Here is a 57671-nt window from a genome sequence, read left to right on the forward strand (position 1 = left end):
GCGTAACGGGCATCTGTTTCTGCCGGCCAGTGCATTGCGCGAAACCGGGATGAAATTGCCCGAGGGCAGCGCTGACGAAGTCGATCTCGACGGTTTGCCGGGACTGCACAGCGAATACGACAGTGTCGGCCAGCGCCTGCTGCTGGACGTGCCACCGCAGTGGTTGCCGGACCAGTTCATCGGCAACCGCGAGAACTATCCACGCACCCCGGCGCTGAGCAGTTTCGGCGCGTTGTTCAACTATGACCTGTACCTCAACGACACCGACGATGCCGGCACTTATCTGGCGGCGTGGAATGAGGTGCGGCTGTTCGATAGCTGGGGCACGCTGTCCAACACCGGGCAGTACCGGCGCACCTTGTCCGGGGATTCGGTCAGCACGCTCGACAACGGTTACCTGCGCTACGACACCACCTGGCGTTACTCCGATGACGAGCGAATGCTCACCTACGAAGGCGGGGACGTGATCAGCGGCGCCTTGCCGTGGAGCAACTCGGTGCGCCTGGGCGGCGTGCAATTTTCACGGGATTTTGCCGTGCGCCCGGATCTGGTGACTTATCCGTTGCCGCAGTTCGCCGGCGAGGCCGCGGTGCCGTCGTCGGTGGATCTGTTCATCAACGGCTACAAGTCGAGTAGCACCGACCTGCAACCGGGGCCGTATACCCTGACCAACATTCCCTTCATCAACGGCGTCGGGGAGGCCGTGGTAGTGACCACCGATGCATTAGGGCGGCAGGTGTCGACCACGGTGCCGTTCTACGTCACCAGCAGCCTGCTGCAAAAAGGCCTGAGTGATTTCTCGGTGGCGGCCGGTACGTTGCGCCGTGATTACGGCTTGAAGGACTTCAGCTATGGCCCTGGTGTGACTTCCGGCAGCCTGCGCTACGGTGTCAGCGACAGCTTCACCCTGGAAAGCCACGCCGAAGCGGCTGACTCGCTGACCCTCGGCGGCATCGGCGGCAATTTGCGTCTGGGCAATTTCGGCGTACTCAATAGCGCCATCAGTCAGAGCCGGTTCGAGGGCGACGCCGGCGAGCAGGTGAGCCTCGGTTATCAGTACAGCAGCCAACGCTACAGTTTTTCCTGGCAGCGCCTGCAACGTCGCGACCAATACGCCGACCTGAGCGTGATCGACAGCCCTTACATCAGCCTCAGCCGGCGCAGCGAGCAGGCGACCCTGAGTGTCAACCTCGAGCGCTGGGGCAGCCTCGGTGTCGGTTATTTCGACGTGCGCGCGGCGGACGATTCGCGCACGCGTCTGCTCAACCTGAGTTGGAGCAAACCGCTGTGGCGCAACAGCAGCGTCTATCTGTCGGCCAACCGCGAGATGGGCGACAGCAACTGGGCGGTGCAGGCGCAACTGGTGATTCCGTTCGATCTGCGCGGCAGCCTGGCGATCAGCAGCGAGCGCAGCAAGACCGGGCAGAGTCAGCAGCGGGTCAATTACAGTCGTTCGGTACCGACTGAGGGCGGAGTCGGCTTCAATCTGGGTTACGCCAAGGGTGACGGCGCGGATTATCGTCAGGCGGATGTGACCTGGCGTCTGCAATCGGTGCAATTGCAGGCCGGTGTCTATGGCACTTCGGAGGCTGAAACCCGCTGGGCCGACGCCAGTGGCTCGCTGGTGTGGATGGACCGGCAAGTGTTCGCCGCCAATCGCATCGATGACGCGTTTGTAGTGGTCAGCACCGACGGTTTCGCCGATATTCCGGTGCGCTACGAAAACCAGCAGGTCGGTCAGACCGATAAAAACGGTCACTTGCTGGTGCCGTGGAGTAGCGCCTACTACCGTGGCAAATACGAAATCGATCCGCTGAATTTGCCCGCCAACGTGCGCAGCCCCAACGTCGAACAGCGCATTGCCGTTCGCCGTGGCAGCGGCTATCTGCTGGAGTTTCCACTGACGCGGGTGGTTGCCGCGAGCATCGTGCTGGTGGATGCGCAGCAACGCGAACTGCCTTTGGGGGCGGGTGTGCTGCACGAACAGAGCGGTACGCGCACGGTGGTGGGCTGGGATGGTCTGGTCTATCTGGAAAACCTGCAGGCACAGAATTCGTTGCAGGTGACACTGGCCGACGGCAAGACCTGCAAGGCCCGATTCGACGTGGATACGCAGCAAAGCCAAGTGCCGCTGATCGGCCCGCTGGTGTGCCAATGATCGGTGCCCGAGTCTGCCTTTGTCTGGCGTTGCTGCTGCCGGGGGCGGCGCAGGCCCTGTGCTCGGTGGTCAGCACCACGCCGGCAGCGTTTGGCTCGATCAGCTCGATTGCCGTGCGCACTACGACGCAGCCCAGTTCCACGCTGAATGCCGGTTTGAGTTGTACCGGTTCGCTGCTGTCATTGCTGACCAGCAACGATCATTTCTACGCCACCATCACCTCGACCCAGAGCGGCTTGCTCGGGCCGACCGGCGACGTCATCGGCTACACGATCTACGCCAACAACAGCACCAGCTATCCGGTCACCCGTGGCACCGCATTCGACTTCGCGCGCAACGGCATCATCGACGCCTTGGGACTGCTCAACGGCACCACCCCAAAAACCGTGCCGCTGTATCTGGGCACGACCATTGGCAGCAACGTCGCCGCCGGTGTCTATACGGAAACCCTGAGCATTTTCTGGAACTGGAATTACTGCTCCGGGATCGGTATCGGCAGTGTTTGTCTGGGGCGCGACATCAATAGCGGTACCGCGACGTTGACCGTGAACCTGACCGTGTCCAACGACTGTACGATTACCGCGCCGAACATTGCCTTCGGCAGCGCACCGGTGATCAGCGCCTTTACCCCGGTGACCGGGCAGACGATCAATCTGGCCTGTACCAAGGGCAGTGCCTACACGGTCGGTTTGAGCGACGGGCAGAATCCGGTCAGTGTCGGCGGACGACGACGGATGATTTCCGGGAGCAATTATCTGGCCTACGACATCTTCAAAAGCGCCGGCACCACTCGTTGGGGCAGTGTCGGCAGTGCGCGCCGCTCCAGTACCGACGCCGAGGTCAATCCGGGGAATGGCTTGGGCACGGGAAGCCAGATCTTCAACTACAACGCGAAAATCTACACCGACCAGACCACGCCGCCCGCGGGGACGTATCTGGACAATGTGGTGCTCGATGTAGGCTTCTGAATCATACGATGAACCCAGGTGGGAGCGGGCTTGCTCGCGAAAGCGGTGTGTCATTCAACAATGTTGTCGACTGATCTGCCGCTTTCGCGAGCAAGCCCGCTCCCACAGGGGTATGCAGCAGATTCAGAAGGGTTGTGATTGCTTGAGCACCTGCGCCGCCGGCGAGTCCGTCGGGCTGACCAGCGCATAGTTGTATCCGCCACCGGACCAGTAATCGGCCTGCAGATCGCCGTCGCTGCGGCTGCCGCGTGGCAGGAAGGTGTTTTCAGGTCCCGGTGGTCGCACGTAGAAACTGATCTTGTGGCCGCTGCGATCCTCATACACCACCATCGCCGCCGGGCCTTCATCGGTGCTGAGCAGACGACCGCTGACCGGCTCGAAGCCGGCGGATTTCAGATCCGGCAAGCGACTGGCCCGGGTGAAATAGCGGTCGAGCCAATGCTGCATGTCGCCGTCACTGGCAACCTTGTAGTCCGCCGGCAGAATTCCCTGCTGGGCAATCAATCGATAGGCCTGCAAGGCATCGGTCATCGGTAGCGTGGAAGAGCGCACGAGGGTCATTTCCCGCGCCTGCCAGCCACTGAAACCGCCGATGCCGACCGCGATCAGCAACACCGCCGCGCTGGCCAGATGACGTCGCGACTGACGCTTGAGACGCTGGCGGATCAGCGCCGGTTCAAGCGCCGGATTGGCCGGTTGCTGCAATGCACCACCGAGTGCTGCGCGCAGTAGCTGGGCGTCGTGCTGCCAGGCGCGAACCTGCGCCGCCTCTTCCGGATGATTGACCAGCCAGGCGTCGAGTATCCGTCGGTCGGCCTCGTTGAGTTGATGGTCGACGTAAGCGTGCAGGTCACGCTCACTGGGAGGCATGCTGATCATTTGAGTATCCGCAAAGAAGGGCTGCTGATTTCGCCGTCGCTGAGCTGGCGCAGGGCCTGGCGGGCGCGGGACAGGCGCGACATCACGGTGCCGGTGGGGACGTTAAGGATTTCGGCGACTTCCTTGTAGCTCAGGCCTTCGACCGAGACCATCAGCAACAAAGCGCGTTGCTCGGTGGGCAGATGATCGAAGGCTCGCAAGGTGGATTGGGCGATGACTGTGCGTTCGGTCGAGGGCTCGGCGTCGTCGCGACCAGTGAAGAATTCGAGCATTCGCGCATAACGGCGTGAGCGCCGATGGGCGTCGAGAAACTGTCGATAGAGGATCGCGAACAGCCATGCGCGCACGTCACCCTCGGCGCGTTTTGCGCCCCAGCCGGACAGGGCCCGCTCGAGGCTGGCCTGCACCAGATCGTCGGCGCTGCTGCTGTTGCGGGTCAGTGACACGGCAAAGCGGCGCAATCTGGGAATGATTTCTCTCAACTGTTCGTCGAATTCGCTCATGAATTTCTGCTAGTCACTACGCTGTGGACTAGGGAGACGTCTGCCGTTCGAGGTTATTCCACGTTCGGAAAAATAAATACCGGGCCATGGAATAAATCCCGACGGGGTGCGTCTTGCTGATTCTTCCTACTTGTGGCCGATGGCCCTGGAGTTATTCATGGTTGATCGCACTTCACCGCCGGGCAGGCCGCCGCGCCCGCCCTTGAGTGCCGCGAGCACAGTGTTGCGCCTGACGGCGATTGCCGTGGTCGTTGCCGCTGTCGCCGGGGCGTTTGCCTACGTGCACGGTAATCTTGACCCACAACGTCTGACGCCCAAGGCGCTCGTCGATGTATTGGAGAAAAACAACGGCGTGCATCCCGGGTTTCGGCGCAACCACGCCAAGGGCGTGTGCGTGATCGGGCATTTCGAGAGCAGTGGCGAGGCGCGGGCGTTTTCTGCCGCGCAGGTGTTCAACGAGGCGCACACCCCGGTGGTCGGGCGCTTCGCCTTGCCGGCGGGGAATCCCTACGCACCGGACAGCAGTGTGCCGATCCGCAGTCTGGCGCTGCGTTTCACTCAAGCCAATGGTCAGCAATGGCGCACCGGGATGAACAGCATGCCGGTGTTCCCGGTCGGCACTCCCGAGGCGTTCTACCAGTTGCAGCAGGCACAGTCGCCGGATCCGGCCACAGGTAAACCGGATCCGTCGAAAGTGCCGGCATTCTTCGCCGCCCACCCGGAAGCCGTGCCGTTTCTGATGTGGGTGAAGACCGCCAAACCGTCGGCCAGCTATGCCACTGAAACCTACAACAGTGTGAATGCGTTCTATCTGGTCAACGCCAGTGGGCAGAAGCAGGCGGTGCGCTGGAGTGTCACGCCACTGGCGCGTGATGCCGCCGGAGCCTCGGCGCCGGAGGGTGCGGATTTTCTCGAGAAGGATCTGGTGCAGCGTCTGGCCGAAGGGCCGTTGCGCTGGCAGTTGAATATCACCCTGGCCAACCCCGGTGATCCGGTGAACGATGCCAGCAAAGCCTGGCCCGAGGGCCGCAAGGTGATCAACGCCGGCACGCTGGTGCTGGAGAAGACTCAGCCGCAGCTCAGCGGCGAATGCCGCGACATCAACTACGATCCGCTGGTGCTGCCGGCTGGTATCGAAGGCTCCGACGACCCGCTGCTCGCCGCGCGTTCCGCCGGTTACGCCGATTCCTATCTGCGGCGAACCAGCGAAGTCAGCCAATTGCCCGCCGCCCGTCAGGAGGCTCGCCCATGAGCACGCAACCGACTCATTTCGCGCTGTTGGCGCGGCTGCTGCACTGGCTGATGGCGCTGATGATCATCGCCATGTTGTTCATTGGCGCCGGCATGGTCACTTCGGTTTCACAGCGGCATGAATGGCTGATTCATCTGCATAAACCGCTGGGGATCGCGATTCTGCTGCTGGTGGTCGTGCGCCTGTTGGTACGGTTTTCTACCCGACAGCCGCCGCTGCCGGCCGATCTGCCGGGCTGGCAGGTGATGGCGGCCAAGGCTTCGCATGTGTTGTTGTACGCGTTGATGCTGGTGCTGCCGGTGCTCGGTTGGGCGATGATCAGTGCGTCGGGGGAGCCGGTGATGCTCAGCAATACCTTGCAGTTGCCGTCGATCCTGCCGGCCGATGCGCAAGTGTTTGCCCTGCTGCGCAAGGCGCATGGCTATCTGGCGTACCTGTTGTTCCTGACGGTGCTGTTGCACCTGGCGGCGGCGCTGTTCCACGGTTGGGTGCGCCGCGACGAGGTGCTCGACAGCATGTTGCGCGGTCGCGATCGCGATTAACCCGCTTGTGTGGCGCACCGCTGGGGTGCGCCACTTTTCAGGGGCAGCCACCAATAACCCAGTGCCACTGCATTGATAGCGGCGCCAAGCAGACACACGCCGGTCCAGCCAGCCCAGGCGTACATCGCCGTCGAGGTAATCGAACCCAATGCGCTGCCGATCGAATAGAACAGCATGTAGCCGGCGGTGAGGCGGCTTTGCGCTTCGGGACGCACGCTGTAGATCATGCTCTGGCTGGTGACGTGCACGGCCTGCAAGCCCAGATCGAGGGTGATCACCCCCAGCAACAGCGCCCACAACGAGGATTGGGTGAGGGCGATCGGTAGCCACGAAGCGAGCATCAGCAGCAGCGACAGACCACTGACCCATTGGCCGAGGCCGCGATCAGCCAGATGTCCGGCACGCGCGGCGGCGAGTGCACCGGCGGCGCCGGCCAAGCCGAACAGGCCGATTTCACTGTGCGACAACGACAGCGGCGGGGCGGCCAGCGGCAGTACCATCGGCGTCCACAGGACCATGGCGCTGGCGAATGTCAGCAACGCGAGGATTGCCCGTTGGCGCAGCACCGGCTCTTGCCGGAACAGGCTGAACACCGAAGCGATCAGCGCGCCGTAACCGCTCGCGGGCTGCGCGGCTTCATCCTTGGGCAATACGCGCAACAGCAGCAGCGCCATCAGCAGCGTCAGACCCGCAGACAGCAGATAGATCGCGCGCCAACCCGCCAGATCAGCCATGGCCCCGGCAATCGTGCGAGCAAGCAGAATGCCGACGACGATGCCGCTGGTGACCACGCCGACCACGCGACCGCGCTGCGCCGGGATCGCCAGTGTCGCGGCGTACGCCACCAGCACTTGCGTCACCACCGCGAGCAAACCGGTCAGGGTCATGCCGAGCAACAACCACGCGCTGCTGGGCGCCAGCGCGATCATCAACAGCGCGGCGGCCGAGAGCAGGGTCTGGGTGACGATCAGCCGCCGTCGGTTGAGCAGGTCGCCGAGTGGCACCAGCAACACCAGACCGATGCCATAGCCGATCTGCGTCAGAGTGATGACGATGCCGATGGTGGCTGGCGACATGGCGAAGGCCTCGGCCATGGCGTCCAGCAGCGGCTGCGCGTAATACACGTTGCCCACGGCCAGTCCACAGGCGATGGCGAACAGCAGCACAACGCTGCTTTTGAGGGGTTGAGGTTGCATGCCCTGATTCCTTTTTGGGTTTCAAATTAAAACCAGAATCACGGTAAGGATTCTGGTTTTAATTTGCAACCTTGTTGGTCGTGGCGTTTGATTGCGCAAAAAAAAGATCGCAGACAAAGCTGCGATCTTTGGGTGGAGCAGGGGAGGGATCAGCGCAGGGTGTCGACCATGTCGGCGATGGTGGTCAGCACGTCCTTGCCCAACTGTTTCGAGCGCTTGCCGGACCAGCCCGTTTCTTTGTTCGGATGGTCATCGTGATCCTTGAACGGCATTTCCAGGGTCAGCGACAGGCAGTCGTATTTCTGGCCGACAGCGTTGCAGGCCAGGGTCATGTTGGCCTGGCCCGGTTCGTCGCGGGTGTAGCCGTACTTGGTCTGGAAATCTTTGGTGGTGTGTTTGAGGTGGGTGCGGAAATGCTCTTCGAGCTTCTCGATGCGCGGCGTGTACCCCGGGTTGCCTTCGCAACCGGCGGTGAACACGTGGGGGATTTCCTCATCACCGTGTACGTCGAGGAACAGATCGACGCCGTACTTTTCCATTTGCTGCTGTACGAAAAGTACTTCGGGGCTGACGTCCTGACTGGCGCTCTGCCAGGCGCGGTTCAAGTCCTGGCCCATGGCGTTGGTGCGCAGGTGACCGTGGAAGGCGCCGTCCGGGTTCATGTTCGGCACCAGATACAGATCGGCACTGGCGAGCAGCGTGTTCAGCACGGGATCGTCGTGGCGTTCCAGGCGCTCGATCACGCCTTCCATGAACCATTCGGCCATGTGCTCGCCCGGGTGTTGTTGCGCGATGATCCAGACTTTGCGCTGACCTTCGGCACCGCTGCCCTTGCGTAGCAGTTGAATGTCACGACCCTCGACGCTCTTGCCGGTGGCCAGCAGTTCGGTGCCGGCCTTGGTCAGCGCCTGCTCGATCAGCCAGTCATGACGACCGCGGCTGTAGGGTTCGAAGTAGGCGAACCAGGCATGGGTTTGCTCGGCTTCGAGGCAAAAGCGCAGGCTGTCGCCTTCAAAACTGGTGGGAATGCGGAACCAGTTGACGTGGTCGTAGGAAGCGACGGCCTGATAGCCGGTCCAGGCTTTGTTGTAAGAGGATTGGCTGGCGTTGACCAGGCGAAACCAGTGTTCCTGATGAACATGCAGGCCGCTGGCCTTGAAGTGGAACCACTGAAAATGCGCGCTGCGGGTATCGGGGCGAATGGCCAGAACCGGGTTGAGCGGATTGGAGATGTCGATGACTTGGATGTTGCCGCTGTCGAAATTGGCGCTGATGTCGAACGAAGATTTGGCCACGGTCATATCGATTCCTGAATATGATTTTTATGGCGGCTACTTTACACGCAAGACTGGAGGGAAACCGAGGGAAATTGCGGCTTGCGGTGGGGGGCGTCTTCCATGACGCGCAAGCAGCTTAGAGACTGTGCAATTGATTCTCAAGTGCTAATTGTCATTGGTTTGCCCCAATCTGGCCGGGCTGAGCTTGCCAAGCGATATTCTTTTGATATTATCCGCGCCATCGAATTTGCAGCATCCAAAGACTTCATTAGCCTGAAGCCATAAGCCCGAAAAACGGGCAAAAAAAAGACCCGGCAAAAAGCCGGGTCAAAAACCGTGATTAGCCTGATGAGGAGATAGTTCAGAGACCGACCTGAGGTCTCTGTTCCATCGACTGATCTCGCGACCAGTTGCTTGCAATAATAATCATTATCATTTGCAAGTCAAATGTTTTTATCTGCGCGATTGGAAAATTCTTTCCTGTCCGTTCGTTTCTCGTGTTCTTCAGAGCTGCTCGCCATCAATTGAATGGTCGACCATCGCTCGCGCCATATCCACCATATGCACCACCGAAAATGCCAGGTCACGGCTTGCGCCTTGCAGGTTTTCGGCTGCCTTGAAGGCGGTGGCGGCTGCGCAGCGCAGCAGATCCGAGGCGTGCACCAGAGCCTCTTCGCCACTGAGGTGGCGTTTCACATCGAAAAAACGCTCGTCGACTTCGGGTTCTGACACAGCTGGTTTCAAGTAATAGTCCAGTGCTCGCTGCGCTGCTGCGTTGCCCTGAGGGGAGGTGAACGTGGTGTCCATTTGCAGGTCGGGCAAGTCTTTACTGCTGATATTCATGGTGAAGGGTCACTCCTTGTTCGATTGAAAGTCCGTGCTTTCAGCATAGTACGATGCGTAGTTGTGACCAGAATTTAAATACTACAATATGTGTTTTGCCGGCCGAAGGCGGGCCGAGTAAGGTGCCGCACATGGATAAATGGATTGAGTTGGTCAAGGCCAAGATGAGTGAACTCAAAATCACTCAAACAGAGCTCGGAGAGCGCGTCGGCATGTCCCAGGGCGGGATCGGCCATTGGCTGAACAAACGTCGTGAACCGGGCATCACGGAAATGAACCGCGTGTTGCAGGCGCTGGGCATGGACTTCCTGGAAGTGGTGCTGGTGATTCGCGAACCGCAGGAAGTCGACGATGACGAGATGCCACTGGCGCAGAAGTACAACCCGTATTTCCGCTATCCGGTCAGCGACTGGCACACCCCGTGCGAAGTGCGTGAGGGTGCATCCACGACTTACGCCGCGACGCCTGACAAGCAGCGTTTCGAACTGACGGATTATCACGCCCGTGGCGCGGCGTTCTGGCTGACAGTGACGGGAAACTCGATGACCGCACCTTCGGGCCAGAGCATTGCCGAAGGCATGTTGATCCTGGTCGATCCGGAAGTGGAAGCGGTGCCCGGCAAACTGGTGATTGCCCAGTGGCAAGGCTGCGATGAAGCGATCTTTCGCAAACTGGACGAAGAGGGCGGCCAGCGTTACCTGGTACCGCTCAATCCGACCTGGCCCAAAGCCCTGTTGACCGACGAGTTTCGAATCATCGGCGTGGTGGTTCAGGCTACGGCGCGTTTCTAGTCAGATCGATCCTCGTTTTGCGTAGGATCGATCTCCCATTTACACGGCTTCCAGTTCAACCAAAGCGCTGCCTTCGCCGACCATTTCACCTTCCTGGCAATACAGCGCTTTGACCACTCCCGCATGCGGCGCGCGGATGCTGTGCTCCATCTTCATCGCTTCCAGCACCACCAGTTGCGCACCGGCTTCGACCGACTGCCCGGCCTCCACCAACACCCGCACGATGCTGCCGTTCATTGGCGCGGTCAGACCGCCCTGATGGCTGTGGCTGGCGTCGACGGCGCTGATCGGGTCATACGCCTGAATGCGCCGCAACTCGCCGTCCCATTGCAGGTACAGCGAATCGCCCTGACGAATTGCCCGCAGGACACGGCGTACGCCATCGTGCTCGACCACCAGTGCTTCACCGGACAGTGTGGCGTTGCCTGAGCTATTCAGCGTCAGCGCCCGATCCTGGCCCTCGCAGCTCAAATGCAAAGTGACTTCTGCCGGCAGACCGGCGCGCAAACCACTGTTCAAGGCCCACGGCGACTCCGGATCATCCGCCCGAACGGTACCCGGCAAACTCTGCGCGAAAGCCTGCGCTGCCGTATTCCAGAACCCATCACTCAGTTCACCCGGAGCCGGCAGCAACGTTTCCTGATAACGCGGAATAAACCCGGTATCCAACTCCGCAGCGGCAAATGCCGGATGCGCAATGATCCGCCGCAGGAAGTTGATGTTGGTCTTCAAACCGCCAATCGCGAACTCATCGAGCATGCTCAACAGGCGCAGCCGCGCCTGCTCGCGATCCTCGCCCCAGGCAATCAGCTTGCCGAGCATCGGGTCGTAGAATGGCGAAATCTCGTCACCTTCTCCAACCCCGCTATCAACTCGCCGCCCCGGCCCTGCAGCCGATTCGCGGTAAAGCTCCAGACGCCCGGTGGCGGGCAGGAAATCATTCGACGGATCCTCTGCATACAGCCGCACTTCAATCGCATGGCCATTGAGCGGCACCTGATCCTGCGTGATCGGCAACGCTTCACCACGCGCCACACGAATCTGCCACGCCACCAGATCGAGGCCAGTGATCGCTTCGGTGACCGGGTGCTCGACCTGCAGGCGCGTGTTCATCTCCATGAAGAAGAATTCGCCGCGCGCATCGAGTAGAAATTCCACGGTGCCGGCACCGACGTAACCAATGGCCTGCGCCGAACGCACGGCCGCTTCGCCCATGGCCCGGCGCAGCTCCCGAGTCAGGCCCGGGGCCGGGGCTTCTTCGACGACTTTCTGGTGCCGGCGCTGGATCGAGCAATCACGCTCGTTGAGGTACAGGCAGTTGCCGTGCTGGTCAGCGAACACCTGGATTTCCACGTGACGCGGCTTGAGCAGGTGTTTCTCCACCAGCATCCGCGAATCGCCGAACGACGACTGCGCTTCACGCTGTGCCGAGGCCAGGGCTTCGGCCAGTTGGCTGACGTCCTCGACGACTTTCATGCCTTTACCGCCGCCACCGGCCGTGGCCTTGAGCAGCACCGGATAACCAATGCGTGCGCAGGCCTCGCGGAAGGTTTCGAGATCCTGCGCCTCGCCGTGATAGCCCGGCACCAGCGGCACACCGGCGGTTTCCATCAGCGCCTTGGCTGCGGACTTGCTGCCCATCGCGTCGATGGCCGAGGCGGGCGGGCCGAGGAAAATCAGTCCGGCCTGTTCAATGGCACGGGCGAATCCGGCGTTCTCCGACAGAAAGCCGTAACCCGGGTGAATCGCCTGCGCGCCGCTGGCCTTGGCCGCCGCGATCAGCTTGTCGATTTGCAGATAGCTGTCGGCGGCTTTGCTGCCGCCGAGATCAACGCGGATATCCGCTTCACGGCTGTGCCGCGCTTCGCGGTCGGTGGCGCTGTGCACGGCGACGGTGGTCAGGCCCAGCGCCTTGGCGGTACGCATGACCCGGCAAGCGATCTCGCCGCGGTTGGCCACCAGCAGGGTGGTGAGAACAGGTGCGCTCATCAACGCGGCTCCTTGGGGGTGGTTGCGGCTTGCCAGCTCGGCGCACGTTTTTGCAGAAAGGCGCGCAAGCCTTCCTGGCCTTCGGGGCTGACGCGGATGCGCGCGATGGCGTTTTCGGTGTAACGGCGCAGGGCCGGGGTCAGCGCGCCGTTGCCGACTTCGCGCAGCAGATCTTTACTGGCGCGCATCGCGGCGGGGCTGTTGAGCAGCAGGTTGTCGATCCATTGTTCGACGGCTTGATCAAGCTCGGCGGCCGGGTAGCTTTCGGACAACAAACCGATTTCCCGCGCCCGCTGCCCACCGAAGCGCTCGGCGGTCAGGGCATAACGACGTGCAGCACGTTCGCCGATGGCTTGCACCACGAACGGACTGATCACCGCCGGCGCCAGACCAATGCGCACTTCCGACAGACAGAATTGCGCATCGTCGGCGCCGATTGCCATGTCGCAGCAACTGATCAGCCCCAGCGCACCGCCGAACGCCGCACCTTGCACCACGGCCAGGGTCGGGATTTTCAGCTTGGCGAGGTTGTACATCAGCTCCGCCAGTTCGCGGGCGTCGTCCAGATTGGTGTGGTAATCGAGTTCAGCCGATTGCTGCATCCACGCCAGATCGGCGCCGGCGCTGAAGTGCCGGCCACGCCCGCGCAGCAGAAGGAAACGCAGGCTGGCGTCGCTGGCAACCTTGTCCAGTGCGAGGATCAGTTCGCGGATCATTTCGGCGTTGAACGCGTTGTTCTTTTCCGCACGATTGAGCCACAGGGTGGCGAAACCCCGTGGATCGTTGTGCAGTTCGAGGGTGTTGAAGTCGCTCATATTCATCCGTCTCCACGGTTTCTGTGGGAGCGGGCTTGCTCGCGAAGACGGTCTGTCAGTTGCGGATACGTCGACTGATACACCGCTTTCGCGAGCAAGCCCGCTCCCACAAAAAAGCATCACATCCGGAACACGCCGAAGCGGCTCGGTTCGATAGGTGCGTTCAACGACGCGGACAAAGCCAGACCGAGTACGTCGCGGGTCTGCGCCGGGTCGATGACGCCGTCGTCCCACAGCCGTGCGCTGGAGTAGTAGGGGTGACCCTGCTCTTCGTACTGATCGAGGATCGGTTGCTTGATCTCGGCTTCCTGCGCGGCGCTGAAGGTCTGGCCGCTGCGTTCGGCCTGCTCGCGCTTGACCTGCACCAACACGCCCGCGGCCTGCTCGGCGCCCATCACGCCGATGCGTGCATTCGGCCACATCCACAGGAAACGCGGATCGTAAGCGCGCCCGCACATGCCGTAGTTACCGGCGCCGAAACTGCCCCCGATGATCACGGTGAATTTCGGCACTTTGGCGCAGGCCACGGCGGTCACCAGTTTCGCGCCGTGCTTGGCGATGCCGCCGGCCTCGTATTTCTGGCCGACCATGAACCCGGTGATGTTCTGCAGGAACAGCAGCGGAATGCCGCGCTGGCAGGCCAGTTCGATAAAGTGCGCGCCTTTCTGCGCGGCTTCGGCGAAGAGGATGCCGTTGTTGGCGAGGATCGCGATCGGGTAGCCGTGCAAGTGCGCAAAACCGCAGACCAGCGTGGTGCCGAACAGCGCCTTGAACTCATCGAACACCGAACCGTCGACCAGTCGTGCAATCACTTCGCGCACGTCGAACGGTTGCTTGGCATCGGCCGAAACCACACCGTACAACTCGTCGCTGGCGTACAGCGGCGCAATCGGCGTGCGCTGCTGCAGCTCGCCGAGCTTGCGCCAGTTGAGGTTGGCGACGCTGCGGCGGGCGAGGGCGAGGGCGTGTTCGTCGCTCTCGGCGTAATGATCGGCGACCCCGGAAATCTTGCAGTGCACATCGGCACCGCCAAGATCTTCAGCGCTGACCACTTCACCGGTCGCGGCTTTCACCAGCGGTGGGCCGGCGAGGAAGATTGTTGCCTGATTGCGCACCATGATCGCTTCGTCAGCCATCGCCGGTACATACGCGCCGCCCGCGGTGCAGGAGCCCATGACCACGGCGATCTGCGGAATGCCCATGGCGCTCATGTTGGCCTGGTTGAAGAAGATCCGGCCAAAGTGCTCGCGATCCGGGAACACCTCGTCCTGACGCGGCAGGTTGGCGCCGCCCGAGTCCACCAGATAGATGCACGGCAGGCGGTTCTGCTGGGCGATGGTCTGCGCGCGCAAGTGTTTTTTCACGGTCAGCGGGTAGTACGAGCCACCTTTCACTGTCGCGTCGTTGGCGACGATCATGCACTCGACGCCTTCGACCCGGCCGATTCCGGCGATCACGCCCGCAGCGGGAACGTCTTCGCCATACACCGCGTGCGCGGCGAGCTGGCTGATCTCGAGAAACGGCGAGCCCGGATCGAGCAGGCGGTTGATGCGTTCGCGCGGGAGCAACTTGCCCCGCGAGGTGTGACGTTCCTGGGCTTTCGCGCCGCCGCCCTGCGCCACTTGGGCGAGCAGGGTGTGCAGCGCGTCGACCTGTTCAAGCATCGCCGCGCTGTTGGCGGCGAACTCCGCTGAACGGGGATTGAGCTGGGTATGCAGGATAGCCATGTGCAGCTCCGTTTTAGCGGGTTTCGTTGAACAGTTCGCGGCCGATCAGCATGCGCCGGATCTCACTGGTGCCCGCGCCGATTTCGTACAGCTTGGCGTCACGCAGCAGACGCCCGGCCGGGAATTCGTTGATGTAGCCGTTACCGCCGAGAATCTGGATCGCGTCGAGGGCCATTTGCGTGGCGCGCTCGGCGGTGTAGAGGATCACCCCGGCGGCGTCCTTGCGCGTGGTTTCGCCACGCTCGCAGGCCTGAGCGACTGCATACAGGTAGGCGCGGCTGGCGTTGAGCTGGGTGTACATGTCGGCGACCTTGCCCTGGATCAGCTGGAATTCGCCGATGCTCTGGCCGAACTGCTTGCGGTCGTGGATGTACGGCACGATCAGGTCCATGCACGACTGCATGATGCCGGTCGGGCCGCCGGAGAGCACGACGCGTTCGTAGTCGAGGCCGCTCATCAACACCTTCACGCCGCCGTTGAGCACGCCGAGGATGTTTTCTTCCGGCACTTCGACGTCATCGAAGAACAGCTCGCAGGTGTTGGAACCGCGCATGCCGAGCTTGTCGAACTTGTTGCTGCGGCTGAAGCCTTTCCAGTCGCGCTCGACGATGAACGCGGTGATGCCGTGCGGGCCTTTTTCCAGGTCGGTCTTGGCGTAGATCACGTAGGTGTTGGCGTCAGGGCCGTTGGTGATCCAGGTCTTGCTGCCGTTGAGCACGAAGCGGTCGCCGCGCTTGTCGGCGCGCAATTTCATCGAAACCACATCGGAACCGGCGTTTGGCTCGCTCATGGCGAGGGCGCCGACGTGTTCGCCGCTGATCAGCTTCGGCAGGTATTGGCTTTTCTGTTCGTGGTTGCCGTTGCGGTTGATCTGATTGACGCAGAGGTTGGAGTGCGCGCCGTAGGACAGCGCCACCGAGGCCGAGCCACGGCTGATTTCTTCCATCGCCACCACATGCGCCAGGTAACCCAGACCCGCACCGCCGTACTCTTCCGGCACGGTGATACCCAGCAGGCCCATGTCACCGAATTTGCGCCACATGTCGGCGGGGAACAGGTTGTCGTGGTCGATCTGCGCGGCGCGTGGCGCGATCTGATCGGCGACGAAGGACTGAACCTGATCGCGCAGCATGTCGATGGTTTCACCGAGGGCGAAGTTCAGGGATGGGTAGCTCATGGGTCACCTTTTGGCTTTTTTGTAGGGTGGGGAGGGCGGTCAATGGCTCTCACCTTTACGTTAACGTAAGCCTGTGACGAATGACTGTCAATCACCCTTTACGTTAACGTCAACTTGAGCGAGAGTGGGGCAGTTCAAGATTGAAAGCGGACAGACTTGTTGAAGTGAGCTCCGGTAAACCCACTAATAAAGACAATAGGGGTCGTCATGGATCAACCCAGTGCAAACCCGCAGCGCAGCTACACCCGTGGTTCCCAGGACAAAGCCTTGCTGGCGATGACCATCGGGCAGAAGTTCGACCAGACTGTCGCGCAACACCCCCACGGCGAGGCGCTGGTGGTGCGTCATCAGCAGTTGCGCTACTCCTGGCAGCAACTGGCCGATAGCGTCGATCTGCACGCCAGGGCCATGCTGGCGCTGGGTTTGCAGGCGGGGGATCGGCTCGGTATCTGGGCGCCGAACTGTGCGCAGTGGTGCATCACGCAAATCGCCACGGCGAAGATCGGCGTGATTCTGGTCAACATCAATCCGGCCTACCGCAGCTCCGAACTGGAATACGTGCTCAAGCAGTCCGGTTGCCAGTGGCTGGTCTGCGCCGGCGCGTTCAAATCCTCCAACTACCACGCCATGCTGCAAGGGCTGGTGCCGGAACTGGCAGAGCAATCCATCGGCCAGTTGCGCAGCGAACGCCTGCCGGATTTGCGCGGGGTGATCAGCCTCGATGCGCAGCCGCCATCAGGCTTCCTGCCGTGGTCGCAACTGGCCGATCTGGCGAGCAGTGTTTCGCCCGAACAATTGCGCGAACGCAGCGACAGCCTGCACTTCGATCAACCGGTGAACATCCAGTACACCTCCGGCACCACCGGTTTCCCCAAGGGCGCAACCCTCAGTCACTACAACATCCTCAACAACGGTTACATGGTCGGTGAAAGCATCGGCCTGACCCCGAGCGACCGCCTGGTGATCCCGGTGCCGCTCTACCACTGCTTCGGCATGGTCATGGGCAACCTCGGCTGCATCACCCACGCCAGCACCATGATTTATCCCAACGACGCGTTCGACCCGTTACTGACCCTGCAAACCGTCGCCGCAGAACAAGCCACCGGCCTGTACGGCGTACCGACCATGTTCATCGCCATGCTCGATCAACCGCTGCGTGGCGAATTCGATCTGTCGAGTCTGCGCACCGGGATCATGGCAGGCGCGACTTGCCCGATCGAAGTCATGCGTCGGGTCATCAGCGAGATGCACATGAGCGAAGTGCAGATCGCCTACGGCATGACCGAGACCAGTCCGGTGTCGCTGCAAACCGGGCCAAACGATGAACTTGAACTGCGCGTGACCACCGTCGGTCGCACCCAGCCGCAACTGGAAAGCAAGATCATCGACGAGGCCGGCAACCTGGTGCCGCGCGGCACCATCGGTGAGCTCTGCACCCGCGGTTACAGCGTGATGCTCGGCTACTGGAACAATTCGCAAGCCACGACCGAAGCCATTGATGAGGCAGGCTGGATGCACACCGGCGACCTGGCGAGCATGAACGATGAGGGGTACGTGAACATCGCCGGGCGCAACAAGGACATGATCATCCGGGGTGGCGAGAACATTTATCCGCGTGAGCTGGAGGAGTTTTTCTTCACCCACCCGGCGGTGGCGGATGTGCAGGTGATCGGTATTCCGTGCTCGCGTTACGGTGAGGAAATTGTCGCCTGGATCAAATTCCACCCCGGCCACAATGCTTCCGAACTGGAGTTGCAAGCCTGGTGCAAGGAGCGCATCGCGCACTACAAGACGCCACGGCACTTCAAGTTCGTCGAAGAGTTTCCGATGACGGTGACGGGGAAGATCCAGAAATTCCGGATGCGTGAGATCAGTATCGAAGAACTGAAAACAGTCGAGCGGTAAGCACAATCCCTGTGGGAGCGGGCTTGCTCGCGAATGCGGAGTGTCAGGCGACAAATTTGTACCTGATACACCGTATTCGCGAGCAAGCCCGCTCCCACAATGGAGATAGAGTATTTTCAGGAATCACAGAAAGCACAAAGGGGAGCCGAAGCTCCCCTTTAATTTTGTCGTCGCGTGCTCTTTCTTATTATTGAGGGGCGGTCTGTTGTTGTTTTTGGCAACCGTGGCCCTTTACCGCTGTTTTTGGCGACCCCCATCCGGGGTCAAGAGCAAACGTATTTTTTTGAGCGCTGATCTGCTTTCTCGTTAAACGATCCAACCGATTCGGGAGCTACCTGAAGGTAGTTTTATTGTTCTCTGCCCGGTTGCGGGTCACTCCTGAGAGCACCCTGAAAAGCACACCTTCTCCAAAAAAATCTGTTAGCTGCGTCTCTGCCGTGTTGTTTTTGTTATGTCAGAGTCGGTACGTCTTATTTTTATTGGTTTGCTGCTTTTTATTCTTGTTATGCCATAGAGATAGCAGAAGGCGTGCCAACTTTTTAAAACCCTTATAAATCAATGGTTTGAGTTTTTTGAAGGATTTTTCCTTCAGGGCAAACCAGACAATTTGTTTCCGTGTTACTCGTCTATGCCCACGTTTCGGACACAGCGGTAACACCTTCGCCCTCACTGTGCGCTACGAGCCTTGGCGACACGCGAACCGCTCGGACGACCGAGCACCGCACTGATCTGCTGACCCGCCGCAATCAAGGCGTCCAGGTCGATACCGGTCTTGATGCCCAGACCATTGAGCAGGTACACCACGTCTTCGGTGGCGACGTTACCGCTCGCGCCTTTGGCGTATGGGCAGCCGCCGAGGCCGGCGATAGAGCTGTCGAACACCGCGATGCCTTCCAGCAGGCTGGCATAGATGTTGGCCATCGCCTGGCCGTAGGTGTCGTGGAAATGGCCGGCGAGTTTTTCCCGTGGCACTTGCGCCGACACCACTTCGAACAACCGCCGCGTGGCGCCTGCGGTGCCGGTGCCGATGGTGTCGCCGAGGGACACTTCGTAGCAGCCCATCGCGTACAACTCGCGGGCGACCATCGCCACTTGTTCCGGCGCGACTTGGCCTTCATACGGGCAGCCGAGCACGCAGGACACGTAACCGCGCACGGTAACGCCGTGCTGTTTCGCGGCTTCCATGATCGGTGCGAAGCGCGCCAGGCTTTCGCTGATCGAGCAATTGATGTTGCGCTGCGAGAACGCCTCGGACGCAGCGGCGAACACCGCGACTTCTTTCACGCCGGCAGCGAGCGCGTCTTCAAAGCCGCGCAGGTTCGGCGCCAGTGCGCCATAGGTCACGCCGGGCTTGCGCTGGATCTGCGCGAACACCTCGGCGGAGCCGGCCATCTGTGGCACCCATTTCGGTGAGACAAAACTGCCGACTTCGATATAGCCAAGGCCGGCGGCACTCAGGGCATCAACCAGTTGCACCTTGTCAGCGACGCTGATCGGTTGGGCTTCGTTCTGCAGGCCATCGCGCGGGCCGACTTCGATCAGGCGTACTTGGGAGGGGAGGGACATTGGATTGACCTGCTCATTTTCGGAATTACATGAGGTCCCTGTGGGAGCGGGCTTGCTCGCGAATGCGGTGTATCAGATACAAAATTTGTCGCCTGACACTCCGCCTTCGCGAGCAAGCCCGCTCCCACAGGGAATGAGTTGTGGCTGATTACTGCGCTATCTGCTGGCTCTTGAGCGTCTGCTCCAACGCCTGCACACAGCGCTCTTCAGCGGTATCGAGTTCCAGTTTCATCTGTTCGATGTCGAGCAACTGCTGCTCGAGCTGTTCGCGGCGTTCGCTGATTTTCGCCAGCATGCTGTTGAGCTGTTTGGTGTTACCGCTGGATGGGTCGTAGAGCTCGATCAACTCGCGGCATTCGGCCAGCGAGAAACCGATGCGCTTGCCGCGCAGGATCAGTTTCAGGCTGACCTTGTCGCGTGGCGAGTAGATGCGTTCCTGGCCTCGGCGCTCGGGGCTGAGCAGGCCTTGTTCTTCATAAAAGCGGATCGCCCGGGTGGTGATGTCCAGCTCGCGGGCGAGGTCGGAAATGCTGTAGGTCTGGCTGCTCATGAAAGCGCTCGGAAAAAGGTCTTGGCGCTAAGCTAATGGCGAGTTGACGTTTACGTCAAGGTTCAAAATGTGTGGCGCGAGTGCTGGCCTCTTCGCGAGCAAGCCCGCTCCCACACTCGGTCGCGTTTCTTCAGATGGAACGCGATCAACTGTGGGAGCGAGCCTGCTCGCGAAGAACGATAACGCGGTTGCCAGCCTTACACCTTATCGAGCTTCTTCTCATGCGCCGTCACCTGCTGGCACAACTCGATCATCTGCTCGCGCATCCAGCGGTTCGCCGGATCCTGATCGGTGCTCTCGTGCCAGTACAGGTGGGTCTCCACCGGGGGCACGTCGTTGACCGGCAGATTGAATGCATGCAAGTCATTACGCCGGGCGAAACGCTCGGGCACGGTCATCACCATGTCGGTCTGCTGCATCACCTGCGATGCCATCAGGTAATGCTGCGAGCGCAGGGCGATCTTGCGCTGAATGCCCATTTTGCCCAGCGCCAGATCGACATAACCCAGACCGCTGCGGCGGCTGGAGATGTGAATGTGAGTCAGCGACAGGTAATCATCGAGGCTGAGTTTTTCCTTGCCCGCCAGCGGATGGCCCTTGCGCATCGCACAGACGTAACGGTCTTCCATCAGCTTGACGTGGCGCACCTGCGGGTCGGTGTTGAGCGGTGCATCCACGGCGAAATCCAGACGTCCGGCGGCCAGTTCCTTGGTGGTCTCGCGGCGTTTGGACAGAAAGCTCTCGATGATCACCGTCGGCGCCAGACGCCGCAAACGCTGGAACAGCGGCGGCAGAATCACTGCTTCAGTGAGGTCGGTCATGCTGATGCGATAAGTCTTCACCGCTTGGGCCGGGTTGAAAATCCGGCTCTCCTGCACCGACACCCGCAGCAACGACAGCGCGTTGCGCACCGGGCCGATAATGTTCTGCGCCATCGGCGTCGGCACCATGCCTTGGGCGGTGCGCACGAACAGCGGATCGTTGAAGGTCTCGCGCAACCGCGCCAACGCGTTGGACACCGCCGGCTGGGTGATCCCGACAATCTGCCCGGCGCGGGTGAGGTTGGCTTCGGTGTAAATCGCGTCGAAGACGATGAAAAGGTTGAGGTCGACCTTACTCAGATTCATAACGCGGCTTCTCTTGTTCTAGGGGCTGACGATCAGCGGATCATATATCGGTGATGAATGTTTATACACGCCGAGAATAGGCTAGGTAAATTATCAACGCTGTTCTAGCATCGATTGCATGATCTGAACAACCTCTGCCCATAGAAGGTAATTGCTCATGGATTTCGCTTATTCGCCCAAGGTGCAAGAACTGCGTGAGCGCGTGACCGCGTTCATGGACACTTACGTTTACCCGGCCGAAGCCGTGTTCGAACGCCAGGTTGCCGAGGGTGATCGCTGGCAGCCGACCGCGATCATGGAAGAGCTCAAGGCCAAGGCCAAGGCCGAAGGTTTGTGGAATCTGTTCCTGCCTGAGTCGGAACTCGGCGCCGGCCTGACCAACCTTGAATACGCACCGCTGGCGGAAATCATGGGCCGTTCGCTGTTGGGGCCGGAGCCGTTCAACTGCTCGGCGCCGGACACCGGCAACATGGAAGTGCTGGTGCGCTACGCCAATGAAGAACAGAAACAGCGCTGGCTCGAACCGCTGCTGCGCGGCGAGATCCGCTCGGCGTTCGCCATGACCGAGCCTGACGTGGCCTCGTCCGACGCCACCAACATGGCCGCCCGCGCCGTGCGCGATGGCGACGAGTGGGTGATCAACGGCAAGAAGTGGTGGACCTCCGGCGCCTGCGATCCGCGCTGCAAGATTCTGATCTTCATGGGCCTGAGCAACCCCGACGCACCGCGCCACGCGCAGCACTCGATGATCCTCGTGCCGGTCGACACCCCCGGGGTGAAAATCGTCCGTCCGCTGCCAGTCTTCGGTTACGACGATGCACCGCACGGCCACGCCGAAGTGCTGTTCGACAACGTGCGGGTGCCGTACGAAAACGTTCTGCTCGGTGAAGGGCGCGGCTTTGAAATTGCTCAGGGTCGCCTTGGCCCGGGACGGATTCACCACTGCATGCGGTCGATCGGCATGGCTGAACGCGCACTGGAATTGATGTGCAAACGTTCGGTGAGCCGCACCGCGTTCGGCAAACCGCTGGCACGTCTGGGCGGTAACGTCGACAAGATCGCCGACTCGCGGATGGAAATCGACATGGCGCGCCTGCTGACCCTGAAAGCGGCGTACATGATGGACACCGTCGGTAACAAAGTGGCGAAGAGCGAGATCGCACAGATCAAGGTCGTCGCGCCGAACGTGGCCCTGCGGGTGATTGACCGGGCGATCCAGATTCACGGCGGGGCCGGGGTCTCGAATGATTTCCCGCTGGCCTACATGTACGCCATGCAGCGCACCCTGCGCCTGGCCGACGGCCCGGACGAAGTGCACCGCGCGGCGATCGGCAAGTTCGAGATCGGCAAATATGTGCCGAAGGAAATGCTGCGTAGCGGTCATTAAGACCGCGTCGCCGGCTTCGCGAGCAAGCCCGCTCCCACATTCGACCGCATTCCGACTGGAAGAATGCGATCAAAAGTGGGAGCGGGCTTGCTCGCGAAGGGGCCTATGCATCCAGCACACCTGCATCAGATTCAGTACACCCAAACCTCAACCCGCCGATTCTTGATCCTGCCTTCATCCGCGCTGTTCGTCGCCACCGGCATCTGCGCGCCAAACCCGCGTACCTCGCGCAGCACCACGCCGTTTTTCACCAGTTCGCGGCGCACCGCCATCGCCCGCAGCTTCGACAGCAGATCGGCCCGTGCCGGGTCGTCTTTCTCGTCACCAAACCCCACCAGTGTCACTGCGCGCTCGGTCTTGTCGTGGCGCTTTATATAGTCGAGCACGCGCGCCAGATCCTGCCGTGCCTTGTTGTCCAGATTCGCGCTGCCTTCCTCAAAGCGGAAGTTCACCGTCAGACGCTGGGCGTGACGGCTGAGGGATTGATAACCCTCGGGCATCAGCGCATTCGGCGTGACGGTCATGGCACGCACGGTCTGGCTGATGAAACCATTGGCCGCGACGATCTTCTGGCCCTGTGGGCTTTGCGCAAAGGCCACCAGTGCCGACGCCCAGGGATTCTGGTTGCTGGGCGGTAGATAAAAGAACAAGCGGCGGGACAGCGGATAGTCTTCCGTCGCGATCAGACTATTGAGCGGCAACATCGATTGCGAGGCGCCATCGGCGATTGCCACGGCCTTGGCCTGGCGCACATAAGGCAGTCCGATAAAACCGATACCTTGCGGATCGCTGCTCACCGCATCGGACAATTGCTCGCTGGATTCGAAGCGTTTCGCAGTGGAACTCAGACTTTTCCCACGACGGCCCAGCACCAGGTCCTTGAACGTGTCGTAAGTGCCGGACTGATCATCCCGCGCATATAAATGAATCGCACCGCCGCGACCGCCGAGGTCTTCCCAGGCTTTCACCTCGCCAGCGAATATCCGCGCCAGCTGCTCGGTGTCCAGTTGCTGCAGCGGGTTGGCGGGATTGAGAATGATCGCCAGGCCATCGATGGCGATCACTTGTTCGGCGGCGGGACTTTTCAGGTCGCCGAGAAATTGCAGGCCCAGCAGTTCGCTGTCCTTGATTGGACGGGAGGAGGCGGCGAGGTCGGCGCTGGCGGTTTTCAGTGCAGTGAAACCGGTGCTGGAACCATGGGCGGCGACTTCCACCACCACCCGTTTGCCCTCGGTTGTCTGGCCGACGATGTGTTGTTCGTTGGCGGTATCGGGGTTTTCACGGTGGATTTTCAGCAGACCCTGGTCGTGCAGAAAACCTTCGACCAGCGCCGGGCCGAGATCGGCGCCGATGGTGTTGGAACCCTGAATGCGCAATGCCGGGCCGTTTTCAGGGATGGGCAGGGCGGCGGCACTGACCGTCAGCCATGCACTCGACAGAAAAGCGAACAAAACACGCAGGGTCATGCCGGCACCGAATCAGGCCAAGGGGATTGCCGGGGAGATTAAGTCAGGTGCATGACCGAAACATGACAGGGATCCAATGTAGGAGTGAGCCTGCTCGCGATGGCGGAGTATCAGCCAACAAACATATCGACTGATCCACCGTCATCGCGAGCAGGCTCACTCCTACAAGGATCCCTTAAAGCTTGAGATCAGGCTAATTCCAGCCAGATCGGCGCATGATCCGACGGTTTTTCCATCCCGCGCAGTTCATAGTCCACGCCCGCATCCTTGACCCGTGGCAGCAAGCCATGGGAGGCGAGGATCACGTCGATTCGCAGGCCACGCTTGGGCTCATCTTCAAACCCGCGGCTGCGGTAATCGAACCAGCTGAACATGTCGGTCACGTCCGGGTTCAGGTGGCGGAAGCTGTCGGTCAGGCCCCAGTTTTTCAGGCGAGCCATCCACTCGCGCTCTTCCGGGAGGAAGCTGCATTTGCCGGTTTTCAGCCAGCGCTTCATGTTGTCCGGGCCGATGCCGATGTCGCAGTCTTCCGGGGAAATGTTCACATCACCCATCACCACCAGCGGCTGCTCGTTGTGAAACTGGCTTTCCAGCAGGGTTTGCAGGTCGCTGTAAAAGCGTTGCTTGGCCGGGAATTTGGTCGGGTGGTCGCGGCTTTCGCCTTGCGGGAAGTAGCCGTTCATGATGGTCACCGGCACGCCATTGGCGTCGGCGAAGGTGCCCCAGATAAAGCGGCGCTGCGCGTCTTCTTCATCCGTGGCGAAGCCTTTGTGAATGGCAATCGGCTCTTTGCGCGAAAGCAGGGCGACGCCGTAATGGCCTTTCTGGCCGTGGAAATAAACGTGATAGCCCAGCGCCCGCACTTCTTCCAGCGGGAACTGGTCGTCGTGGACCTTGGTTTCCTGCAGGCCGATCACGTCCGGCTGATGCTTTTCGATCAGCGCTGCCAACTGATGCGGACGGGCGCGCAGTCCGTTGATGTTGAAGGAAACAATCTTCATGGTCGGCAGTCCTGGCAAAAGGGCGATGCTAGCTGACATGTGGGATGGGGGCCAGTGTGGGGTGGGAGAAATCATTTTCATCTGTGGGATGTGGGTTGCCCGAGCTGACGCCATCGCGAGCAGGCTCACTCCTACAATTTGGAATGCGTACCCCTGTAGGAGTGAGCCTGCTCGCGATTGACGGCCGCCCGGTCGATGAAGAGTCTGGCTTGGTCTATACCTGTGGGGAACTGCGGCACCCGCAAAAGGTTCGTACCAACAAGAGCGCAGCCATTTGAGCCGCGCCCCGGGGGAGAATCACCGTCATGCCTGAAACCCAGACCGCCATCGCCGACATCCATATGCTCGACCGCGGTTACTCGCGCGAAGCCCGATCGCTGCTGTATCAGGCCTATCGCCACGAGCCGACTTTCGGCTATCTGTTCGAAGCCGAACGGCCGGGCTACGAGCAACGCGTGCGGGCCACGGTGCGTGAGTTGGTCAAGCAGCATTTTCTGCAGGATCTGCCGGCCATCGGCCTGCTGGTCAACGACCGTTTGATCGGCATCGCCCTGATCGCGCCGCCGCAGCGTCGTCTTGGGATTACCGAGAGTTGGGCGTGGCGCTTGCGCATGGTGCTCAGCACTGGTTTTCGCTGCACCCGACGCTATCTGGAATATCACGATGCGGTGGCCGCCTGCGTCCCCAGCGATTCGGTGCACATGCTGCCGCTGCTGGGGATTCATCCGCAGTTTCAGGGTAAACACTTCGGCGAGCAGTTGCTGACGGCGGTGCACAACTGGTGTGCGGTGGATGAAACCTCGCAAGGCGTGGTGCTCGACACCGGCAACCCGCGCTATCTGGAATTCTACAAACGTCAGGGTTATGAGGAGATTGGCGAAGTTGCCGTCGGCCCGGTGCGCGAGCACGTGTTTTTCCATGCCAATCCGCAGGTGTTACAAACTGCAACGGCTTAGTCATAGAACTTTTTCGGAAATTTCCTGTTCTATCACGCTCCCAAGCCCGTGATAGCATCCGCGCCTATGAAGTTTCCAGGAAGATTTACCAGTGGCGTGCTCATGCTGTTAACCAGCTGCGCGGCGCTGGCGCAAAGTGAATTGGACGTGCGGATCAAACCGTCCAACGACGAACTCAAGGCCAATATAGAAGGCTATATCGGCAGCCTCGGCGATCGTGACGAACAAGCCTTGCTGCGCTTCAGTCGCGGGGCCGAGGAGCAGGCGCGCAAAGCCGCGCAGGCCTTGGGCTACTACCAGCCGCAGATCGACAGTGACGTCAAGGGCGGCGAAAAACCGCGCCTGGTGCTGAACATCGATCCCGGTGAGCCGATTCGCCTGCGCAACGTCACCGTGCGCGTCGACGGGCCTGCCGCCTCCCTCAAATCCTTTCGTGTTCCGAGCAGCGACACGCTCAAGTCCGGCGCGGTGCTCAACCATGGGCGTTATGAAGACGCCAAACGCCTGATCCAGAACCAGGCCTCGCGCTTCGGTTTTTTCAGTGGCCATTTCACCAGTCAGAAACTCCTGGTCGACCCGCGAGCCGGGGTGGCCGACGTCGAATTGATCTACGAAAGCGGTCCGCGTTATGCGCTGGGCAAAGTCAGTTTCGAGGGCGACACACCCTTCGACGAAGACCTGCTGCAACGCATGGTGCCGTTCAAGGCTGGCGACCCGTATGACTCCGAGCTGATCGCCGAACTCAATCGCGACCTGCAATCGAGCGGCTATTTCGAAGGTGTGCGCGTCGATGCTGCGCCGACGGCGGCGAAAAACGATGTGATCCCGGTCGATGTCAAACTCGACACGCGTAAGCCACGCACCATGGGCCTGGGCCTCGGTTACTCCACCGACGTCGGCCCGCGGATCAAGGCCAACTGGACCCGTCACTGGGTCAACCCGCAGGGCGACAGCTATGGCTGGGAAGCCGAGTTGTCGGCGCCACGGCAGAACGTCGGGCTGTTCTATGACATCCCGCTCGATCCACCGCTGACCGACAAACTGCGCTGGGCCGGTGGTTACCAATATGAAGACATCGACGGCTCGGACACCCTGAGCAAGCTGCTGACCTTCGGTCCCGAATGGCACAGCAAGTTGCCCAGCGGCTGGCAGCGGGTCATCTCGCTGAAATGGCAGCGTGAGGAATATCAGCTCGGTGACGACTCCGGTCTCAGTACCTTGTTGATGCCCGGTATCAGTTACTCGTACCTGAAAAGCGACAATCGCATCGATCCGCACAACGGCTATCGCCTGACCTTTGAAAGCAAAGTGGCGAAGGAAGGTCTCGGCTCTGACAACAATCTGCTGTATGGCACGGCGTTGATCAAAGGCCTGACCACCGTGTTCGACAATCACCGCTTCCTCGGGCGGGTGCAGGTCGGCGGCAGCGCCACCAACGGTTATAACTCGGTACCGCCGTCGTTGCGCTTCTTCGCCGGTGGCGATCAGAGCGTGCGCGGTTACGACTACCAGAGCCTGTCCCCGGAGAACTCCAAGGGCGACCGCATCGGTGGTCGCTACATGGTCGCCGGCAGCGTCGAGTATCAGTACTCGATTGCCGAAAAATGGCGGGTCGCGACCTTCGTCGACCAAGGCAACTCCTTCAACAAACTCGAACTGCCGAACCTCAAGACCGGGGTCGGTATCGGTGTGCGCTGGGTCTCGCCGGTGGGGCCGATCCGCCTCGACCTGGCCCACGCGCTGGACGACGACGGCGGCATCCGGCTGCACTTTTCCATGGGGCCTGAGCTGTGAAGCGTGGTTTGAAAATTACCGCTCTGGCGCTGTTGGCGCTGGTGTTATTGATCGTACTGAGCATCAGCGCGGTACTCGGAACGCAGGCCGGCAGCCGTTGGGCGCTGGGCCTGGTGCCGGGTCTGAGCGTGGAGAATTTCCAGGGCCGTCTCGGCGGACAATGGAGCGCCGACCACCTGCTGTGGCAGCAGGGCAGCAGCCGGGTCGAGCTGAACCGGCCGATCTTCGCCTGGTCGCCGCTGTGCCTGACCCGCATGACGCTGTGCATCGAACAGCTCAAGGCTGATCAGGTGATCCTGCAATTCCCGCCGAGTGAAGAAACCAGCGAGAGCGGCCCGATCAAACTGCCGGATCTGCAATTGCCGGTGGCCATCGAACTGGGTGACGTGCAGGTCGGCAGCCTGCTGTTCAACGGCAGCGAGCAGCTCAAGGGCCTGCAACTGGCGGCGCACTGGACCGCCCAAGGTATGCAGATCGACAGCGTGAAACTGCAGCGCGACGATCTGAGCTTGAACCTCTCCGGCTTGCTGCAACCGACCGGCAACTGGCCGCTGAACATCACCGGTGACCTGACCCTGCCGTCTCCGGGCACAGGCCCATGGACACTGGCGTTGAAAGTCGACGGCGATCTGCTGAAAACCCTCAACCTGCATGCCGACAGCCGTGGCTACCTCGACGGCCAGTTGAGCGGCGAACTGCAGCCACTGGCAGAAAACCTCCCGGCCAAGGTGCGCATCACCTCCGAGGCATTCAAACCGAGCGCCGATCTGCCGGACACTCTGCAATTCAATCAACTGGTTTTGACCGGTGAAGGTGACCTGAAAAACGGTTACCAGTTGCTCGGCAACGCCACGCTGCCCGCCGAAAAAGGTCCCGTAGCGTTGCTGCTCAAAGGCAAGGTCGATGCCAGCGGCGCGCAGATCGCCGGCCTCGACCTGAGTGCCAACGACAAGCAAAGCCTCAAACTCACCGGCAGCGTTGACTGGAGCAAGGGCCTCAGCGCTCAGGCCAACATCAACTGGCAGGATTTTCCGTGGCACCGGTTGTATCCCGAGATTGACGAGCCGCAAGTCGCCTTGCGCACCTTCACTGGCGAAGTCTCCTACACCGATGGCCAATACCTCGGTAACTTCGCCGCCGACCTCGATGGCCCGGCGGGGGCGTTCAGCCTGAGCAGTCCGTTCAGTGGCAGCCTGAAACAGATCGCGTTGCCGCAACTGAAAATGCAGGCCGGTCAGGGCAAGGCTGAAGGGCATGTGAACGTGCAGTTCGCCGACGGCATCGCCTGGGACACGGCGCTGTATCTTTCGGCGCTGAACCCGGCGTACTGGGTCGCGGAGTTGCCGGGCACCCTGGCCGGGCCGCTGCGCAGCAAAGGCGAAATGAAGAACGAGCGCCTGAGCCTCACCGCCGACCTCGACCTCAAGGGCAAACTGCGCGGACAACCGGCGGTGCTGCAAGCCAAGGCTGACGGCGTCGGCGAACAGTGGAATCTCAACGCCCTGCAAATCCGCCTCGGCGACAACAGCATCAGCGGCAAGGGCAGCCTGCAACAGAAACTCATTGGCCAGATCGACATCAAACTGACGCGTCTGGCCCAGCTCTGGCCGCAGTTGCGCGGGCAGGTCAACGGTCAGGTCAATGTCGCCGGCACGCTCCAGGCGCCGCAAGGCAAGCTCGAGCTGCAAGGTTCGCAACTGGCGTTCCAGGACAATCGTCTGCAAAGCCTCAACCTCGACGCCACGCTCGACAGTGCGCAACGGGCGAAGATCGACTTGAAGGGCAGCGGCATTCAGGCCGGCGATACCAATCTCGGCGTGTTGACCGCCAGCGCTCAGGGCGATATCAAGCGCCAGACACTCAACCTCGACCTGCTCGGGCCGAAGCTGAAACTGGCCCTCGGTCTGGACGGCAATCTGGACAAAGGCAACTGGCGCGGTCGTTTGGCCAGCGGCGATATTCAGGCCGGCGGCCAGGACTGGAAACTGCAGAACCCGGCCAAACTGGAGCGTCTGGCTGACGGCAAGATCAATTTCGGCGCGCATTGCTGGATGTCCGGCAATGCCAGCCTGTGCGGTGAAGACCAGCGGCTGCAGCCCGAGCCGAAACTGCGCTACCACCTCAAGCAGTTCCCGATCGAAAGCCTCGCACAATGGTTGCCGAAAGACTTCGCCTGGCAGGGCAAGCTCAACGCCGATCTGCAACTGGATCTGCCGGCCAGCGGCCCGAACGGCGTGGTCAGCATCGACGCCAGCGGCGGCACTTTGCGCATGAAGGAAAAGGATCAGTGGCTGGACTTCCCGTACCAGACCCTGAAGCTCACCAGCAAACTCACACCGAAGCGCATCGACACCGATCTCAATTTCGTCGGCGGCAAGCTCGGTGAATTGATGGTGCAGGCGCAGCTCAATCCGCTGCCGAAAAACAAGCCGTTGAACGGCTCGTTCCGGCTCTCCGGCCTGGACCTGTCGGTGGCGCGGCCGTTTGTACCGATGGTCGAGAAGCTCACCGGACGCCTGAACGGCAGCGGGACGATTTCCGGCGGGCTGCTGGCGCCGCTGGTCAACGGCACGGTGAAACTCAGCGACGGCGAAGTCTCCGGCGCCGAGCTGCCGATGGAACTCAAAGACCTGCAACTGCAAGCAGTGATTGCCGGCGAGTCCGTGCGTCTGGACGGCGGCTGGAAAAGTGGCAAGACCGGGCAGGGCAGTCTGAACGGTAATGTTGCCTGGGGGCAGGCGCTGATGGTCGATGTGGCGCTCAAGGGCACGCAATTGCCGGTCACCGTCGAGCCGTATGCCAAGCTGGAAGTGGCGCCGGATCTGAAAATCTCCATGGCCGGCGATGAGCTGAAGATCGCCGGCAAAGTGCTGGTACCCAGAGGCGAAATCACCGTCCGCGAACTGCCGCCCTCCACGGTTAAAGTCTCCGATGACACGATCATCGTTGGTGCGCAGACCGAAGAGGGTAAACCGCCGATGGCCATGAAGATGGACATCGACGTGGTGGTCGGTGACGACAAACTCAGCTTCGCCGGATTCGGCCTGACCGCCAATCTGCAAGGTCATGTGCACATCGGCGACAACATGGACACCCGTGGCGAGCTGTGGCTCAACGACGGCAAATACCGCGCCTACGGCCAGCGCCTGACGGTTCGGCGTGCACGGCTGTTGTTCGCTGGTCCCATCGACCAGCCGTATCTGGACATCGAAGCGATCCGCCAGACCGACGACGTGATCGCCGGTATTCGTCTGAGCGGCAGCGCCGAGCAGCCGACCACGCAAATCTTCTCCGAGCCGGCCATGAGCCAGGAGCAGGCGCTGTCGTATCTGGTGCTCGGTCGTCCGTTGAGCAGCAACGGCGAGGACAACAACATGCTCGCCCAGGCAGCACTTGGCCTCGGCTTGATGGGCAGTTCCGGGGTCACCAGCAGTCTGGCCAAAGACCTGGGGATTCAGGACTTCCAACTCGACACCCAAGGCAGCGGCAACACCACCAGCGTGGTCGCCAGCGGCAATATCTCCGAGAAACTCAGCCTGCGTTATGGCGTCGGTGTGTTCGAGCCGGCCAACACCATTGCGCTGCGTTACAAGCTGAGCAAGAAGGTTTATCTCGAAGCCGCCAGCGGTGTCGCCAGTTCGCTGGATATTTTCTATAAGCGCGATTTCTAGATTGCACCTGTTTATTCGAATCGAGGCGCGGCCTGCGCGAGCAGGCTCGCTCCCACATTCGATCTGTGTCAGGCATGGATTTGTCTTCGCTCGATATCCCCTGTGGGAGCGAGCCTGCTCGCGAAGGCGTCTTCTCATTCATCGATGATGCTGAGGCTGACGAACGCTTCGCGAGCAGGCTCGCTCCTGATTTGAACTGTTGGGATTACTGGGGCGGGCGGCACACCAGCGCCACCCGCTCATAGTTCAGCGCCTTGTTGCGTTCCGGCAACGCATAAGGCGCTTCGCACTGCTGCCCCTGCCAATTGATGGTCAGGGTGCCGGTGTCGGCCTCCATGAGCGCCAGTGCCTTGCCGCCAGGGTCGGAGATCGCCAGTTGCTTGCCAGCGCTGTCCTCCAGCGATGCGCCAAACGGGATCGGTTTGTGCTGCGCGTCGAACAAGGCGAACTGCACGCGGCGTCCGGTCTTGCTGGCGTAACGCGCCAGTACCACGGCACCGCGGCGTGGCACCACTTGTCGGGTCGCATTGTCGATCTCGACGTCGCCGCCCAGATCGCGAGTGTCTAGGTTGATCCAGTTCACGCGATAGGGCTGGGCGTTGGGCACCACGGCGAAACCGTTGCTGCCGGTCTTGGCCCCGGAGAAACTGCCGATTTTTACCCCTTGCACACCTTCGACCTGCGCCAGCGCGAACGTCTCGCCAACGGTTTGCCCCAGGTTGATCCCGCCGGCATGGCCGACGATCGAACCTGCCAGGTTCAGGTTCTGCGAGTTGTAACCGCGGCCCTGACTGTAGCCGGCACTGATATCCATCACCGAGGTGCGGGTGCTCAGGTTGACCGAGCCGGAGCTGCCGCCGGTGCTGCTGTTGCCGGCTTGTACCGAGTAATAGGTGTCGCTGTCTTCTGACAGATAGCCGTTGATACCCATTTGCGTGGTGTCGCTGGATTTCTGCGTGCTGGCCGAGACAAACGCCCGCGGTGCACGAGGTTTGGAACCCAGTGGGAACGACACCGACAGGTTGACCAGCGTGTCATTGTTCGCCGTCCCGTAATTGCCGACATCCTTGGTATACGTCGCGCCGAGGTTGTAACTCACATCCCCCCAATAGTTGCTGTAACCGGCAGACAGGCTTTGCGAACCGCCGCGTCCCCAATAACGCTGGTCGCTGGCGTTCACGTAGACGCTGCCATATTCCTGGTTGCGCCCCAGGCTCTGGTTGACGGTCAGGTCGGTACGGGTTTTCGAGTTGCCGGTACGTTGCTGACCATCGCGGCTCAACTCCTCGACGTGCTCGGTAAGGGTGCGATAGCCCTCGGTCGAGTAGCGGTAGGCCGCCAATGTGAAGTTGGTGTCGGTGCCGGTGAACGTCTTCGCATACAAAGCGCGCAAGCTGTTGCCGGTGACCGTTTCGCCGAAGGTGTTACTCATGGAGTGGGTCAAGTCCAGTGAGATCGCACCGATGGCGGTATTGCGGCCAGCGCCGACGGACAACGCCTTGAAATTGTCCGTCGCCTGCACACCGACGATCCCGGACAAGTTGCTGCTGATGCCATACGCCAGTGTGCTGCTGACAAACTGCGGGGTCTTCTGATCCTCGCTGTTGCTGTTGTACTGGCCGGCCGAGACGCTGTACTTCAACTGGCCCTGACGGACCATGATCGGCAGGCTGGAAAACGCTTGCACGGTCACCCGGCGCCGACCATCGGCTTCGATAATCGTCACTTCCAGGTCGCCGTTGGAGCCGCTGGGATAGATATCACTGATCTCGAACGGACCCGGTGGCACGTTGGCCGAGTAGAGAATGTAGTTGTTCTGGCGAATCTCCACGGTGGCGCTGGACTGCGCAATGCCGCGAATGACCGGCGCATAACCGCGCTCGCTGTCGGCACGCATGCCGTCGTCGGACGCCAGTTTCAGGCCGCGGTAGCGCACGCTGTCAAACAGGTCGGCATCGGAGAAAATATCCCCGGCGCTGAACTGGCCTTTCAGGGTGGTCACGTCATGTTGCAGGTAACTGCGGTTGCTTTTGAACGTGCTGGGGCGACCAGTGCTGCTGCTGAAGTTCGACTCGTTGCGCAAGCGCCAGGCACCAAGGTTGATGCCGTTGCGCAGGCCGACGTTGTTGGACAGGGTGTTGTCAGCCTGAGTGCTGTTGCGGCTGCTGCTCAACTGATAATTGATGAACGCGGCGGGTACGCCTTCGTCCCACAGCGCCGGGTCGACGTAACCCCGTCGGCCACGCTCCATGGCGCTTTGCGGGACACTGACCAGCAGGCGCAGGCGCGGCACGTCGTAACGCACGCTGGCGTGATCGATCAGGGCGGGCAAGTTGATACAGGCGTCGGGGTCATCACCGGCCAGTTTGCCGCTGGCTTGCAGTTTGCCGATGTCGACCCCCAGTTGCTGCACCATCTCCAGGGTCAGACAGGCCTCGACCTTGCCCGTACCGGGGTGGCGCCGGAAGTCGATATCGCGCCGGCCGACCAGCGTCTCGTTGCCGTAGAGGTCGACCCGGTAATTGCCGGGCAGCACGCGACTGCTGGCGAGCAGTGATCGCAGGTCGACAGAGGAGGGGGCGCCTTGCAGAAACGATGTATTGAATTGTTCTTCATCATCGGCCAGGCAGGTGCAACTGAACGCCAGGGCAATCGAAAATGGTGCCAATCCGTCGCGCTTGAGTAAAAACATGCAGGAACCCTATATCACCTCCGATACGAACTAACGGAGCGAAGAGAAATACAGTGAAAGTGCTGCTGTGGCAGCGGCACGAAAGTTATGGCGCTTCTTTATTCAAGCTGGCTCGAGTGTCGGCACTGCTGGAAAGTTGCGCGCTATAACGATCTTGTGCGCCGTAGTCATTAATGCTGCTGAATAACAGGCGTACTGTATTGGCGTTGTGAAGTTGTTTGAGACTGAACTCTTTTTGTTCGCCGGGCGCGATCATCATCGAATCAAAGGGATGTTCGTTGATTGCGCCGGATTGCAGAGTGATACCGGCAATCGACACGTGATACTGGCCTGGATTGTTCACCACCAACAAGTTCTTGCCGGCGCGTTGGGTCAGGCGCCAGGTCAGTTCGCCTGGTGCCAGATAGGCGTTGTTTTTCAATGCCGGCGGGCGGAAGAACACCTTGATGCGCTGGCGCACGGCCAACTGCAAAGTGTTGGCGGATTTCGCCGACTGGGGGATTTCCTGCACGTTGAGCCAGACCACCGACTCGCGGTCGGTCGGCATGCCCGCGCCTTCGTAGATCACCCGCAAGATCTGCTGTTCGTCGCCGCTGACGCGTACCAGTGGCGGGGTGACGGCAAACGGTACGGCGGCGGTTTCGCTGGAATCGGTGTCGATCCATGACTGAATCAATACATCTGCACCGCTGTTACGCACGGTGATTCCGGCTTCCTTGTGCTGGCCGTCGAAGACCAGACGGGTGCTGCTCAAGGAAATGCCGGCCATGGCCTGATTGGCCACGAGCAGGCCCAAAAGGCCCGCGCAAAAGGACAATGAGTGACGATAAAACATAAGGGGCACCGCGCAGTTGAATGAGGGTGCAGGGCCGGACGGCCCCGCACCAGGCTTGATTGCTCGCGCGGGTTATTCGTATTGCAGCGTGAACGGCAGGGTGGCGTCACCACGACCGGCAACGGCGGTTGCCACGTCGCCAGTGGTGACATAGGCGGCCGAGAATTTCAGCGTGGCGTTGCTGTCTTGCAGGGTGTTTTCGATCTTCGCGGTGGACGGCGAACTCAGGTCGATCAACGCGCCGTTGGAGTCGAGCAAGGCGATACCGATGTTCTTCGCAGCGCCCAGACCGTCGATCAGCTTCAGCACTTTGGTCCCGGCAACGATGCCCGAACCTGCGCCCTTGGTCGGTTCGAAGATCATCGCAACCTTGGTCCCGGCGTTGCAGTTGATCTTCATGTCGAAGTTCTCGACGCTCAAAGTGCCGTTGCCTTTAGGTGCAGTGGCGGTGCCCATGTCCTTGATCGATACTTCGCCCATGTCGACAGAAATGGTTTTGTTCTTGCCGGCGCCTTCAACCGAGCAGGCATCGTTGTTGATGGTGCCGGTGAAGTTGATGGTGCCGCTGCCAGCCTTGGTCGGGGTTGGGGCAGGTGGATCTTCTGCCAGAGCGTTGCCGGCAGCGGCGATGATCGAAAGGGCGAGAAGTGCGCGAGTCAGCTTTTTCATGTTGTTTCCAATGGTTGGGATTAAAACAACAACACGATATAACGCGTACTTTTGCCGGGACATCAGACGATTCCTAGAAGTCGTCTTTAACTGGGGTGTGATTACCAGTTAGTTGAACAAGTCGCGCTCTATGCAATAAGTCAGCAAGTCCTGATCACTGCTGACTTCAAGTTTGCGCATGGCCGATATCTTTTGAGTGCTGATGGTCTTGGCACTTCTGTTCAAACTCCGGGCAATCTCGCTGACGCCCATTCCCGAAACGAACAAACGCAATATTTCATGTTCCTTGGGTGACAAGCGGGTAAAGCGCTCGTCGAGGTCAGCATTGTCGACGAGCACCGAAGTCGGCGGCGGCCCGTTGCTGCGCACCGGATTACCCCGGGCGATGGCCTTGAGCGCCGTTTCGATTTCGATGTGCAACTGGTTTTTCTGAATGATCGCCAGCACCCCGAGTTCTTGCAGGCGCGTCAGGATCAGCGGGTTGGAAATCATCGTCAGCACCAGCACGCGGACGCAGGGAAAGTGCCGCGTCAGGTACTCCACCAGTTTCAGACCATCGCCGTAGGTCGAGTCGCCGGGCATGTTGAAATCGGTGATGACCAGATCCACCTGGCGGGTTTCCAGCAGGTTGATCAGTTCGCTGGAGCAAACGGCTTCGCCCACCACGCGAAAGCGTTGGTCACGCTCAACCAGCTCACGTACCCCCACCAGAACGATGGGATGGTCATCGGCAATGACAACGTTGAGGGTTTCCATGGGTGATTATCCAGAGTGAGATTATTCAAGGGTATCCAATAGATCGTTCAATTGAGCCAGATTCCGGCGGACTTCCAGGTCCAGGGCGCTGGTCACGGCCATGCCGTGCAAACGGCACTCCAGCTCGACAAAGGTTGTGGCCATGGCTTCGATCTGCACTGCACCCAAAGCGCCGGCCATGCTGTGCAGTTGCTGCGCCACGCGATGGGCGTCGGCGCTGTCCAGTGCTGTCAGGGTGGTGTGGATGTCCTGACGCAGGGTGGTGACAAACAGTTCGCGCATTTTCGGCGACAGCTGGATCGGCGCAACGACTGCCGCCGGCAAGGCGATTTTGCAGTGTTTTTCCAGATGCGTGCGCAAGGTGGCCAGGTTCAGCGGCTTGACCATCCAGGCGTTCATGCCGACAGCGGCGCAGCGCTGGCCTTCTTCGCGCAGGGCGTTGGCGGTGACGCCGATAATCGGCAGGGTCTGGTCCAGTTGGCGCAACGCCGTGGCCAATTGGTAGCCGTTCATGACCGGCATGTTGACGTCGGTCAGCAGCAGATCAAAGCGCCCCGGTACCCATTGCGCCAGTGCCTGTTCGCCATTCGTCGCGACGACCACCGAGCAGCCCAGCACCTCCAGTTGCTCCTTGATGATGGCCGAGTTGATCACGTTGTCTTCCGCTACCAGCACATGCAGCTTCAATGGCCGGGGCTTGTCCGCCGCCGCAGGCCGACTTTCGCTGCTGGCGCCGTGTTGCGCCCGATAAATCGCCCAGGCGATCGCGCGCACATCATGGGCGTCGACTTCATGATCGATCCCGCGTAACTGCGCCGGATTGGGGCCGTCCGCTGTGGCGATGATTCTCGGCCCGGGCCACGCGCTGATGTTGGCCAAAGGTGCAAGCTCGACCAGCAGCGCTGATGACGCAGGGGTGTCGGCCGTCAGCGTACGGCAGTCGAGGCCAAAACGGTTGAGCCAGGCGATCAGGTGTTGTGCCTGCTCAGTGACCTGTGCCCGCACGCAGACTGCGGGGGAACCGAGGCTGAATGCAGGGCAATCGGCAAGCTCGCCGGGCGCGTGTTCCAGCGCAAGTTGCAGGGTGAAACTGCTGCCGAGTCCGGGTTCGCTGACCACGTTCAACTGGCCTGCCATCAACTCGCACAGCCATTTGCAAATGGCCAGACCCAGTCCGGCACCGGCCTGCTCGGTGGCGTCGTTGACCTGATAGAAGGGGTCGAACAGCTGCTGTTGTTGCGCTTGGGAAATCCCCACCCCGGAATCGCTGATCTGCCATTGCACGTTGGCTCGGCCATCGACGCTTTCCAGCAGCCGCACCCGCAGCACTACGCGCCCGTTATCAGTGAACTTGATGGCGTTGCTCAGCAGGTTGTTGAGGATCTGGCGAATTCGTATCGGGTCGCCGCGCAACCGATCCGGCAGCGTCGCGTCGATGCAGGCATACAGTTGCAGGCCTTTGGAACGGGCGAAGGCGCTGTAGGTGCGTACGGTGTCTTCGGTCAGTTCCAGTGGGCAGAAATCCTGAAGTTCGAGGGTCATCTGTCCGGTTTCGATTTTCGACACATCCAGCACATCGCTGATCAGTTGGAACAAGGTGGCCGAGGAACGCTGGATGGTCTGCAGGTAATTCTGCTGCCGCGGGGCGAGCGCGGTCAGACCCAGCAGTTCCAGAGTGCCGAGTACGCCATACAGTGGCGTGCGGATTTCATGGCTCATGGTGGCGAGAAAGCGACTCTTGGCCCGATTCGCCGAGTCGGCGGCCTGACGCGCCTCTTCCAGTGCTGCCGCATCTTCAACATGCCGGGTCACGTCGTGCAGCGCACACAACCAGGCGTCTTGACCCTGATAGCGGGTGGGCACGAAGGCAACGTGCAGGTAGCGTCCGTTGAGTTCAAGGTCAGCGTGGCCGGGGTCGGTGCGCGAGGAGAGCAAACTCATCAACTGGCCGTTGTCATGCCACTGCTGCGCGCGCTGATTTTCCAGCAGCACATGGTGATCGCTGCGGCGAATCACGCACAGGCCGGTTGGTGCTGTGTCGATCACCGCGCGGCTGAACGCCTCGCTTTCGGCGATGCTGGCGTGCGCACTTTGCGCGGGCAGGATGACCCGGGTCTGGTACCAGCGATTGACCGCTCTACTGCAACCAAGCACCGCCAACACCAGCGCCAGCAGACACAGCAACGGCCACAGCGCGTAATCAAGGAAGCTGCGCACACTGATGAAGTAGATTGCCGTCCAGTGTTGTTCGCCGGGGCTGCTCAGTTTAAACACCAGTCCGTCACGCTTGAAGTTCACCCCTTCATCCAGCACCTCGCCGGGTTTCAGGGCGCCGGTCAAGACCACACCACGCGGGGTGATCAAGGTGAAGTCGTCGTAGATCGACCACTGCATCAGCCGCTCGATGTTATTGACCTGAGACAGGTTCATCAGCGAACCCAGTACCACCCAGGTATCGGCACCTTCGACGGTCAGCGCAGTGCTGGCCAGGTTGATACTCACGTAGGCCAGCAGGGTTGGCGTGCTCTTGTCATCCTCGGCAGAGACATAGGGTTCCCAGTGCACCTGAAGATCGGGCAGCGGCGAATTTTGCCCGCGCAGGCGCTGGTTCACCTGGGTCATTACGTCGACCAAATGACCGATCTGCGTCTGTCCCTTACCGCGCAAGCGCCCGGCAGAGGGTACGGCGACATCAAAATTATCGGGACCATTGATCAGCACGACGTGGGGCGACTGATAGTGCGACGCTGACCAGAACGCGCTGTAGTAAGCGGCCAGGTGGGTGCCGAGTGCGAAGATTTTCGGGTATTGGCTGGGCGCGATCCTGTCCGGATTGATCTTCAGGCTGTAGGGCAGCGAAAACGGCAGGCCACGGCCCTCATAGATGCCCGGCCCTTCATCGGGCAAGGGCTTTTGGGAGTAGGGCGGCAATACGGCATTGGTGAGCCGCTCGCCCTTGGCACTTTCCCGGGCGATATCCTGCAGGAACAGTTCCTGTTCGCGGACATTCTCCATCAGTCGGGCAAAGTGAAACTGCACGGTATCGTGTCGCTCTTCGACCATGCGCTTGACCCCCACGTAGCTGATACCCAGTAACAGCAACACCAAGGCGCCGAGCACCAGCAGGCTTTTATTCAGGCGCGATGAACTGCTGGCGAGCTTCTCCAGGAATGCATTGGGATGTGGCATCAGTGGGCCCGGGCAGCAGAGATGAGAGAGCCTTTGAACACAGTGACCTCGATAGCAAGTGACAGTCGTCAACACCCGCTTGCGGGTCAGTACGCGTTCGCCGGCCCGTCATGGGTCAGCAACTGCTGGAATTGATCCGAAGACACGGCATGGGAGATCAGGAAACCCTGAACCTGAGTGCAGTCGATTTTACGCAACAGAGCAAGTTCTTGCGCGGTCTCGACACCTTCGGCCACTACCGTCAGACCCAGCTGCCGTCCCAGGCTGACAATACTGGTGAGGGCCTTGGCCAGCTCTTCGTTGGCGTTGCAGCCATGTACCAGCGTGCGGTCGATCTTCAATTCAGTGAACGGCGCCGAGACCAGATTCATGTACGAGCTGTAACCCTTGCCGAAATCATCCTGTGACAGATCGAACCCCTTGATCCGCAAGCGGCAGGCACCGGCATAGAAGTTGCTGATGTCGTCGGGCACCGAGCACTCCATCAGCTCAAAACAGATCCGTGCCGGCAAGCCTTGATGGGCCAGCACGAACGCGTGAATACGGTCGGGCAGGTCGTGGTTGTTGAGCAGGTGCGTCGGCAGGTTGATCGAGACCGGAATGTCATAGCCCTGCTGGCGCCAGCCGACTTGAGCGGCAATCGCTTGTTCCAGCACTTTCCACAGCAGCTGTTCTTCAAGGCCACAGGCGGCCAGCACCGGCAGGAACTCGCCGGGCAGCAGCGTGCCCTGTTCGGTATGAATCCAGCGCACCAGGGCTTCGGCGGCGACGATCCGGCCATTGTTCAGGGCTTTCTTGGGCTGGAACCAGGCTTGCAGTTCACCGTTGTCCAGCGCGTGCAAAATACGCTCGCGCCCGATGCCTTCGCGAGTCTCGGCCGGCACCGTCTGACGCAACGCCTGCAATTGATTGATCAGGCAGCGCAGGGCGGCGGTGGTCACCGGTTTGGAAATCAGCCCGATCACTTTCACCTGCAGATTGCTCGCCACCAGACTGGCGCCCATCAACATCCGTCGCGAGGCCGCGCTCATGATCGCCAGTGCGGGGCGCGAACGTTGCGCGGCGAGGCCCTGAATGAGCTGCACGCCGTCCATGCCCGGCATCAGCAAGTCGGTGAGTATCAGGTCGAAGTCCCGCTGTTTCAGGCAGGCCAGTGCGGCTTCGCCGTCCCGGACGCCGACCACGTCAAAGTTGCCCAACTCGTTGAACAGATTCTGCAAATAACGGTGCTGGAAGGGGTGGTCTTCGACTATCAAAATGCTACAGGGCTTCATGAGCAACTCGTTCATAAGGAGCCAGGGCCGCGAGCAAGGCTCGCAGCGTAAAAGGTTTGACCAGACAGTGATTCATGCCGGCCGCCAGACACAGGGCATCTTCTCCGCGCAGGGCGTTGGCGGTGGCGCCGATGATCGGGGTGACACAGCCCGCGCGGCGCAGGGCTGCGGTCAGTTCGTAGCCGTTGAGGCGCGGCATGTTGACGTCGGTGAGGACAATGTCGAACTCACTGCCGCGCCAGAGTGACAAGGCCTCTTCGCCATCGCTGGCCAGCGCCACCGTGCAGCCCAGTTCTTCGAGCTGGTCGCGCAGGATCAGTTGGTTTATGGCGTTGTCTTCGGCTACCAGAATGTGCAGACGCAATGGACGCAGCCTATGCGGTTCGTGTTGCTCAGGGAGGGGGGCGATCTGGCCGCCCTGAGCCTGGCGAACGGCGCGCTGGATCGCTGCCAGATCATTCAGATTGACCTTCCAGCCATCAGCGCCGAACTGCGGCTCGTGGGCTCCGTCGCCGCTGGCCAATACTCGCGGGCCGGGCCATGCCTGGCTCGGGCGCAGATCGGAGGGCGTGGGATACAGCTCAAGCAGCACGACGCTGCAGTCGGGTTCCGTGCAATCGGGTGTGCCTATCTGCGGACGGGCGCCCCAGCGGCGCAACCAGCCGCAGAGACTTTCGGCCAGTTCGCGCACAGGCGAAACCACGTAAACGAGGTCCGGCGCCAATGCCGGTACGACGGCCGGTGAGGTCTTGTTTGAGGTTTGCTCCAGCGGCACGCTCAAGGCAAAACTGCTGCCCAGCCCCGGCTCGCTGACCATGCGCAGGGTGCCGTTCATCAAGTGCGTCAGCCGCTGACAGATGGGCAAGCCCAGGCCCGTGCCGGCCACCACGTTGGTGTTGCCTTCAGTCTGGTAGAACGGTTCGAAAATGAACGCCTGATCGTCATGGGCGATGCCTTTGCCGGTGTCCGAGACCTGCCATTGCAGGCACACCCGTTCGCCTTCGCGACCGAGCAGTTTGACCCGCAGCACCACGCGCCCGGAATCGGTGAACTTGACCGCGTTGCTCAGCAGATTGTTGAGGATTTGCCGCACGCGGCTGGCATCGCCGATCAACCGCTCCGGCGTTTGCGGATCGAGGCAGGCGTACAGTTGCAGGCCTTTGCTCTGCGCCGCCGCCGCGTAGCCTTGCACCACTTCGTGCACCAGCGTCGTCGGGCGGAACTCGCTCAATTCCAGCGCCAGTTGCCCGGCCTCGATTTTCGACACATCAAGCACGTCGCAAATCAGTTGCAGCAGGGTGGCAGAGGAGCCTTCGATGGCTTGCAGGTAACTTTTCTGTTGGGTATCGAGTTGCGTACGGGCGAGCAATTCCAGGGTACCGAGCACGCCGTACAACGGTGTGCGGATTTCGTGGCTCATGGTCGCGAGAAACAGGGTCTTGGCCTCATTGGCGGCGTCGGCCGACTGGCGAGCCTGTTCCAGCGCCGCTTCGATTTGCCGGCGTGCACTGATGTCGCTGAAGGCACAGAGCAACACGTCTTCGCCTTTGTAGCGGGTCGGCGCGCAGCTCAGGTACAAGTGACGGCCATCGGCGGTCTCGAAGTAATCGGTCAGACCGGGTTCGTTGTCGTCAAACGCCGCGCGGATCCAGCCCGGTCCCAGTTGTTCGCCACGGCGGCCCAGCCATTGGCGGGCGAGGGTGTTTTCCAGCACCACTTGAGCGTCGGTGCGCCGCAGCACGCACAGCGCCACTGGCGCGGTCTGGATCACGTCGCGGCTGAACAGCTCACTTTCCACCAACGCCTGGATCCGGTGAATCGCCGGGTTGATCACGCGGTGTTCCAGGCGTCGGGTCAGCAGGTACACCAGGCTGATGCTCAACAGGCAAAACAGCAGTGCGCCGAGCATTTGCGGCCACAGTGCCCATAGCACCTCGAGCAAATCGATGGAGTAAGTGAGCTGCCAATCCGATGATTTCAGTTGCTTGCGTAACACCAACTGTTCAGGCAGCCAGCCGTCACCGACAAAACCGAAAAAGTCCTGTTGCCGCAGCAGTGGCAGATACTGCCCCGGCGGCGGTTTTTGGCTGTTGCTGAACAGCGGCATGCCCTGCGAATTGAACATGGTGAACTCGCCGGCGCTGTGATCGCTCAAGGCGCTGGAAACTTCGCGGTCGTCCATTTCCAGACCGAGCCAGCCGGAGTTGATGTCGCGTTCGTCCAGGCGAATGAAGATGTACAGCTGCGAGTGCCCGTCAGCGGCATGGGTCAGCCAGAGCTCCTTCAGGTTGGCGCTGTTGTGGTGTTTGAGGGTTTGCAGTCGCTCAAGTGTGGCTCGGGGGAAAGCACTGGTCACCGGCGTCGCGTTGTAAAGGCGCCATACTTGAGACTGGGGGCCGCTGCTGACATATACAAGGTTGAGTTGCCGAGCCTTGAGGTAGTCGCGCATGCGTCGGGTCAGCCAGATGCTCCATTGCTGCGCCGGCGCTTGACCGAGCAGCAGGCGGATCTCTTCATCGGAGACCGGCAGGTCCATGTTGGCCATGCGCGTGGCCGACAGGCTGAGGCTTTCCAGGAGTGCTTCCCGGGTGGTGAAAAAGGTATGCGCTTCGGCGATCGCGCTGCTCATGTAGCTGCGCCGCTGGGACACTTCATTATTGAAGGTAAACAACAGAAAGCTGTAGACGCCGCCGAGAATGCCCACCAGCAGCACCAGGGCAAAAATGCGCAACAGGCGCCGTGCCGCGTGGGGCGAGGACAGGATCGGGCTGATCTGGTGGAGGTAGTTCTTCAATCTCATCCCGGCACTCTAGGGACGGCCAGGTGCCGGGAACATCAGACGATCCTTAGATTTAAAGGTAGTTGACGATGAAGGTGACCTCGGTGTTGGCACTGCCGGCCTTGAGTTCATCTGTCGGCAGACGGTAATACGAAGCCGACAAAGGAATCTTGAAGTCGGTGCCGGTGCTGGTGAACGCGTCGAACGGGTAGGTGGTGCCCAAGGCCATGGGCTGCCCGGCGTCATTCATCAATTGCAGGCCGATGCCCTTGGCGGTGGAGCTGTCATTGAGCGCGACGATGCCTTTGGCCGCATCGATCACCGTGGTATTGGCCTTGAGCGAGTAGGTGACTTTCTTGATGCCGGTCTGGCACTGGTTCAGGCCAATGTTGAAGCGCACCGTGCGCGGTGTTGCGCCAGCCTGGCTGAACTCGTTGAGTTGATAATCATCGCCCATGGCCACCGGTACGGACGGGGTCTGGCAGGAGGCTGCATTCAGTACCAGTGCATTGGCCAGATTAAACCTGTTCAGGATCAGCTCACCGGACTGCAGGTTGCCCAGATTGCCGGCATCAATCCTGACTTGCGACGCCAGTGGGCCGGTCTTGACGATTTCCAGTCTGACCGTACCGGCTCCGATGCCGTAGTAGGTTGAGCTGATCGCAAACAGGGAGGGCTCATAGCGACTTAACATATCCATCCAGATACGGAACGAGAGCCCGGTCTTGCCCAAGGGAAAGGTCGTTACGTTACTGGGTGGGGTGCCTAGCGCGGGATTGACTGCTACGCCGTATTGCGAAGTTGCGCTGCACGACCAGCTGTGCGAGCTCGATTGCTGCGCGGTGTCCTGGTAGACCACTGTGCCATCGGGTGTGTCGGCGGGGATTGTCAGGCCACCATTGGCAAGGCTTGCGCCAAAGTTGAGCGTTTGGGTGCGGGAAGAACCGTTGAATGTGCAATTCGCCGCTATCGCGTCCGACGCGCACGTCAGTAACGTCACCGCAGCCAGGGTGTGCATGGGGCGCTGAAGTTTTGATCGCTTCATGAAAAGGCTATTCGTGTTGGCCAGGGAGGACCGTACGTTAAACACGGGGTCTGCCGAGAGACATCAGGCGATTCCTAGAAAGCGCGTCCGCGCTTCGGAAATTTGAGGATGTATTAGACTCAGCGAAGCCTGAAATCCCGGTAGGTTGCAACTGCCCCAATGCAACAGGAAGCGCCTATGGTCCGCTTGAGTATGGTCTTGCTCGGTAATGACTTTGTCCGCAAGCGTTGGTCGACGCTGGCGCTGACCGGCATTGTCTGGGGCGCGGCCGGGGTGGCGATCTTTATCGATGCGCTGGACGGTGTGCTTTATTTTCCGCTGCATGTCTTTGGCTATCTGCTGTTACTCGAGGCCCTGATCATTCTGTTGGTGCCGGCACCGCAGACCGGCACCGCCGCCGCTTTGCGCAAGGCCCGCGGTCTGGCGTTCCTGCTGCTTGGGCTGCTGATCGTCGACCGGCAACATGTGGCCAGCCTGATTCTGGCAGTGCTGTTCGGTGTGGCGTTTCTGCTCGATGGCGGCTTTCGGCTGGCGGCGGCGGTGGTGGTGCGCTTTGTCGGTTGGCGATTGTCGCTGCTCACCGGATTGTTCGAAATCACCTTTGGCCTGTTCATCCTTGAACCGTATCCGACGTTGTATAAGGGCACGGTGCCGTTCTGCATTGGCATGAGCATCTTTCTTTCGGGCTGCGCGTTGTTGCGCCAGTCACTGCGCTTCAAACACCAGCCACCGTTGGCGAGTCCGGCCTCGGTCGGTGGGCCGGCCCCCAGCACCGCGCTGGTTATCCATGTCTGGACACCCAGCGGCACCGTTGATGACACCCTGGTGCGCAACCGCTTGCTCAATCGTTATATCGCCGCGGTCGACATCAACGGCGTGATCTCCGCCGGCCACGCGGCACTGGAATGTGGCCCGGACATTTACATCAGCCATTACCCGCTGGACGACATCGATCGTTCGGCGGGGGATTTCGTGCGCTTGCTGCGGGCGACGCCGAACAACGATGTCGCCGGGCGGTTTCTGCCTGACTATGCCGGCGAGGTGGCCGACTGGTGCCCGTCTTCGGTTCAGGTCAGTTTTGCTCACTACGACGCCCGGCGGTTGCAGGCGTTCTGGAGCGAATATCGGCAGAACAGCACGTACAACCTCACCAGCCGCAACTGCTCGAGTGCCGTCGCCCACAGCCTCGAAGCAGCCCTTGAAGGGGCGATGAATCGCGGGCATTCGAGCATGCTCGATTTCGCCAGAGTGATACTCAGCCCCGAGTTCTGGGTGGCGGCGCAGGTGCGTAAACGCGCCGAAGTGATGGCCTGGACGCCCGGTCTGGTGCTCGACTATGCACTCGCGTTGCATGCCGCGATCGAGCCCGCACCGCCGGGCTGGCACAGCATGTATGCGGTGATCAAACGCGCCTGTGGTTATGCGATCACCGCCTTGCGCGGGCGCGAAGTGCATCCCCTCCAGCCGCCGGCGGCTGCCCATCCTTCCGATGAATCCTGATCGGCTCTAAACCGAGTTGCTGCCATCGCGAGCAGGCTCACTCCTACATCGGATTGCTGATCGACGCGAAGTCTGTGTTCGCAGGAGATCCCTTGTAGGAGTGAGCCTGCTCGCGATGGCGTTCTTCCATGCACCGCAAAAGCCCAGTCCACTGGTCAACTAATTACAAAGCAACCTAACTATTACGTTGACATTCGCTGCCTAGGCAGTAACATCTCGACATACATTCACTGCCTAGGCAGTTATTAGGTGAGCACATGAAGCATTTCACCCCGGACGAATTCAAGCATTGCCATCTCGGCCTGTTGCTGGGCCGTGCCGCGCTGCTCAAGGACAAGATCATCGACACCCACATGGACCCCCACGGCATCACCGCCGCGCAGTTCAAGGTGTTGATCATCATGGCCCAGTACGGCGTCGATACTCCGGCCGAGCTGTGCCGGCATCTGTCGCTGGACAGCGGTTCGATGACACGCATGCTCGATCGTCTGGAACAGAAAGGTTTCCTGGCTCGCCAACGCAGCGAAGGCGATCGCCGTCAGGTGCAGCTCAAACTCACCGAGCAGGGCCAGCAACTGGCCGATCGTCTGCCGCACATCGGCGCCGATGCAATGAATGAACTGGCCGGCGCCGTCACTACGGACGAGTTGAAGACCCTGGAATACATCCTCAAGAAAATCCTGCTGGCCGCCGGTGACCCGATCACCATCCAGCGCTTAGGTGAACACAATGAGCAGTAAAACCTTGCGCAGCAGCCTGACCCTGGTGCTGTCGGCAATGATCCTTGCCGGTTGCGCCAATTACAGTGGCCTCGACACTCAAGGCAAAAACCTTGATGCGAAAAGCCTGAAAGTCGGCCAGTCCCTCAACGGTGTGACCCTGTCGCCGGCGGCATGGCCGAAAAGCGACTGGTGGACCAGCCTTGGCGACCCACAACTCGACGGTCTGATCCGCGAAGCCCTGCACGACAGCCCGGACATGCAAATTGCTGAAGCCCGCGCCCATCAGGCCAGCGCCGCCGCTTATGCTGCCGATGCCGAACGGTATCCGACCCTCGACGCCAGCGCCGGTATCAGCCGCTCACGTCTGGCCAAGGATCAGGATCCGCTGGGCAAGGGCGATGCCTATGCGACCGTGCGCAATATCAGCGCCGGTTTCAATTACAACTTCGACCTGTGGGGCGGCCAGCGAGATGCCTGGGAAGCCGCTCTCGGTCAGGCCCGCGCTGCGGAAATCGACCGTCAGGCCGCGCAATTGACCCTCGCCGCCGACGTGGCCCGGGCCTACAGCGATCTGGGACAGGCGCACATCGTCTACGACCTGGCCAACGACGATCTGAAACGCACCAAACAGATGCTCGATCTGAGCCAGCGCCGCTTGAGTGCCGGGATCGACAGCCAGTACCAGTTCCAGCAAACCCAAAGCCTTGAGGCCAGTTCCGAAGCCAGCCTGATCGATGCCGAAAAGCGCTTGAACAGCGCCAAGATCGCTCTGGCCGTGCTGCTCGGCAAAGGCCCGGATCGCGGCAACGAAATTGCCCGGCCGAAAGTCCTGCAAGCCAGCGCCGTGGCCGTGCCGTCGGTATTGCCGGCGGAACTGCTCGGTCGGCGTCCGGATCTGGTCGCTGCGCGCTGGCGCGTAGAGGCGGCGAGTAAAGACATCGACTCGGCGAAAACCCGCTTCTATCCCAACCTGAACCTTACGGCGTCTGCCGGTGCCGAATCCTTGTTGGGTGACGCAATGTTCGGGTCGGCCAGTCGCTTCTTCAGCATCGCCCCGACCATCTCGGTGCCGATCTTCGATGGCGGGCGCCTGCGCGCCAACCTTGATGCGCGCGACGCCGATTACGATCTGGCAGTGGCGCAGTACAACAAAAGCCTGGTGAAAGCACTGGGTGATGTCAGCGACACGATCAACCAGTTGCGTGACATCGGCCGGCAGATCGGTGCGCAGCAACACGCCACCGAGATTGCTCAGGATTCTTACAACACCGTCGTCCAGCGTTACGGTTCCGGCATCGGCAACTACCTGGACGTGCTCAGCATCGAGCAGCAATTGCTGCAGGCCCAGCGTCAGCTGGCCAACCTCAATGCCGAGCAGATCGACCTGTCGATTCAACTGATGCAAGCGCTGGGCGGCGGCTTTCAGGGTGAAACCCTGACCGCAGCCAACGCCACCCCAGCCACGTCGCACAACTAATTCAGGTATTTGTCATGGCCACTGCCGAAAACACTCAAACTCAAGACAACACCCCCGACACCGGTAATCCACGTAAGCGCAAAGTCATGCTGCTGGTGCTGGCCGTCGTGGTTCTGCTCGCCGGTGCTGGCGTGTGGGCGTATCACGAATTCATCGGGCGCTTCAACGAAAGCACCGACGACGCCTACGTCAACGGCAACGTCGTTGAGATCACGCCGTTGGTCACCGGCACCGTGGTCAGCATTGGCGCCGACGACGGCGATCTGGTTCACGAAGGCCAGGTGCTGATCAACTTCGACCCCAACGATGCCGAAGTCGGTCTGCAAAGTGCCCAGGCGAAACTGGCGCGTACCGTGCGTCAGGTGCGCGGCCTGTACAGCAACGTCGACGGCATGAAAGCCCAGGTCAACGCGCAACAGGCTGAAGTGCAGAAGGCTCAGGACAACTACAACCGGCGGAAGAACCTCGCTGCTGGCGGGGCGATTTCCCAGGAAGAACTGTCCCACGCCCGCGATGACCTGACCTCGGCGCAAAACGCCCTGGCCAACGCCAAACAGCAACTGAAAACCACCAGCGCGCTGGTCGATGACACCGTGGTTTCGTCGCACCCGGACGTGATGCAGGCTGCTGCTGAACTGCGCCAGGCCTACCTGACCAACGCTCGCAGCACCCTGATTGCGCCGGTCACCGGTTACGTCGCCAAACGTACCGTGCAACTCGGTCAGCGCGTACAGCCGGGCACCGCGCTGATGGCGGTGATCCCGCTGGATCAGCTGTGGATCGACGCCAATTTCAAGGAAACCCAACTGCGTGACATGCGCATCGGCCAACCGGTGGACATCGAGTCTGACATCTACGGCAGCAGCGTGAAGTACAGCGGCACCGTCGACAGCCTCGGCGCCGGTACCGGCAGCGCGTTTGCTCTGTTGCCGGCGCAGAACGCCACCGGTAACTGGATCAAGATCGTCCAGCGTGTGCCAGTGCGGATTCACATCAACGCCGAAGAGCTGGCCAAGCATCCGCTGCGGGTCGGTCTGTCGACCAACGTTGAAGTGAACCTGCATGACCAGAGCGGTCCGGTGCTGGCCCAGCAACCGCCGCAAAAGGCATCGTTCACCACCAACGTTTACGAGCAGCAACTGGCCGAAGCCGACGCGATGATTGCGCAGCTGATCCACGACAACAGCGCGGCGGTGAGCAAAACCGCGCAACGCTAAGGTCACACCCTTCAGGTGCGGGCTTTTGTGGCGAGGGAGCTTGCTCCCGCTCGGCTGCGAAGCAGTCGTGAAGCTTTTAGGGCCGCTTCGCGGCCCAGCGGGAGCAAGCTCCCTCGCCACAAAAAGCGCGCTCCCATAGCGTCAACCCGGTTTCATAGGATTCACAATGAGCAATAACGCCTCTTTCACGCCGCCCAGCCTGTTGCTCAGCACCATCGGCCTGTCGCTGGCGACTTTCATGCAAGTGCTCGACACCACCATTGCCAACGTGGCCTTGCCGACCATTTCCGGCAACCTGGGTGTGAGTTCGGAGCAGGGCACCTGGGTGATCACCTCGTTTGCCGTGAGCAACGCCATTGCGCTGCCGCTGACCGGTTGGCTCAGTCGGCGTTTCGGCGAGGTGAAGCTGTTTCTCTGGGCAACCATTCTGTTTGTGCTGGCCTCGTTTCTCTGTGGTATCTCCACGTCGATGCCGGAACTGATCGGCTTCCGTGTGCTGCAAGGCCTGGTGGCCGGGCCGCTGTACCCGATGACACAGACCCTGTTGATTGCCGTCTATCCCCCCGCGAGGCGCGGCATGGCCCTGGCATTGCTGGCGATGGTCACGGTGGTAGCGCCAATTGCCGGGCCGATTCTCGGCGGCTGGATCACCGACAGCTATAGCTGGCCGTGGATCTTCTTCATTAACGTACCGATCGGCATCTTTGCGGTGATGGTGGTGCGCTCGCAACTGGCCAAGCGTCCGGTGGAAACCAGTCGCCAACCGATGGATTACGTCGGCCTGATCTCGCTGATCATCGGCGTCGGCGCGTTGCAGGTGATCCTCGACAAGGGCAATGACCTGGACTGGTTCGAATCGAACTTCATCATCATCGGCGCGGCGATTTCGGTGATCGCCCTGGCGGTGTTCGTCATCTGGGAAATGACCGACCAGCACCCGGTGGTGAACCTGCGGTTGTTCGCCTACCGTAACTTCCGCATCGGCACGCTGGTGCTGGTGCTGGGTTACGCCGGGTTCTTCGGCATCAACCTGATCCTGCCGCAGTGGCTGCAAACGCAGATGGGTTACACCGCGACCTGGGCCGGTCTGGCGGTGGCGCCGATCGGGATTCTGCCGGTGCTGCTGTCGCCGTTTGTCGGCAAGTACGCGAACAAGTTCGACCTGCGCCTGTTGGCCGGTCTGGCGTTCCTGGCGATTGGTCTGAGCTGCTTCATGCGCGCCGGATTCACCAACCAGGTGGACTTCCAGCACATCGCCCTGGTGCAGCTGTTCATGGGGATCGGCGTGGCACTGTTCTTCATGCCGACCCTGAGCATCCTGATGTCCGACCTGCCGCCGAGCCAGATTGCCGACGGTGCGGGGCTTGCGACGTTCCTGCGGACCTTGGGCGGTAGCTTTGCGGCATCGCTGACCACGTGGATCTGGATTCGCCGCGCCAATCAGCATCATGCCTACATGAGCGAAAGCATCAGCACCTTCGAGCCGGCGACCCGCGAGACCTTGAACCATTTAGGCGGCGCGAGCCAATCGGCGTACGCGCAGATGGATCAGATCCTCACCAGTCAGGCGTACATGCTCTCCACCGTGGATTACTTCACGTTGCTGGGCTGGGGGTTCATGGGGCTGATTCTGATTGTGTGGCTGGCGAAACCGCCGTTTGCGGCGAAGGCCGGCCCGGCTGCCAGCGGTCACTAAGCAAAACACGGTCAAAAATGTGGGAGCGGGCTTGCTCGCGAAAGCGGTGTGTCATTCAGCAGAGATGTCGACTGAACCACCGCCTTCGCGAGCAAGCCCGCTCCCACATTGGGTTTTGTGTTGTGTCAGTTGGCAGGTGCTGCCAGTTGTGGTGGCGGAGCGAAGTCGAACGGTGCCAGGGCATACCCGTTCTCATCCACCTGCAACGCCCAACCCTGACGATCCCAGTCCCCCAGCACAATCCGCTTCGCTGCCTGCTCACCGAGCTGCAGCTTGTGGATCGCCGGACGATGGGTGTGGCCGTGGATCAGGGTTTTCACCCCGTATTGCTGCATGATCCGCGGAATCTCTTCCGGCGTGACATCGACGATGTCATTGGCCTTCATCCGCACCTGCGCACGGCTTTCGCTGCGCAGCTTGCGCGCCAGTTTGTGGCGGGTGCTCAGCGGCAGGTGGCGCAGGATGAACAGGGTGATCGGGTTGCGCAGGTAGCGCCGCAGCTTCATGTAGCCGACATCGCGGGTGCACAGGCTGTCGCCGTGCATCAACAACACCGGCTCGCCGTAAAACTGCACGACACTCGGGTCCTTCAACAGCGTGCAGCCGGCTTCTTTGCAGAAGGCCTTGCCGAGCAGGAAGTCGCGGTTGCCGTGCATCAGAAAAATCGCCGTGCCGCTGTCGCTCAATTGGCGAAGGGCCTGGCAGATGGAACGCTGGAAGGGCGTCATGGCGTCGTCGCCAATCCACGCCTCGAAAAAGTCGCCGAGGATGTACAACGCACTCGCCGAGCGGGCGCGTCCGGCGAGCAAATCCAGAAACGCCCGGGTGATGTCCGGGCGCTCCTCTTCCAGATGCAAGTCTGAAATCAGCAATATCACGCTTCGATGATCTCGGCTTTCTCGATGATCACGTCGTCTTTCGGCACGTCCTGGTGACCGGCCTTGGAAGTGGTGGCAACGGCTTCGATCTTGTCGACGACATCGGTACCGGCAACGACTTTACCGAACACGGCATAACCCCAGCCCTGAGCGGTCTTGGCGGTGTGGTTGAGGAAGCTGTTGTCGGTGGCGTTGATAAAGAACTGCGCCGAGGCCGAATGTGGATCCATGGTGCGGGCCATGGCCAGGGTGTACTTCTCGTTCTTCAGGCCGTTGTCGGCTTCGTTCTGGATGCTCGGGCGCTTGTCTTTCTTTTCCTGCATGCCAGGCTCGAAACCGCCGCCCTGGATCATGAAACCCTTGATGACGCGGTGGAAAATCACGTTCTCGTAGTGACCGTTTTTAACGTATTCGAGGAAGTTGGCAGCGGTGATCGGCGCTTTTTCCGCGTCCAGTTCGATGACGATGTCGCCGTAGTTGGTGGTCAGTTTGACTTGAGTCATGATCGCTACTCTTTATAAGGAATTCGTGGTTATGGGACATTCAGCCCCATGACCGGTTCAGCCTGCATCGGCCAAGGTGCGCAGTTTAGCGTGACAGGCGCGAATTTCGAGGCTGTTTTTCATATCCCGGCGATTAAATGCGCTCCTTTATAGGCCGCGCTCTGTCAGGCCCTTGACAGCATCGGCTATGATAGCGGCTTTGTTTTGTCTGGCCCCCTTTGCGGCCGCGCACATGTAAGTCAAGGATCCTATGAGCAAGCCCACTGTCGACCCTACCTCGAATGCCAAGTCCGGCCCTGCCGTGCCGGTCAATTTCCTGCGGCCGATCATCCAGGCAGACCTGGACTCGGGCAAGCACACCCAGATCGTCACCCGTTTTCCGCCTGAGCCCAACGGCTACCTGCACATCGGCCACGCCAAGTCGATCTGCGTGAACTTCGGCCTGGCCCAGGAGTTCGGCGGCGTCACGCACCTGCGTTTCGACGACACCAACCCGGCCAAGGAAGACCAGGAATACATCGACGCGATCGAAAGCGACGTCAAATGGCTGGGCTTCGAGTGGTCCGGCGAAGTGCGCTACGCCTCGCAGTATTTCGACCAGTTGCATGACTGGGCGGTCGAGCTGATCAAGGCCGGCAAGGCCTACGTCGACGACCTGACCCCTGAGCAGGCCAAGGAATACCGTGGCAGCCTGACCGAGCCGGGCAAGAACAGCCCGTTCCGCGACCGTTCGGTGGAAGAGAACCTCGACTGGTTCGCACGCATGCGTGCCGGTGAGTTCCCGGACGGCGCCCGCGTGCTGCGCGCGAAGATCGACATGGCCTCGCCGAATATGAACCTGCGCGACCCGATCATGTACCGCATCCGCCACGCCCATCACCATCAGACCGGTGACAAGTGGTGCATCTACCCGAACTATGACTTCACCCACGGTCAGTCCGACGCCATCGAAGGCATCACCCACTCGATCTGCACCCTGGAATTCGAAAGCCATCGTCCGCTGTACGAGTGGTTCCTGGAAAACCTGCCGGTGCCGGCCAACCCGCGCCAGTACGAATTCAGCCGTCTGAACCTGAACTACACCATCACCAGCAAGCGCAAGCTCAAGCAACTGGTCGATGAAAAGCACGTCAACGGCTGGGACGACCCGCGCATGTCGACGCTGTCCGGCTTCCGTCGCCGTGGCTACACGCCGGCTTCGATCCGCAACTTCTGCGACATGATCGGCACCAACCGTTCCGACGGCGTGGTCGACTTCGGCATGCTCGAGTTCAGCATCCGTCAGGACCTCGACGCGAACGCCCCGCGTGCCATGTGCGTGCTGCGTCCGTTGAAAGTCGTGATCACCAACTACCCGGAAGGTCAGGTCGAAAACCTCGAACTGCCGCGTCATCCGCAGAAAGAAGAACTCGGCGTGCGCAAGCTGCCGTTCGCCCGTGAAATCTACATCGACCGCGATGACTTCATGGAAGAACCGCCAAAGGGCTACAAGCGCCTCGAGCCGAACGGCGAAGTGCGTCTGCGTGGCAGCTACGTGATCCGTGCCGACGAAGCGATCAAGGACGCCGACGGCAACATCGTCGAGCTGCGTTGCTCGTACGATCCGGACACCCTCGGCAAGAACCCTGAAGGCCGCAAGGTCAAAGGCGTGATCCACTGGGTGCCGGCGGCTGCCAGCATCGAGTGCGAAGTGCGTCTGTACGATCGCCTGTTCCGTTCTCCGAACCCGGAGAAGGCCGAAGACAGCGCGAGTTTCCTCGACAACATCAACCCTGACTCACTGCAAGTGCTGACCGGTTGTCGTGCTGAGCCATCGCTGGGCAATGCACAGCCGGAAGACCGTTTCCAGTTCGAGCGCGAAGGCTACTTCGTTGCCGATATCAAGGACTCGAAACCAGGTCAGCCGGTATTCAACCGTACCGTGACCCTGCGTGATTCGTGGGGCCAGTGATTCTGCGTCAAGGAAATTAACGTGCTGACGATCTACAACACGCTCACCAAGAGCAAAGAAGTCTTCAAGCCGCTGGATGGCAACAAGGTGCGCATGTACGTGTGCGGCATGACCGTGTACGACTACTGCCACCTCGGCCACGGCCGCAGCATGGTTGCGTTCGACCTGGTGACCCGCTGGTTGCGGTTCAGCGGTTACGACCTGACCTACGTGCGCAACATCACCGACATCGACGACAAGATCATCAATCGTGCCCGCGAGAACGGTGAGTCGTTCGACGCGCTGACCGAGCGCATGATCGCGGCGATGCACGAAGACGAAGCGCGCCTGAACATCAAGAAGCCGGACATGGAACCGCGTGCCACGGATCATATTCCGGGCATGCACGCGATGATCCAGACCCTGATCGACAAGGGCTACGCCTACGCCCCGGGCAATGGCGACGTGTACTACCGCGTCGCCAAGTTCATGGGCTACGGCAAGCTGTCGCGCAAGAAGATCGAAGACCTGCGCATCGGTGCACGCATCGAAGTCGACGAGTCGAAGGAAGACCCGCTGGACTTCGTCCTGTGGAAAGCCGCCAAGCCGGGCGAGCCGAGCTGGGAATCGCCGTGGGGCGCCGGGCGTCCGGGCTGGCACATCGAGTGCTCGGTGATGTCCACTTGCTGCCTCGGTGAGACCTTCGACATTCATGGCGGCGGCAGCGACCTCGAGTTCCCGCACCATGAAAACGAAATCGCCCAGAGCGAAGCGGCCACCGGCAAGACCTACGCCAACGCGTGGATGCATTGCGGCATGATCCGTATCAATGGCGAGAAGATGTCCAAGTCCTTGAACAACTTCTTCACCATTCGCGACGTGCTCGACAAGTACCACCCGGAGGTCGTGCGTTACCTGCTGGTGTCGAGCCATTACCGCAGCGCGATCAACTACTCGGAAGACAACCTCAAGGACGCCAAGGGCGCTCTCGAGCGTTTCTACCACGCGCTGAAAGGCCTGCCGAGCGTCGCCCCGGCCGGCGGCGAAGCCTTCGTCGAGCGTTTCACCACGGTGATGAACGACGACTTCGGCACGCCGGAAGCCTGCGCCGTGCTGTTCGAGATGGTGCGTGAGATCAACCGCCTGCGCGAGAGCGATCTCGATGCAGCGGCCGGTCTGGCGGCACGTCTGAAAGAACTGGCGAGCGTGCTGGGTGTGTTGCAACTGGAAGCCGATGACTTCCTGCAAGCGGGCGCCGAAGGGCGTGTCGATGCCGCTGAAGTCGACGCACTGATTGCTGCACGTCTGGCGGCACGCGCCGGCAAGGACTGGGCCGAATCCGACCGCATCCGCGACCAGCTCACCGCCATGGGCGTGGTGCTGGAAGACGGCAAGGGCGGCACGACCTGGCGTCTGACTGACTGATTGCTTGATCCGCTTAAAACAAAACCCGCCTTGTGCGGGTTTTGTTTTTTCTGGCGGGTGTCAGCTCAAGGCCCCGGTGCTGACCGCGACGATCAGGAAAATCCCCAGCAACGCGCGGTAGATGACGAATGGCCAGGTGGAGAATTTTTCCAGAAAGCGCATCAGGCCCCAGATCGCGAAGAACGCCGAGATGCTGGCAATCACCAGACCGAAAATCAGGTGTCCCCAAACGGCTGCTGGAAGATCGGCATGGAACAACACCCACAACTCTTTCAGACCGGCGAGGGCAATCGCCGGCAGCCCGAGCAGGAACGAGAACCGCGCCGCTTCTTCACGCTTGAAGTTGAGAAACAACGCCGCCGTCAGCGTCGAGCCAGAGCGCGACACCCCGGGAATCAACGCGCCAATCTGCGCAATGCCGACGATCAGCGCATCACGCAGACGCATTTCGTCCACGGTGCGCCGATGCCGGCACGATAGCTCGGCAGCGGCCAGCAGAACCGCCATGACCACGCAGGAAATCCCGATCACCATCAGGCCGCGAAGGGGCGAGTTGCAGGCGTTGAGCGTCGAGGACAGCGCAATGCCGGCAATGCCGATGGGTATGGTCGCCAGCACGATGGCCACCGCGAGGATGAACCAGCGGTTGTTGAAATCCCGTTGGCGCACCGCGTCGACGCTGCCACCGACCACTTGCTTGACGTCGCGCCAGAAATAACTGACCACCGCCGCCAGTGCAGCCAGCTGCATGGCCGCGGAAAACGCCGAGCCGGGATCCGGCCAGCCGAGCAGGGCCGGGACGATGCGCATATGCGCGGTGGAGGAAACGGGCAGCAACTCGGTGATGCCTTGAATGATGCCGAGGAAGCCGATCTGCAGGTAATCCAGCGAGGCGAAACCGATATCAAGGCCGGTGGAACAGATGTTGGTCAAAGCACTTATCCTGTGAAAATCAGGAGGAGGGAGGTGTCTGAATCAATGGCATGGCGAAAAACTGAAACATTTCGTCACAGTCTAGTCGGTTCGGTCAATGGGGGCGGATTGATAGTTGTGGGGTGACTGGTCTGACGCCTTCGCGAGCAAGCCCGCTCCCACATTGGATTTTTGTCATGTCTGATTTTTGAGTACGACACTGATCCCCTGTGGGAGCGGGCTTGCTCGCGAAGAGGCCGGTTCAGCCACCCTGTCACTCAGCCTGACGCAAGCGCTTGTAAAGGGTATTGCGACTAACCCCCAACCGCCGCGCCAGATGCGAAATATTGCCCCCAGCCGCCAGCAATTCGCGGTTCAACGCCTCGGCATCGTTCAGATCAACCCCTAGCGGCGGCGCCAACTCCACCGGCTCCATCTCCAGATCGACAAAAAAATCATCCGGCAGATGCTCCGGCCGCACCGGTTGTTCCTCGGCCATCGCCAGTGCCACCTGCATCACGCTGCTGACCTGGCGCAGATTGCCCGGCCATGGATGACGGGTGAACAGCTCCAGCACCTCGCGGCTCAACCCGGCCCATTGCGTCGGTTCGCGATGTTGCTCCCACAGGCGT

The 57671-nt window shown here is 60.8% G+C and carries 44 protein-coding genes and 2 pseudogenes (2 of these 46 running past the window's edge); 18 read left to right on the plus strand and 28 right to left on the minus strand.

Annotated features, from left to right (window positions below; genetic code table 11):
• Nucleotides 1-2158, plus strand: partial view of a fimbria/pilus outer membrane usher protein gene (locus LCH64_RS22475; RefSeq protein ID WP_226501289.1) — the 3' portion only. The gene continues 200 nt to the left of window position 1, outside the view; 2158 of the gene's 2358 nt are visible here — the last part of the coding sequence; the start codon falls outside the window, past its left edge; its stop codon occupies nt 2156-2158.
• Entirely contained in the window at nt 2155-3126 is a 972-nt protein-coding gene (locus LCH64_RS22480; protein WP_226501290.1) for a spore coat U domain-containing protein, read from the plus strand. The genes LCH64_RS22475 and LCH64_RS22480 overlap by 4 nt, the downstream gene beginning before the upstream one ends.
• A 19-nt stretch (nt 3127-3145) precedes the next feature.
• On the opposite strand, the pseudogene LCH64_RS22485 reads toward LCH64_RS22480, so the two are convergent.
• The 3 genes and pseudogenes from LCH64_RS22485 to LCH64_RS22495 form a co-directional block, all read right to left on the minus strand.
• Nucleotides 3146-3265: pseudogene (locus LCH64_RS22485) on the minus strand (metal ABC transporter ATP-binding protein); the annotation flags it as partial.
• On the minus strand, nt 3250-4005 hold the full coding sequence (locus tag LCH64_RS22490) for an anti-sigma factor (protein ID WP_226501291.1): 756 nt from the start codon (nt 4003-4005) through the stop codon (nt 3250-3252). The pseudogene LCH64_RS22485 and the gene LCH64_RS22490, both read right to left, overlap by 16 nt.
• Entirely contained in the window at nt 4002-4508 is a 507-nt protein-coding gene (locus tag LCH64_RS22495; protein WP_003223683.1) for an RNA polymerase sigma factor, read from the minus strand. Before LCH64_RS22495 ends, LCH64_RS22490 begins: the two co-directional genes overlap by 4 nt.
• Nucleotides 4509-4665: 157 nt before the next feature.
• On the opposite strand from LCH64_RS22495, the gene LCH64_RS22500 reads away from it, so the two are divergent.
• Both LCH64_RS22500 and LCH64_RS22505 read left to right on the plus strand, forming a co-directional pair.
• Nucleotides 4666-5760: a catalase family peroxidase gene (locus LCH64_RS22500; protein WP_226501292.1), complete on the plus strand. Its 1095-nt coding sequence runs from the start codon at nt 4666-4668 to the stop codon at nt 5758-5760.
• On the plus strand, nt 5757-6302 hold the full coding sequence (locus tag LCH64_RS22505; protein WP_003223686.1) for a cytochrome b: 546 nt from the start codon (nt 5757-5759) through the stop codon (nt 6300-6302). Before LCH64_RS22500 ends, LCH64_RS22505 begins: the two co-directional genes overlap by 4 nt.
• On the opposite strand, the gene LCH64_RS22510 is transcribed toward LCH64_RS22505, so the two are convergent.
• Nucleotides 6299-7498 carry an MFS transporter gene (locus tag LCH64_RS22510; RefSeq protein ID WP_226501293.1) on the minus strand — a complete coding sequence of 400 codons (1200 nt, stop codon included), beginning with the start codon at nt 7496-7498 and terminating at the stop codon, nt 6299-6301. The two genes, LCH64_RS22505 and LCH64_RS22510, sit on opposite strands and share 4 nt — an antisense overlap.
• A gap of 149 nt (nt 7499-7647) precedes the next feature.
• A complete protein-coding gene (locus LCH64_RS22515) occupies nt 7648-8799 on the minus strand; it encodes a M14-type cytosolic carboxypeptidase (RefSeq protein WP_003223690.1) in 1152 nt (383 codons plus the stop codon).
• Between the two features lie 96 nt (nt 8800-8895).
• Between LCH64_RS22515 and LCH64_RS22520 the strand changes: the two genes are divergently transcribed.
• The gene (locus tag LCH64_RS22520) at nt 8896-9060 is read left to right on the plus strand and encodes a hypothetical protein (protein WP_157160359.1); all 165 of its coding nucleotides are present in this window, start codon (nt 8896-8898) and stop codon (nt 9058-9060) included.
• 219 nt (nt 9061-9279) lie between these two features.
• Here LCH64_RS22520 and LCH64_RS22525 read toward each other — a convergent pair whose 3' ends face one another.
• The gene (locus LCH64_RS22525; protein WP_003223691.1) at nt 9280-9618 is read right to left on the minus strand and encodes a DUF3077 domain-containing protein; all 339 of its coding nucleotides are present in this window, start codon (nt 9616-9618) and stop codon (nt 9280-9282) included.
• A gap of 131 nt (nt 9619-9749) precedes the next feature.
• On the opposite strand from LCH64_RS22525, the gene LCH64_RS22530 reads away from it, so the two are divergent.
• The gene (locus LCH64_RS22530) at nt 9750-10409 is read left to right on the plus strand and encodes a S24 family peptidase (RefSeq protein WP_226501294.1); all 660 of its coding nucleotides are present in this window, start codon (nt 9750-9752) and stop codon (nt 10407-10409) included.
• Nucleotides 10410-10448: 39 nt separating this feature from the next.
• Here the strand turns inward: LCH64_RS22530 and LCH64_RS22535 are convergent, their stop codons facing one another.
• The 4 genes from LCH64_RS22535 to LCH64_RS22550 all read right to left on the minus strand — a co-directional run bounded on the left by LCH64_RS22535 (nt 10449) and on the right by LCH64_RS22550 (nt 16117).
• On the minus strand, nt 10449-12398 hold the full coding sequence (locus LCH64_RS22535) for an acetyl/propionyl/methylcrotonyl-CoA carboxylase subunit alpha (RefSeq protein ID WP_226501295.1): 1950 nt from the start codon (nt 12396-12398) through the stop codon (nt 10449-10451).
• A complete protein-coding gene (locus LCH64_RS22540; RefSeq protein ID WP_226501296.1) occupies nt 12398-13213 on the minus strand; it encodes a gamma-carboxygeranoyl-CoA hydratase in 816 nt (271 codons plus the stop codon). Before LCH64_RS22540 ends, LCH64_RS22535 begins: the two co-directional genes overlap by 1 nt.
• Before the next feature lie 119 nt (nt 13214-13332).
• Entirely contained in the window at nt 13333-14940 is a 1608-nt protein-coding gene (locus LCH64_RS22545; protein ID WP_003223701.1) for a carboxyl transferase domain-containing protein, read from the minus strand.
• 13 nt (nt 14941-14953) lie between these two features.
• Nucleotides 14954-16117 carry an isovaleryl-CoA dehydrogenase gene (locus LCH64_RS22550; RefSeq protein ID WP_226501297.1) on the minus strand — a complete coding sequence of 388 codons (1164 nt, stop codon included), beginning with the start codon at nt 16115-16117 and terminating at the stop codon, nt 14954-14956.
• Nucleotides 16118-16324: 207 nt separating this feature from the next.
• Here LCH64_RS22550 and LCH64_RS22555 point away from each other — a divergent pair, with 207 nt between their 5' ends.
• Nucleotides 16325-18022 carry an AMP-binding protein gene (locus LCH64_RS22555; protein ID WP_226501298.1) on the plus strand — a complete coding sequence of 566 codons (1698 nt, stop codon included), beginning with the start codon at nt 16325-16327 and terminating at the stop codon, nt 18020-18022.
• Nucleotides 18023-18688: 666 nt separating this feature from the next.
• On the opposite strand, the gene LCH64_RS22560 is transcribed toward LCH64_RS22555, so the two are convergent.
• The 4 genes and pseudogenes from LCH64_RS22560 to LCH64_RS22575 form a co-directional block, all read right to left on the minus strand.
• A complete protein-coding gene (locus LCH64_RS22560) occupies nt 18689-19588 on the minus strand; it encodes a hydroxymethylglutaryl-CoA lyase (RefSeq protein WP_003223706.1) in 900 nt (299 codons plus the stop codon).
• Between the two features lie 32 nt (nt 19589-19620).
• A pseudogene (locus LCH64_RS22565) lies at nt 19621-19737 on the minus strand (DUF4381 domain-containing protein); the annotation flags it as partial.
• Entirely contained in the window at nt 19737-20138 is a 402-nt protein-coding gene (locus LCH64_RS22570; protein ID WP_003223708.1) for a MerR family DNA-binding transcriptional regulator, read from the minus strand. The pseudogene LCH64_RS22565 and the gene LCH64_RS22570, both read right to left, overlap by 1 nt.
• Nucleotides 20139-20335: 197 nt before the next feature.
• The gene (locus LCH64_RS22575) at nt 20336-21265 is read right to left on the minus strand and encodes a LysR family transcriptional regulator (protein WP_045122379.1); all 930 of its coding nucleotides are present in this window, start codon (nt 21263-21265) and stop codon (nt 20336-20338) included.
• A 157-nt stretch (nt 21266-21422) separates the two neighbouring features.
• On the opposite strand from LCH64_RS22575, the gene LCH64_RS22580 reads away from it, so the two are divergent.
• Nucleotides 21423-22652: an acyl-CoA dehydrogenase gene (locus LCH64_RS22580; protein ID WP_003223710.1), complete on the plus strand. Its 1230-nt coding sequence runs from the start codon at nt 21423-21425 to the stop codon at nt 22650-22652.
• A 131-nt stretch (nt 22653-22783) separates the two neighbouring features.
• Here LCH64_RS22580 and LCH64_RS22585 read toward each other — a convergent pair whose 3' ends face one another.
• Together LCH64_RS22585 and xthA are read right to left on the minus strand one after the other, a co-directional pair.
• Nucleotides 22784-24118, minus strand: coding sequence for a phosphate ABC transporter substrate-binding/OmpA family protein (locus LCH64_RS22585; RefSeq protein ID WP_226501299.1), 1335 nt, complete (start codon nt 24116-24118; stop codon nt 22784-22786).
• A 188-nt stretch (nt 24119-24306) separates the two neighbouring features.
• Nucleotides 24307-25119, minus strand: coding sequence for an exodeoxyribonuclease III (gene xthA / locus LCH64_RS22590; protein ID WP_226501300.1), 813 nt, complete (start codon nt 25117-25119; stop codon nt 24307-24309).
• Between the two features lie 305 nt (nt 25120-25424).
• On the opposite strand from xthA, the gene LCH64_RS22595 reads away from it, so the two are divergent.
• The 3 genes from LCH64_RS22595 (at nt 25425) to LCH64_RS22605 (ending at nt 31540) form a co-directional block, all read left to right on the plus strand.
• Nucleotides 25425-26075: a GNAT family N-acetyltransferase gene (locus LCH64_RS22595; RefSeq protein ID WP_007912451.1), complete on the plus strand. Its 651-nt coding sequence runs from the start codon at nt 25425-25427 to the stop codon at nt 26073-26075.
• Nucleotides 26076-26141: 66 nt separating this feature from the next.
• Complete coding sequence (locus LCH64_RS22600) at nt 26142-27869, plus strand: autotransporter assembly complex family protein (RefSeq protein WP_226501301.1); 1728 nt, start codon at nt 26142-26144, stop codon at nt 27867-27869.
• Nucleotides 27866-31540, plus strand: coding sequence for a translocation/assembly module TamB domain-containing protein (locus LCH64_RS22605; protein ID WP_226501302.1), 3675 nt, complete (start codon nt 27866-27868; stop codon nt 31538-31540). The genes LCH64_RS22600 and LCH64_RS22605 overlap by 4 nt, the downstream gene beginning before the upstream one ends.
• A 205-nt stretch (nt 31541-31745) precedes the next feature.
• Here LCH64_RS22605 and LCH64_RS22610 read toward each other — a convergent pair whose 3' ends face one another.
• The 8 genes from LCH64_RS22610 to LCH64_RS22645 form a co-directional block, all read right to left on the minus strand.
• A complete protein-coding gene (locus LCH64_RS22610) occupies nt 31746-34232 on the minus strand; it encodes a fimbria/pilus outer membrane usher protein (RefSeq protein WP_226501303.1) in 2487 nt (828 codons plus the stop codon).
• An 85-nt stretch (nt 34233-34317) separates the two neighbouring features.
• Complete coding sequence (locus tag LCH64_RS22615) at nt 34318-35067, minus strand: molecular chaperone (RefSeq protein ID WP_226501304.1); 750 nt, start codon at nt 35065-35067, stop codon at nt 34318-34320.
• Nucleotides 35068-35139: 72 nt separating this feature from the next.
• Nucleotides 35140-35736: a fimbrial protein gene (locus LCH64_RS22620; protein WP_003223724.1), complete on the minus strand. Its 597-nt coding sequence runs from the start codon at nt 35734-35736 to the stop codon at nt 35140-35142.
• A 108-nt stretch (nt 35737-35844) separates the two neighbouring features.
• Nucleotides 35845-36492, minus strand: a complete 648-nt coding sequence (locus LCH64_RS22625) for a response regulator (RefSeq protein ID WP_003223726.1) — start codon at nt 36490-36492, stop codon at nt 35845-35847.
• Between the two features lie 21 nt (nt 36493-36513).
• Nucleotides 36514-39681, minus strand: a complete 3168-nt coding sequence (locus LCH64_RS22630) for a hybrid sensor histidine kinase/response regulator (RefSeq protein WP_226501305.1) — start codon at nt 39679-39681, stop codon at nt 36514-36516.
• 86 nt (nt 39682-39767) lie between these two features.
• Nucleotides 39768-40955 (minus strand): EAL domain-containing response regulator, encoded by a 1188-nt coding sequence (locus LCH64_RS22635; RefSeq protein WP_226501306.1) that lies wholly within the window; start codon nt 40953-40955, stop codon nt 39768-39770.
• Nucleotides 40942-43755 (minus strand): ATP-binding protein, encoded by a 2814-nt coding sequence (locus LCH64_RS22640; protein WP_103485349.1) that lies wholly within the window; start codon nt 43753-43755, stop codon nt 40942-40944. Before LCH64_RS22640 ends, LCH64_RS22635 begins: the two co-directional genes overlap by 14 nt.
• 52 nt (nt 43756-43807) lie before the next feature.
• Nucleotides 43808-44434: a fimbrial protein gene (locus tag LCH64_RS22645; RefSeq protein WP_226501307.1), complete on the minus strand. Its 627-nt coding sequence runs from the start codon at nt 44432-44434 to the stop codon at nt 43808-43810.
• A gap of 522 nt (nt 44435-44956) precedes the next feature.
• On the opposite strand from LCH64_RS22645, the gene LCH64_RS22650 reads away from it, so the two are divergent.
• The 5 genes from LCH64_RS22650 to LCH64_RS22670 all read left to right on the plus strand — a co-directional run bounded on the left by LCH64_RS22650 (nt 44957) and on the right by LCH64_RS22670 (nt 51391).
• Nucleotides 44957-46279, plus strand: a complete 1323-nt coding sequence (locus LCH64_RS22650; RefSeq protein WP_226501308.1) for a hypothetical protein — start codon at nt 44957-44959, stop codon at nt 46277-46279.
• 257 nt (nt 46280-46536) lie between these two features.
• Nucleotides 46537-47019 carry a MarR family transcriptional regulator gene (locus LCH64_RS22655; protein ID WP_045122382.1) on the plus strand — a complete coding sequence of 161 codons (483 nt, stop codon included), beginning with the start codon at nt 46537-46539 and terminating at the stop codon, nt 47017-47019.
• Complete coding sequence (locus tag LCH64_RS22660; RefSeq protein ID WP_226501309.1) at nt 47009-48478, plus strand: efflux transporter outer membrane subunit; 1470 nt, start codon at nt 47009-47011, stop codon at nt 48476-48478. The genes LCH64_RS22655 and LCH64_RS22660 overlap by 11 nt, the downstream gene beginning before the upstream one ends.
• A 14-nt stretch (nt 48479-48492) precedes the next feature.
• A complete protein-coding gene (locus tag LCH64_RS22665; RefSeq protein ID WP_103485344.1) occupies nt 48493-49695 on the plus strand; it encodes an HlyD family efflux transporter periplasmic adaptor subunit in 1203 nt (400 codons plus the stop codon).
• 166 nt (nt 49696-49861) lie between these two features.
• Nucleotides 49862-51391: a DHA2 family efflux MFS transporter permease subunit gene (locus LCH64_RS22670; protein ID WP_103485343.1), complete on the plus strand. Its 1530-nt coding sequence runs from the start codon at nt 49862-49864 to the stop codon at nt 51389-51391.
• A 125-nt stretch (nt 51392-51516) separates the two neighbouring features.
• Here LCH64_RS22670 and lpxH read toward each other — a convergent pair whose 3' ends face one another.
• Entirely contained in the window at nt 51517-52269 is a 753-nt protein-coding gene (lpxH, locus tag LCH64_RS22675) for a UDP-2,3-diacylglucosamine diphosphatase (protein WP_045122383.1), read from the minus strand.
• Complete coding sequence (locus tag LCH64_RS22680) at nt 52266-52772, minus strand: peptidylprolyl isomerase (RefSeq protein WP_103485342.1); 507 nt, start codon at nt 52770-52772, stop codon at nt 52266-52268. The genes lpxH and LCH64_RS22680 overlap by 4 nt, the downstream gene beginning before the upstream one ends.
• A gap of 250 nt (nt 52773-53022) precedes the next feature.
• Here LCH64_RS22680 and LCH64_RS22685 point away from each other — a divergent pair, with 250 nt between their 5' ends.
• Complete coding sequence (locus tag LCH64_RS22685) at nt 53023-54723, plus strand: glutamine--tRNA ligase/YqeY domain fusion protein (protein ID WP_003223745.1); 1701 nt, start codon at nt 53023-53025, stop codon at nt 54721-54723.
• 21 nt (nt 54724-54744) lie between these two features.
• Nucleotides 54745-56127, plus strand: coding sequence for a cysteine--tRNA ligase (gene cysS / locus LCH64_RS22690; protein ID WP_226501310.1), 1383 nt, complete (start codon nt 54745-54747; stop codon nt 56125-56127).
• Nucleotides 56128-56187: 60 nt separating this feature from the next.
• On the opposite strand, the gene uppP is transcribed toward cysS, so the two are convergent.
• Together uppP and LCH64_RS22700 are read right to left on the minus strand one after the other, a co-directional pair.
• Nucleotides 56188-57060 carry an undecaprenyl-diphosphatase UppP gene (gene uppP, locus LCH64_RS22695; RefSeq protein WP_226501311.1) on the minus strand — a complete coding sequence of 291 codons (873 nt, stop codon included), beginning with the start codon at nt 57058-57060 and terminating at the stop codon, nt 56188-56190.
• 253 nt (nt 57061-57313) lie between these two features.
• Nucleotides 57314-57671, minus strand: the final stretch of a protein-coding gene (locus LCH64_RS22700) for a sigma-54-dependent Fis family transcriptional regulator (protein WP_226501312.1). Its footprint extends 1490 nt past the window's final position; the window shows 358 of its 1848 coding nt (coding positions 1491-1848); its start codon lies beyond the right edge, outside the window; it ends in the stop codon at nt 57314-57316.

The sequence above is a fragment of the Pseudomonas sp. MWU16-30322 genome (assembly GCF_020515535.1).
Lineage (GTDB): Bacteria > Pseudomonadota > Gammaproteobacteria > Pseudomonadales > Pseudomonadaceae > Aquipseudomonas > Aquipseudomonas fluorescens_H.

Excerpts from the sequence above, each read along its gene's own strand:
- LCH64_RS22480 (WP_226501290.1), top strand. The coding sequence starts at position 2,155 with ATGATCGGTGCCCGAGTCTGCCTTTGTCTGGCGTTGCTGCTGCCGGGG.
- LCH64_RS22490 (WP_226501291.1), bottom strand. The coding sequence starts at position 4,005 with ATGATCAGCATGCCTCCCAGTGAGCGTGACCTGCACGCTTACGTCGAC.
- LCH64_RS22495 (WP_003223683.1), bottom strand. The coding sequence starts at position 4,508 with ATGAGCGAATTCGACGAACAGTTGAGAGAAATCATTCCCAGATTGCGC.
- LCH64_RS22500 (WP_226501292.1), top strand. The coding sequence starts at position 4,666 with ATGGTTGATCGCACTTCACCGCCGGGCAGGCCGCCGCGCCCGCCCTTG.
- LCH64_RS22505 (WP_003223686.1), top strand. The coding sequence starts at position 5,757 with ATGAGCACGCAACCGACTCATTTCGCGCTGTTGGCGCGGCTGCTGCAC.
- LCH64_RS22510 (WP_226501293.1), bottom strand. The coding sequence starts at position 7,498 with ATGCAACCTCAACCCCTCAAAAGCAGCGTTGTGCTGCTGTTCGCCATC.
- LCH64_RS22515 (WP_003223690.1), bottom strand. The coding sequence starts at position 8,799 with ATGACCGTGGCCAAATCTTCGTTCGACATCAGCGCCAATTTCGACAGC.
- LCH64_RS22520 (WP_157160359.1), top strand. The coding sequence starts at position 8,896 with ATGACGCGCAAGCAGCTTAGAGACTGTGCAATTGATTCTCAAGTGCTA.
- LCH64_RS22525 (WP_003223691.1), bottom strand. The coding sequence starts at position 9,618 with ATGAATATCAGCAGTAAAGACTTGCCCGACCTGCAAATGGACACCACG.
- LCH64_RS22530 (WP_226501294.1), top strand. The coding sequence starts at position 9,750 with ATGGATAAATGGATTGAGTTGGTCAAGGCCAAGATGAGTGAACTCAAA.
- LCH64_RS22535 (WP_226501295.1), bottom strand. The coding sequence starts at position 12,398 with ATGAGCGCACCTGTTCTCACCACCCTGCTGGTGGCCAACCGCGGCGAG.
- LCH64_RS22540 (WP_226501296.1), bottom strand. The coding sequence starts at position 13,213 with ATGAGCGACTTCAACACCCTCGAACTGCACAACGATCCACGGGGTTTC.
- LCH64_RS22545 (WP_003223701.1), bottom strand. The coding sequence starts at position 14,940 with ATGGCTATCCTGCATACCCAGCTCAATCCCCGTTCAGCGGAGTTCGCC.
- LCH64_RS22550 (WP_226501297.1), bottom strand. The coding sequence starts at position 16,117 with ATGAGCTACCCATCCCTGAACTTCGCCCTCGGTGAAACCATCGACATG.
- LCH64_RS22555 (WP_226501298.1), top strand. The coding sequence starts at position 16,325 with ATGGATCAACCCAGTGCAAACCCGCAGCGCAGCTACACCCGTGGTTCC.
- LCH64_RS22560 (WP_003223706.1), bottom strand. The coding sequence starts at position 19,588 with ATGTCCCTCCCCTCCCAAGTACGCCTGATCGAAGTCGGCCCGCGCGAT.
- LCH64_RS22570 (WP_003223708.1), bottom strand. The coding sequence starts at position 20,138 with ATGAGCAGCCAGACCTACAGCATTTCCGACCTCGCCCGCGAGCTGGAC.
- LCH64_RS22575 (WP_045122379.1), bottom strand. The coding sequence starts at position 21,265 with ATGAATCTGAGTAAGGTCGACCTCAACCTTTTCATCGTCTTCGACGCG.
- LCH64_RS22580 (WP_003223710.1), top strand. The coding sequence starts at position 21,423 with ATGGATTTCGCTTATTCGCCCAAGGTGCAAGAACTGCGTGAGCGCGTG.
- LCH64_RS22585 (WP_226501299.1), bottom strand. The coding sequence starts at position 24,118 with ATGACCCTGCGTGTTTTGTTCGCTTTTCTGTCGAGTGCATGGCTGACG.
- xthA (WP_226501300.1), bottom strand. The coding sequence starts at position 25,119 with ATGAAGATTGTTTCCTTCAACATCAACGGACTGCGCGCCCGTCCGCAT.
- LCH64_RS22595 (WP_007912451.1), top strand. The coding sequence starts at position 25,425 with ATGCCTGAAACCCAGACCGCCATCGCCGACATCCATATGCTCGACCGC.
- LCH64_RS22600 (WP_226501301.1), top strand. The coding sequence starts at position 26,142 with ATGAAGTTTCCAGGAAGATTTACCAGTGGCGTGCTCATGCTGTTAACC.
- LCH64_RS22610 (WP_226501303.1), bottom strand. The coding sequence starts at position 34,232 with ATGTTTTTACTCAAGCGCGACGGATTGGCACCATTTTCGATTGCCCTG.
- LCH64_RS22615 (WP_226501304.1), bottom strand. The coding sequence starts at position 35,067 with ATGTTTTATCGTCACTCATTGTCCTTTTGCGCGGGCCTTTTGGGCCTG.
- LCH64_RS22620 (WP_003223724.1), bottom strand. The coding sequence starts at position 35,736 with ATGAAAAAGCTGACTCGCGCACTTCTCGCCCTTTCGATCATCGCCGCT.
- LCH64_RS22625 (WP_003223726.1), bottom strand. The coding sequence starts at position 36,492 with ATGGAAACCCTCAACGTTGTCATTGCCGATGACCATCCCATCGTTCTG.
- LCH64_RS22630 (WP_226501305.1), bottom strand. The coding sequence starts at position 39,681 with ATGCCACATCCCAATGCATTCCTGGAGAAGCTCGCCAGCAGTTCATCG.
- LCH64_RS22635 (WP_226501306.1), bottom strand. The coding sequence starts at position 40,955 with ATGAAGCCCTGTAGCATTTTGATAGTCGAAGACCACCCCTTCCAGCAC.
- LCH64_RS22640 (WP_103485349.1), bottom strand. The coding sequence starts at position 43,755 with ATGAGATTGAAGAACTACCTCCACCAGATCAGCCCGATCCTGTCCTCG.
- LCH64_RS22645 (WP_226501307.1), bottom strand. The coding sequence starts at position 44,434 with ATGGATATGTTAAGTCGCTATGAGCCCTCCCTGTTTGCGATCAGCTCA.
- LCH64_RS22650 (WP_226501308.1), top strand. The coding sequence starts at position 44,957 with ATGGTCCGCTTGAGTATGGTCTTGCTCGGTAATGACTTTGTCCGCAAG.
- LCH64_RS22655 (WP_045122382.1), top strand. The coding sequence starts at position 46,537 with ATGAAGCATTTCACCCCGGACGAATTCAAGCATTGCCATCTCGGCCTG.
- LCH64_RS22660 (WP_226501309.1), top strand. The coding sequence starts at position 47,009 with ATGAGCAGTAAAACCTTGCGCAGCAGCCTGACCCTGGTGCTGTCGGCA.
- LCH64_RS22665 (WP_103485344.1), top strand. The coding sequence starts at position 48,493 with ATGGCCACTGCCGAAAACACTCAAACTCAAGACAACACCCCCGACACC.
- LCH64_RS22670 (WP_103485343.1), top strand. The coding sequence starts at position 49,862 with ATGAGCAATAACGCCTCTTTCACGCCGCCCAGCCTGTTGCTCAGCACC.
- LCH64_RS22680 (WP_103485342.1), bottom strand. The coding sequence starts at position 52,772 with ATGACTCAAGTCAAACTGACCACCAACTACGGCGACATCGTCATCGAA.
- LCH64_RS22685 (WP_003223745.1), top strand. The coding sequence starts at position 53,023 with ATGAGCAAGCCCACTGTCGACCCTACCTCGAATGCCAAGTCCGGCCCT.